A 57671-nucleotide genomic window follows, 5' to 3' on the forward strand; every position below is an offset into this window, starting at 1 on the left:
ACGGACTCGTCGTCTCGCCGAACCTCGTGATCGACGGCCACATCTGGGACGGATCCCCCGCCGGGCTCCTCGGCGACCCCGAGCCACACGGGATCTTCGCGCGATCCGACAAGACGTTGCTCATGGGTCCGTTCACCCCGCCGGCGTCTATCGAGGCGCTCAAGAACTTGTTCGCGAATCGTTCGGCGCGCATCCCCGCAGCCGACATCGACGAGTTCGCCACCGAGATGCTTCCGCGGCTGGCCGAGTCGATGGCGGTCGAGGTGGTCGAGGATGCGCTGGTCGACGCCGAGGTCAGCGGCCCACAACTGCAGCTCACCGTCCGCTCCGACGACGAGGGCTCCGAGGTGACCTGGGAGGTCGCCTACGACGTCAACGGACGCCAACGGGTCTTTCCCGTCGACCATGCGTCGCGGCTTCGTGATCTCGACGCGGAGCAGCAGGCGTGGGCGAGCATCAGGCCGCTCCTGACGCACGCGGCGACGCTGTGCGGCGACTGGCGGAGGCAAGCCGTCCGCCACCGCATCGCGTCGTCGAATCGCGCGACGGACCTGAACCGCGCGACGGACCTGAACCGACTGCTCGTCACGCCGGCCAAGTCGCTGATCGAGGCCGCCGACATCCCGGCGCTCACCCGGCCGTTGCGATTCGCGCCGCTGGAGGCGGCGATGCTGCACGTCGAGGTGCTGCCGCAACTCCGGGAGCTCGGGGTGGAGGTGATCTTCGAGGGTGAGGTGCTCGATTACCGTGAGGCGGACTCACCACCGCAGATCTCGTTCGGTGGGAAGGACTTCGGCAATTCCGACTGGTTCGGGCTGACCATCACCATCGACATCGGTGGCAACAAGGTCGCCCTTGCCGACATCGTGCGGGAACTGTCCGGCAAGGCCACCCACATGCTGCTGCCCAACGGCATCTACTTCGCGTTGGACAACCCGGAACTGAAGCGGCTGGCCGAACTCATCGACGAGGCCCGTGCGCTCGGCGAACTCGAGAACGGCAAGGTGCGCCAGCGCTCCCACAACGCAACCCTGTGGGACGAGCTGATGGCACTCGGCGTCGTCGACAAGGAACTCGCCGAGTGGGAGGCGCGGATGAAACGCCTCGCCGCAGCGCAACCGCCGGCGCCGTGCGCGCTCCCCGAGGGCTTCACCGCCGAACTCCGCGATTATCAGGCCGAAGGTTTGAACTGGCTGAACTTTCTGTGGGAGAACAGGATCGGTGGCATCCTCGCCGACGACATGGGGTTGGGCAAGACGGTGCAGACCCTCGCGATGATCGCGTCGGCGCTGCACGACGAACCCGACGGACGTTTCTTGGTGGTCGCACCCACCAGCGTCATCTCCAACTGGGCCGCCGAGGCCGCGCGCTTCACCCCCGACCTCGAGGTCCTCACCGTCACCGCCACCAGCGCCCGCGTCGGGGTCCCGCTCGCCGAGCGGATCGCCGGCCGACAGATCGTCATCACCTCGTATGCGTTGATGCGCATCGGGTTCGAGGAGTTCGACGAGGCCGACTGGACCGGCGTCATCTTCGACGAGGCCCAGTTCGTCAAGAACCACAACTCCAAGGGCCACCAGTGTGCTCGACGGTTGCGGGCCGATTTCAAACTCGCCATCACCGGCACCCCGATGGAGAACAACCTGATGGAGTTGTGGTCGTTGCTGTCGCTGACCGCGCCCGGGTTGTTCTCCTCACCGAAGACGTTCACCGAGTATTTCCGCAAGCCCATCGAATCCGGGGTGGAGCCCGAGCGGCTGGCGTTGCTGCGCCGCCGGATTCGGCCCGTCATGCTGCGCCGCACCAAGGAGCAGGTCGCCGCGGATCTGCCCGCCAAGCAGGAGCAGGTTCTCTCCATCGATCTGAACACCAAGCACGACAAGATCTATCAGACCCGCCTGACCCGGGAACGGCAGAAGGTGCTCGGGCTGCTCGGCGACTTCGATGAGAACCGCTTCGCGATCTTCCGGTCGCTGACCATGCTGCGGCAGCTGAGTTTGCACGCCGGGCTCGTCGAGGATCAGCATGCCGGGATCGCGTCGGCGAAGATCGACTACCTGGCCGAACAACTCCCGGACCTCATCGCAGAAGGCCACTCCGCGTTGGTGTTCAGCCAGTTCACCGGATTTCTGCGGCTCATTGAGGAGCGGCTGGTCGATATGGGTCTCGACGTCAGCTACCTCGACGGGTCGATGTCGGCGACCCAGCGCGCCAAGGAGATCAAGCGGTTCACCGGCGGTAAGACGCAGGTGTTCCTGATCAGCCTCAAGGCCGGTGGTTTCGGGCTGAACCTCACCGAGGCCGACTACTGCTTCGTCTGCGACCCATGGTGGAACCCCGCGACCGAAGCCCAAGCCGTCGACCGCGCCCACCGCATCGGTCAGACCCGCCCGGTCAACGTCTACCGCCTGGTGTCGGCGGGCACGATCGAGGAGAAAGTCGTTGCGCTACAAGAACGCAAGCGCGAACTGTTCACCGCCGTGGTCGATGACGGCGACCTGTTCGGGTCGGCGATCGGCGCCGACGACATCCGGGAGTTGATCGGGGGGAAGTAGGTGGCGGTGCACCGTCCCCGGAGGTTCGGGGTGTCCGGCTCGGCCTGTACCAGTGAGCTGACGATGAGTGAGGTCGAGTCCGCGGTGACCAAGCGGACCGAGTTGCTGTTGCGCTCTGTTGACGTCACGTGGGCCGGCCGCGTGAGGTACACGCCGACTGCGTACGGGTCCGTGTCGTCGTACGTGACCGCCTCGCCGGAGATGCTGGTCGCGGTCGACGTGATCGAGGACGCCGGATACGCATGCGCGACCTTCGAGGTGCCCGACAGTGTTCTTGCTCAACGTATCTCGAAGGTACTGTTTGATCTCGAATTCGACGACGATCCGACGATCTGCATTCGCACCGGTACGTCGCACCCGATCTCGGGGCACATGGCCGACACCCTTCTAGTCCTCTTCGATGAACTCGACCGCCGTCGGGTGCTCGTCGAGTACGACGGACCGATCACCGACGATGAGGGGAGGCCGCTGGAGTGAGGCGAGCGGCGGCTGGCGGATGTCGGCCGACAGCCGAATGCCAACCAGCCGTCGCGGTCAGTGTGGGGAGCCGAAGGTCGCAGGCGTCCACCGCGTAGCTCGGTCCAGCGCACTGTCGGCGAGAAGAACGTTGTGGGCGTCGCGGTACCGACCCGCGACCCGCCCTTTGCGCATCCGGTCGAGCGCGAACCGCGCCACTGCCTGACGAACCTCGGGAGAGGTGGTCATCACTTCGATGAAGCTCTCGACCGACGTGAACTCGAGCCCTTCCTCATTCGGAGCTCCGATGGCATGCACGAGCCCACGACGTTTCATGCCCGATCTCCAGTTGCGCAACCAGGTGCGGGCCGGCGGTAAGGTCGGTGAGTCCGCACCCACGTAGATCGAGGTGCGTTTCTTACGAGGATCGTGATGTGCGTAGAACATCTCCAGGTAACCCATGTTGAGGGTCACGATCCTTTTGTCCGACCATTGCGGAAGGCATGTGAGACTCCAGTATTCGTTCTCCGTCTCCTCCGGAAACGGTGTGCACGCCCGGAGGTAGAGCGATAGGGCGTCGAGTACGTCGTCGGCGAACGGCAACTTGACGAACTTCTCGAAGCGCTTTCGCGCGCGTGCCTCGTCGGACGCGGTGCGGGAGAGCGCGCGAGAAATGCTGCTGTTCTGGCCGACAGGATCGTGGAACCACGCTTGTTGACGTTCGACGGAGATCTTGTCGTCGAAGACCGATGCCCCATGGATGACGGCGCTGTGCTCACGGTTGAACACGGTGAACCCTTGCGCGAGAGCATCGTGAATGAGGTCGCGTTCGATGTCGCGTAGCGCGCTCCGGTTGCCTGCGTTGGCGCGATAACGAAAGCGTTGGATGTTTGCCTCAGGGTAGTTGGCGACGTGCTGACGAAGCCGTGTACACACCGAGGCGTTCGAGATGCCGATGTAGATCTCGTGCTTCTCGGACTCCCACATGTAGAGGCCCACCGGCGGTTTGGAACTTCGCTTGCGCAGCGCCCTCAGGGACGCCTCTGACATCTCTGTGGCGGACCCGAACTTGTTTTGGTCGGCCCACTTCGCAATCGCTGGGTCGGGCTGCCAATCCGGAATCAGATGGTTTGCGAACTTCGGCACGAGAGGATCATAGGCGCGACCGAAGTCGGCTGCGATCCGAGACGTTCCGGTACCAGCGTCCAGCAACTCGAGTACGTCTGGACCCGCGGCTGACGCGGACCCTCACCCGGTCACTGACGACGGGCCGCGCCCGCGGGGATGAGCGCGAGAACGTCTGCTGTTGAACCGGTCTCGGCGATCTGCGGGAAGATCGACTCGACGCTGTGCGCGTGACGGTCAGCGCTCGAGTCGGTCATCGCATCCGTCGGCAGTGACACGTGGAAGCCCGCTTCATGGGCGTCGCGGGCGGTGGACTCCACACCCGCCCCGCTGGCGATGCCGACCACGACGACCTGCGTGACGCCGCGCGCCCGCAGTGTCTCGACGAGCCCGGTACCGACGAAGGCGCTCCGCGAGTGTTTGGTGACGACTATGTCGCCGGGCTCGGGAGCGAGTTGATCGATGAACTCGGTGGCCTCCGGTGCGATGGTGCGCGCCGGCTGCCCGGCGTTGCGGTCGGTCCGGCCGGGCGGAATGCCCGCGACGTTGACCATCACCACCGGCAGATCGTGCGCGCGGAAGGCGGTGACCAGCTCACCGATCCGATCGATGACCTGCGCCGTCGGATGCGGCGCCAGATCGTCACGGAACGCGATCCCGCGTTGCATGTCGATGACGATCAGCGCGGTCATCGGGTCGAGAGTGGTCATGGTCACGATGCTTCTCCTTGCGTGCGCGTCGACTCGTCGAACCTGAAAGTACGCCCTGAACCTGGCAATGCTGGAATGGCTGTGCGGCCCCCGACCGTTGAAGAACGTAGAGGGCACCTGCACCCGTCTGACCTGGTGTGCGGGTGCCGCGACACGGAAAAGAGGTGTGTGATGGTTGCCGACCTGAGCACGGCGAATGCAGCGGCGCACGGCGCGGACGCCATGGACGAGGCTCCTGCGCCGATACTGCCCACGGAGGACGACTTCTATGACGCGCCCGACGGCTTGGAGAGCTTGGCGCCGGGCGAGATCATTCGGACGCGGCAGGTGGAGCTCAAGGACTTCTGGACCTCGCATCACCGCAACATGGGCTGGCAGGTGCTGTACCGCTCCACCGACCTGAACGGTGTGGCCGGGGTGGCCGCGACCACCATCGTCCTGCCACGTCGCCGAGCGACCGGGGCCAAGTTCCAGCTGCTGTCGTTCCAGTGCGCGATCGACGCCGTCACCTCGAGCTGCTTCCCGTCATACGCGTTGCGCAAGGGGACAGGGGCGCGGCGTGCGGTGGCGCCGTTCGAGTTCCTGGTGGTGCGGCGCGCACTCGCGAAGGGCTGGGCGGTATCGATCCCCGACCACGAGGGCATGCGCGGTGCATGGGGTGCGCCCCGTGAACCCGGATATCGCACGCTCGACGGTATCCGCGCGGCCCTCGCGCTCCCCGAACTCGATCTTGCCCCCGACGTGCCGGTCGGCATGTGGGGCTACTCCGGCGGCGGCCTGGCCACCGCGTGGGCTGCCGAAATGGCACCGACGTACGCACCGGAACTGAACCTGATCGGCGCGGTCCTCGGCTCGCCGGTCGGCAACATGGCCTCCGCGTTGCTGCGTCTCAACGGGGGATTCCACGCCGCGCTGCCGATCATGGTGATTGCCGGGCTGCGGCGCGTCTACCCCGCGCTCGACGCCGCCATCAACGAGCACGCCACCGAGGCGGGCCGGCGCAACCTCGACGCGATCGCCCGCACCGGAACACCGGAAGCATTGCGCGAATTCAAGAATCACGACGTCGACGATTATCTCGACATCCCGGTCGCCGACATGCTCGCGCAGCCCGAGATCGCCGAGATGATGACCGACATCCAACTCGGCAGTCACACACCGACCATTCCGCTGTTGGTGGTGCAGGCGGTGCGCGACGAGGTGATCGACGTTGACGACATCGACAGTCTGGTCGAGCGTTACCGCGAGAACGGGGCGTCGGTGATGTATGTGCGCGATCAACTCAGCGAGCACTACTCGTTGCTGCCGCTGTCGGGGCCGCTGGCCGTCTCGTGGCTCTCGCACCGGCTCGCCGGCCGGCCGGCCCGCGACCGCACGGTGACTTCTGTTGCCGGACAACCGGAACCGCGGATCTCGCGGCAGTGGGTGACGGGCCCGTTCCGTAAGGCCGAGGCGGCGTCGACGCCGAAGGCGTGAGATCACTCGATTCCGAAGCGCCGCTCAAGGAGTCGTTCCCGGCTGCGCCGGTCTGCGAGCTCGTCCCGTGCTTGCGGATGCTGCCAGTAGTAGTGCAGCAGTGTGTGCAGGGTGAGTGGTCCCACGCATGACAGCGATGCGTCGTAGTCGGTTCGGCCTGCCAGGGAACGCACTTCGACGCGCATCGTTGCTTTGAACCGCGCGGGCCGCAGCTCCAGAAGTGCCTCCCACGGTGTGGTGAATTCCCGCCTGGTGCCCGGTTCGAAGGTCACTGTTGTTGGCGTCAGGATCACTGCGACGCCCGTGCGTGGTCGGAACGCGGCGACGACTCCGCAGAAGCAGAGAGCTGCACCAACCAGCATCATGATCGTCACCGGCGTCTCGTCTCCGGGTACGGCCATGTTGGTGACCGTCCCGGTGTGTACGCCGTAACCGATTGCCAGACAACCGATGAACGCTGCGAGCGAGCTCGGCAATAGTGCCCATGACCGCGGACGCACGTCGATGACCAGCCCGCTGGCGGTCGATCGCACCGGTGCGCGGGCAAGCGAACGTCTGTCGATGGACAGCAGGACGAACATGTTGAGCCCGAGGATCGTGAACGTGACACCCCAGGACAGCAGATAGATTTCGTGCGCCGGTGTGCGATCTTGCGCTCCGATCGCCGCCACCACCAGGATCCAGACACCGCACGCAGTGACCATCAGACCGAAGAGTGCGGTCAGTTGCTGCGCCCGCTTCCACACCGTGGGAAGAGGAAGTTGTTGTCGTGTTGTCATTTCGGGCATACCAACCGTCCGATCTCGTCGCCTGCTTTGCCGAATACCCAGGTGCCGGCCGCGGCGCCGGCACCGGCACCGAGTACTGCCAGGGGGCCGGCCGGGGCTGACACCCCGGCTGCTGCGGCGCCCATGGCCCATCCGCCCGCGCCGCCCATGATCCCGCTCATCAGTGCACGGCATGCCTCGTAGTTGTTGTCGGCGTTGATGATGTCGGATGCTGCGACCGCGATCGACAGCGCGGGGCCGCCGAACTTCATCCCCGACGCGATGCCGGCGCGGGCGATGGGCCCGGCTTCGAGGTGTCCGTTCTTGGCAGCCACTTCCATCGAGGCCATCCCGGCGCCGAACAGTGTCTCGCTCTGATGGGTGAAGTAGCCGGCGTCGGCCGGCAGGTCTTCGTTGCGGGTGCCGTCGGGATTGAGCGTCCACCCCTTCTTGGCGCCGTCGGCGGCCACCACCTTGTACGCACCGCCCGACGGGGTTTGGATGCGCGTGGCAACGGTTCCCGAACGGTCGCCGCGGGTTTCGTTGATGGCGACCACCAGGTTGCCCTGCGGATCGTACTGAGTTTCGGTGTGCGAGGCGAGAGTGTCGTCCGCGGCGAACCCCGCCTCGACGACGCCGTCGTTCCCGACCGCCGACGTCGTGCGGTCGGTGATCACGGTCCGACCGCCGTCCTGCATGAGCACAGTCGTCGTCGAGCCGTTGACGACAGTGTCGGTGTCGACGCGGGCGATCGTGGTCGCGGCGTCGACGTCGCGGATCTGGCCCTGCCGGAGCTGCCCCATGAGTTCAGCCGGATTGGGTACCTCGTCCTGCGGAGGAGCCGCACTGGTGTTGATCATCGCCTCCATCATGGTGGGCGCCTGCGGCAGGGTGACGGCATGTGACTGTGCCGCCGCGCGCAGGCTGTTGGCGGTTGAGTCGTCGGCGGTGCCGACGGCGACGAGTTTGGTGTTGGTCGCCTTCTGCGCCGAATCCCGTTGTTTGCGTAGCTCAACCAGCGCCGCGGACGTGAACTCCTTCGGTCGGATCAGGACCACCCAGAGGTCGTTCACCCACAGATCGCCGGTCTCCACAGCGGTCACGTGATCGAGCAGCGATGACCGTGCCCACGCAAGATCGTGTGCCCCGATCGTCAATGCACCTGAGACGGCCTCGGCCGCATCTGCGATCGCGTACGCCGCACGCTTGGCCTGATCGAACGACTGTTGGGCCGCGGTTTGCGCCGGACCCGTCCACCCCTGGTACTCGGGCAGTCCGGCGCATTGCCCCGCCGCGTATTCGGCCGCGGTCTCGATGGCCGACCCCGCGGTCTTTACGGTGTCGGCGGCTTCGGTGAGTTGTTCCGGGTGCCAGCTCTGCAGGCGAGAACGACTGGGCAGCATGCGGTGTCAGGACTTCCACACCGATGAGAGAGCGGTGGCGACCTCGGTGTCTTGAGCGACGTAGTTGTTGGCGCTGCCCCGCACAGCCGCACCCATCGCGTCGAGGTGGCGGGCAAAGGTGTCGACGAGATCGACGAATCCCTCGCCGACGAGAGCTGCGGTGTACGCCGTGGTCGAGCCCGGAATGCACCGCCCGGCAGCCGTGATCGCGTCGGCGAGGTGGGCGTCGGCCACCGCCTGCGACGTCTGCGTCACCTGTGTTCCGAATGCGCGCAACGCATCTGGATCGACGTCCACCACACCCCCGTATGTCGCGTTTGTCCGGTCGGGGATGAACCTAACACGGCCCGCGGGTGGGGCCGTGTTGGTTATCCACAGGACGGTGTGGGGGTCAGTCCTCGAGGTCGGGTACCGCCCACAGATGGCGCTTGCGGTTCATCCGTTCGGCCGAATGTCCGATTCGTCCGAACGTACGAAAACGCATGATGGGTACAGACATAGCCTGTGGGAGCGGTTAGCGTCGGGCTGGGAGAAGCGAACTCGATTGGCGCTGTCGGGATTCCGACAGCGAAGGCATCAGGGCGAAAGGGACTCTGGGTGAATACACGACTACGGGCCGCGATAGTGGCTGCGACCGCGGGCATCAGTATCGCGTTGGGCACGATCGGCACGACCACTGCGTCCGCGGATCCCTGGGATGGACGATCTGTCGCATCGGGTTCCAACGCAAACGGCAAGGCCCAGGTGACGTTCGCCAACGACTCCGACGATCAGTGGTCCTGCGTTGCGTGGGTGTGGGACTCCTCGAAGAAGGCCGAGCTCGACCAGTATCTCGCGGATTGGCATGCGACGGGATACAACCCGGGAGTGATCGAGACCCTGGGAGATCCCGTCGGCAACCGTAGCGTGATTGTTCCTGCGCGCCAGACTGTTACCTCTCCCGTGTGGAAGAGTTCAAGTGTGGGGCAGGGGTACCCCACCGATCTGCCGGCAGGCTCCTATGTTGGTTTCGGGGGTTGCAGCGCGGAAGGAGCATTCAATACTTTCGACATCAGCGGCGGTGGTTCGACCAACCCGGGAACCCCGGACCCGGGTGGCAGCGCGTGGGGCAGTGTCGGCAGCCTGTTGCCCTGATCAGTCGTGATGGTGACCGGCTTGCTATCGGTCACCTTTCACCGCGGCCCCCGCCGACCTTGTGTCGGCAGTGGGGCCGCAGTGTCGCGCGGTTAGTCCTCGAGGTCGGGTACCGCCCACAGATGGCGTTTGGTGGCGGCCGAGTACAGCGGCGCGTGGTCTGCGAACGGCGTCGCAGTCCTGCAGGCGTCGCGTAGCAACAGGAACGTGGGGAATGGGATGTCCCAGGTCTCGCGCAGGAGTCGGATGCAGTGGACGGCGGTCACTCCGTGCTGGTGTCGGGTGATGTCGAGGACGTGTTCACGGCGGCTGGGTAGGTGACGGAAACCGGCGCTGGTCAGCGCCGCTTCGCTGTGGCCGTCCTCGCCCAGCGCGTCGTCGGCAATGGTGCAGCGAATGCGTCCGGGTTTAGTGGCGCGGAAGGTGATGAGCTGGAGACGATCTGAGGCACGGAAGGATTCGAGGAAGTCGAATCGTCCGGGGGCGAGGTCGCCGAGTCGGGCGGCGAGATCCTCGGTGAACGCTCGCCAGGTGTCGGTGATGGTCTGTTCCGGAGAGGTGGTCATGCGGCTCCATCGTCAGCGGTGAGTGTTCCCCGCAGGTGGCGGGGTGACTCGCACAGTAGACGTGGGTACCGACAGAGTCGGGTCAGAATCGTGCGTCCGTCCACCGGAAGTCGCCGCGCTGCAGGGGTTCGATGCGTTTGGGGGCGTACCACGTCGGCGTGGTGGAGGGTTGCGTCGAGTACAGGCCGTGGGAGGCGGAGACGACGCGATCGAATTGGCTTGGCCAGTAGATGGTTTCGGCGAGGGAGTCGAGGACGGAGCGACCGCGGTCGAGCGCGCGGGTGACGTGCGTCGGCGCGGGGAGGAGGTCGGACTTGCTGGTGTTGCAGGATTGGCAGGCCAGCACGAGATTGGTCAGCCCGTCGATCCCGACGCGCGACCACGGGAGTACGTGATCGACGTGGCGTCCCGCGCGCAGCCGCGCATTGCAGTAGAAGCAGTCGTTGCCGAAGTGGTCGGCGAGCACTTCGGCCGGTCGGGCGAGGGAGACGCGTTCGGTGCCGAAGAGGTGTGCGGCGATGTCGGGCTCGTCACCGAGGACCTCACGGTTCATGCGTCGCACGTCGTCGACCCAGGCGAGCTGGAACGCCGGCTTGACCAGCGGGGCGAGGCGGGCGAGGGTGTGGCAGACACCGGGGAACAGTTCGATCTGGTTGCCGTGGGCGTCGATGACGCGCGTCGAATCGGTGCCCAACCAGGAGTCGTCGTAGAGGAAGCACTCATAGGTTCCGGTGCCGACGCGCTGCAGGAGCTTCAGCGGATAGCGCACCAGGTTTTTCTTGATCGCGGACTGCGCTGCCTGGTACTCCTGTGGCACAGCCATTTTGGCGCTCTCGATCGGGATCTGACGCAGTCGCGCCGTGGTACTCGCAGCACGCAGTGCAGTGAGCTGACTGAACACGACCCCACGTCCGTCGTTGGACTGGCGGAGGATTACGTGCGACTTCTCGTCCAGCGGCCGAAGCTGCGTCCAGTAGAGCGCCATCACCCGCTCGGTGAGGTCGTCGAGATCGATTGACACCGCGGCGCCCGGATCGTCGGGTACCGACTCGACCGCGAGATCCAACAACGCGACCATCACCGCGAGCTTGTAGGTCGCCGTGCGGTGCCCGCCCTCCAGGACCGCGACCAGCTGCTGGCCGAGGGTGAGGGGATCGGTGGGCATGGGTGGAGTGTAGTGCGGGTGGTGGCGCTGCAGGCCGATCTCCCGGGCGAGACGAAGCTGGGCGGCTCAGTGCTCAGCAGGGATTCGGCTCGCCGATCTTGACCGCCGACAATACGGCCTGGCCCTCGGTGACCGGACTTCCCGCGGGAGGGGTCTGCGACACGACGATCCAGTTGCTGTCAACGATTTGGCTTCGGCCTTCGCCGGTTGCATCCTCGCTGCGGGAGAAGAACACTCCGGCTCGCTGGATGGCGTTCTGCGCGGCCTGCAGGTTCATACAAACGACGTTCGGCATGGTTGCCGGTTCGGCCGCTGCGGTCGTGGTTGCCGCCGGCGGAACCGCGTTCTGCGTCGTGGCGACCGTGGTCGAAGGCAGGACCTCGGTGGTCGTGGTGACCGTATTCGGCGCGACAGCGGGTGTGGTCGTCGAGGTGGCGTCCGAGGACGAGGTGCTGCTACACGCGGACGCTGTCAGTATGACGGCGAAGGTCACCGATAGAGCTGCCACACAACGAGATACCGTCTTCATCGTTACCGATCCTCCTGAAGTTTCCACGCCCACGGTGGGGTGCATCGCCAGAACGGTACGCACTAATCACGTCCGAAGAGTCCGATTTCGCGGGAGGTTCCTCCGGGTGGTGGACATGCGGGGAGATGATCGGCGGGTTGGGTTGTCAGTTCTGTGTCCCCATCGTCGAGTCTGGGTGCAGTGCTGAGAGATAGCGCTCCGGATCGGCGTCGTACCGCTTGTTCTCTTCCTCGCAACGCGCCAGCATCGCGGCCTTTTCGGCCTCGAGATGTTCACGTCGCGCGGCGTTCCGTCGGGCCAACTTGATCACGACGAACACAAGGGCACCGGCTGCGATCAGTCCGACGACGAGGTACCAGAAATGGATCACGAACCAGATGACTGCGCCGATCACCAACACCGCGCCGACGAGCAGCGGATTTGTGTCAGAACTCTTGGAGGACATGATTTTCCTAGATCTTTGGACCGAGCACAATCGGCGTCGGCGGCGTGAAGGTGGGGTTGTCGGGCAGTGGTTGCTCGCACAGGGAGTCACCGACGTGTTTCACCGTTCGTGCGGATGCGAAGGGCGACTCGCCTTGGCGTGCCAACGAATCGTCGTACCAAGCAAACCACGGGTATCCGTAAGCGCGGTACTCGTCGATGGTCAGGGGAGGGTGATGCGGTGGCTCGTCTGTGAGCGTCTGCCACGCAGTTGAGTTCACGATCTTCACCGTTGCACTCGACAGGGTGGTGTCGCACCAGTTGTCGTGTGACTCGAGGGGAGTGGCGACCGACTGTTTGATAGTTCCGCCGGCGCCGAAGCCCATGCCGTCACCGTCCGCGGGTGGGCACGCGCAAAAGTCCAGTGTGGGAGGCGGTATGACTTCGCGTTGGGTCCAGACCTCGGCCTTGATCGGAACGACGGAGAACTCGATGGTTCCGGTGTCTTTGCCGGAGAGTTGTTCGGCGACGGTGTAGCCCGTGCCCAGAGGCATCGCGACGAACTGTCGCACGGTGGTGTCGTCGACACGGAATCCGTCGAGCCACGGCTGGGTATCGGATTCCAGATAGTCCTCCGACCCGAAGTCGGGAACGGGGGAGTACGGGTCACCAGTGATCGCATTGACCCCACCGACGCCCACCTTGATCAGGAACGGGTACTGCGTGGGTGAGGAGAAGCCGATCCAGGAGGCCTCGGCCTGCCACATCGGCATGATGAAATCGTCGCGCTCGCCTACCTGTCGCAGGTCGAACTCGCCGAGACCAGGCGGCAGGCCGTAAGTGGTCGCGTCATCGGGCACACGCAGCGTTCGGTGGAAGGTGATGTGCAGGAGCGCGGCCTGGTCGATCTCCGGGAACGAAAAGACCAGGGAGCCATCAACAATGGTTGTAGCCATGAGACCTCCTAGGTGTTCTGAACACAAGGTAGGCGAGGCCTACGACAGAATCGGGTTCACCGGGAGCACTGGGCTCTGGAGTCGTTGTTCGTGTCACCGAAGCCGCTCTGCCACATCGGCTATCGCGGCCTCGAACCGTTCTCGTCCGCCCGCAGTGTTGAGTCCCCGCATCGAGCAGTGGGGGATGTTGCCCGCGGGAACGTACAGTCTGCCGCGCGTGATGGCGGCCCGCTTCCAACCGTCGCGGGCTGCGGCCCCGAGGAGGAGCACGATCTCGAGATCGGGGAGGAGGTCGACCACTTCCCGGGTCCAGCGCGCGCCTCGGGCGCGTTCGTCTGGCGTCGAACCGCCGTTCTTCACCCCCGAGACCGGGAACGGCACGACGTTCCAGTGCACGACGTTCGACCATGCAACGCCGTGCCGCGCGTACGCCTCTCGGCAGTTACGGGCGGTTCGATCGTTGTTGTCCAGGCTCAGCAGCCCCGAACCCGAGCCGGACTCGGCCTTGGTCGATGGGTTGTCCAACAGCACGAGCATGCGGGCGTGGATACCGCCGGTGTCCGGGTCGACGTAGGGCACCTCACCGCGCTGGAAGCCCTCCGCGTTGGCGATACGGTCGGCGAGTTCGTTGAGTAATCGAACATGCGGCGCACGAATCCGGTCCATCTTGTCTGCGACAACCCGTGGGTCGGCGTTGCGGCCGTTGACATTTCCCATTGAGTCTCAGCTTCTCGAATCAACCGGCGAGTGCGGGAAAGACGGTGACCGAGCCGTCCTGCTCCTGGGCGATCTCGATGGTCACGTCCGGGCGATGCGCGGGGAGTGTGGCCAAGTCTCCGAGCTGGCGGAGGTTCTCACCCGTGTTGAGTAGCTTGTCGACGTCTCCCGAGGAGAAGACGAAGTCGCGGATGCCGTGGGACCGATCAAGACGGAGTGACGACAAGTGCAGGAGCACTTTCCGCATGCGCCCATCGATCGCGTCGATCTCGCGTTGCTCCACCTCAAGGGTCTGCAGGAAGCGTTCGAACGGGTTGCTCTGGGAGAGCTGGGCGTGCTCGACGGCCTGCAGGACGAGGGTGCGTCGCTTCATCGCAATGGCGGCTTGGGCAAGTTCGAGATGCGCATAGAACTCACTGTTGCGCTGATCGATGCCGGGAATGGCCTTCGTCAGCTCGTTCACTTCGACCTTTCCGTCGCCGAGCCCGTCGAGCGACTTCTCCAGCTTCGACAGCCGCGATTCGGCCTTGACCATGGCCGTGTCGATGATGTTGACCGCGGGTTCGAGGCCGAGCGTGACGCCGAGCTTGCCCTCGTCGAGCAGGATGGCGGTGGCCTTGGTGATGGCGCTGCGGCATCCCTCCAGACGATGCTGTTCGTCTTCGAGATTGTGTGCGTCGAGTTTCTCGAGGAGCTCGGTCATCCGCTCCATCGCCTGACGGCGTTGCTGATCGGCGTACGCGCTGACGCCGACCGCAACAGCCATCAGCACCAGCGGCGCGGCCACCGTCAGCGCGCCGGCCCCCGCAGCCGCGACACCGGCGGTGGCAGCGGACCCACCTGCAGCGCCGGCGGTCGCGGCCTTGCCCGCAGCGACGGGAACGAACGTGGCCTGACCGACGATCTTCGATCCTCCGACGAGGGCGCCATGGATACCGCCGGCCTTGGCAGCCATCGGTTTGACGATCCCGCTGCCCATCTGCGCGGCGACCTTGGCCGGCACGACCATGCGGTACAGGGTCTCGCCACCATCGTGGGCGACCTTCGGTGTTTGCTTGACCAGTTGCGCCAAGTGCTGCGCGAGCGGGCTGGCACTGGCCAGGTGAATGCCACTCGAGCGCTCGACCTTCTTGGGCAGCGCGTACGCCTCCAACGTCGCGATCGGCGCCTCGCTGAACGCGGCCAGCGCGTTGCGGAGGCTGTCCAGCCGCTCGGGTGTCATCGACGCCTTGTCGTCGACGATGGACGGGATCTGGACCTCGCGGGTGGCGAGAGTCCACACCGGAACCGGCTCGAGTGCGTGTTCAGTCATGAGGCTCTCCGTACTGCTGTGGGGGTGGACCGAATGTAACCGACACATCCGACAAGACGGACGGATCGTCTGATCGGAGGACATGCCTCAATGCCGTTTGACGGAGCGATGGAAGCTCGTCGACTACCGACGAGCAGCCAGCCAAATCGCGTGATCGATCTCCCACGGCGTGACCTTGCGGTCAAGCTGCTCCGAGCAGACGGGAGCCGCGGCCAGGATGTAGTCCTTCGCGAGTTGAGGATCGACCTCGACGCCGAGATCGCTGAACCACCGGCGCACCATGCGGTCGGGTTCGGCGGCGACTCTTAGGTTCCCTCTCATTCCGCATTGCAGACTGCTACTCCTGCTGTCGGTGAGCTTATTGAGAAAACTGCCCAGTCCTGCCGGCTGGAACTGTTCACCGGTGTGGCACCGCCATAAGGCCGGGCTTTCCCTCGGTTCAGGTGTCTCTGAGCACACCGGATCGACCGCATAGCCATAGACGCTACATGTTCACAATGACGAGATCGCCGCGGGCTGTTATTGAGAAGCCCACTTAGATCTGTTTAGGAACTGACCAGCTGCTAACAAGTGAAATTCCGGCAGGGATTGCGACGGTCAGGAAGTAGGTGGCAAAAATGCCCCATCCGCTTGATGCAAAGTCATTTCCATAAATCATTGCCCCGCCGAAACCGCTGGCGACTAATGCATAACCGACTACTGTCAGCGAAGTCCACGGAAGTAAGTTGGTCTCGATACTTATGCTGGCATTTGACTGTATCGCTTGCTGAATTGTCTTAGTCCGGCGGAAAATTGCAAGCCAAGAGAGTATGACTGTAGCAACCGATACCATGAACGCTCCCCAGACGAGCCAGGCCCAACCGGACACGACGAAGCGGAAGTACTGCTGAAATGCTGCAGCCAGAAGTATGGTGGTAGCGGCGACGACTGCAGCCGACATCGCAGCAGCGATCCACAGTATGAAGATCTTTTCCTTCCGTGTTTCGTCTGGACTCGACAACGTCTGCGTTGGGTCATCCTCTAGTGTGACGAGGTGTTGAACTAGCATCACCGCTATACCAGTCATTAGCGCGACGCCTCCGATCGCGAGGACACCAGAGGCAGCCATGCCTTGTGCCCAGGCGCGAGCGCATATACCGGCAGTAGTCACGTTGAGCCCGGTGAGATAGCTAAACAGGTAGCTGTCCAGTGCGAGAGCGACCATTGCGGCGGCGAAGATGCCCAGGGTACGAACCTCGCGAAGCTTACCTGACGAGATCAGGACGGTGATGGTAGCCACGAGAAGGCCAGCCAGAACTCCTGCCAGTTGCGAGTTCGAAGACGCCGAGTCGACAATGCTCCATTGCACTTTTGGCGTTGTACAACCTTCATGAATATCCATAATGATCCCGGTTCTATGTGGTCTGTTGTAAGTCGGTCAGGCGTTGCTCGAGCAAGCTCGGAGGGCCTTGGACTCAATTTGGTGAAATACTCAGGCGACCCCGCCTAAACTAGCCTGCCGTTCAGGAAATCGATAACCCCTGGATGGTCGACTGCCCTCCGAACCTCGTCGTCTGTGTGCCGCTCCCACTGGTCTTTAGATAGCTCGTAGATCACAGTGTGCTGGGTGTCGATGCCGATCAACATTCGCCGGGTCAAGAAGAGCCGGCCATGTTCGCGCGCTTCCTTGCGTGTGGGAGTTCGCGTCGTCGCACACGCCGGGCACAGCGACAAGCCGCTGTCGGTCTGGACCGAACAACGCTTGCATATTTGGGTCATGCAACAAGTGCAGGGCAACAAGCGGTCCACGCATACCTCACACACAAGCCCATTGCAGTAACCGCAGAGCGCGTAATTGGCGACGAAATGACCTTCCCGGTCCAGTACGCCGTGGTCGATTGCCTGACCCGTGGTGCCGTCAAATCGCCGGGCGTCAGTCTGGCCGGGCACGAGTTCGCGCTCATACACCCATTGTTGATTCCCGTTGACTGTCACAATCTCGGTGAGATGAGTTCCGATACCAAGCGTCGTCGTGGGACTTACGGGACCCAACGTCCGTTCGAGTGCTCCGGCGAGACTGGGCGAGAGTGGCTGGGCATGAGGCGTTCGGACATTAGCCTTCGGCGCCCATGCTGCTCGAGCTGCCGCTGTGGTATCGGGGCTCGTGTGGGGACCCGTTGTTAGTGCACCTACCGGGATCACATTCAGCGACGGTGTTGACGCGGCATTCGTGACAGTGGACAGTCGGAGCCTCGCCGGATGAGTGAACACCGAGACTCCGTCTGCATCGCGCAGTCCCATCAAACGTGACAGCACTGACGCTGCGGCTGCATTCGGCGACGGACGGATCTCGTACCAATCGAGATGCTCCGCACGCCGCACTCCTAGAACACGTAGCGACGCGAGCTCGAGGATCGCAGCTTGTGCATATTGACCGGATGCCATTGCACACGCACGAGGCTGGGGTTGCCAGGCCGAGGTGACCCAAGGAGGGAGACTCAGATCGTCCCCGCGCCAGGCTGCCACCTGACGGTCTGCCTTGGACCCCTCCCAGGTCAGTTCCATGATTCCCGCGGGTGTTATCGCCACATCGTGGCCCCGTCGCTCCCACCTGACGAGCATTCGGGTAGGGGTGACCTCTTCCGCCGTTGTCATACACCGCTTAGCGGCCGGGGGAATGCGGAGGAGGGTCTGGGGTAATATTGTAGGTGCTGGAAATTCACCGAGAACCAATGACGTGAGATCGGAGTTGGTGTTCGCGAAGGCCTTTGCGCTTCGCTCGGCAATCTCGAGCTCAGGGCTCGACCATGTGACGTAGAAACTCCGCTCTGTCTCGACCAATAGATGCGGGTCTGGCATTGCGGGATCGTGGTCGAGCGATTCGATCACCGGCATGATCTGAGTCTGGTACTTGGCGCTCGCCGCGAGCCGTAACTGATAATGTTCGTCTATTGAGTCCATGCCGTAGGCCGACCAGTGCGCGATGAATCCTCCTCGAATGATGGCGAGTTCAATAGCACCGCTGCGAGACAGCACTGCGACGCTCGCATCCGAATCGGTCCCGAGGAGTACGGGAGCACCAATGGCGCCCAGCATTTTGGGTAGGTTCCGTTTCTCGTCGTCAGTCGCGGGTTCCAGGCCAGAACAGGTGTGGCACAGTTCGTTGATTCTGCATGCGCCACATGCAGTGCGGCAACACAATTCGCAACTGGACACCTCGGGATCACGCCCGCAATCCGAACAGAGATGGTCATTGCACAATAGGCATACGTCTTGCGAGACGGTGTGGTCAGATATCAAGCATCGCCGGCACACCGAGGCAGAACAGCCAGGGCACGGCATCGTCGCGCGTCCGTCGACCGGATCGCAAGCTCTACACGCCCACGAGTTGCAGGCCCCGCATCGTTCTGCGGTAGCGGCGGCGTAGAGGTGACCGTCACGGCAGATGCCGAAATCGGATTCGCGGACGCCGGTGTCGTCAAGTCGGGGAAGGATTGGTCGACCGTCGAAACTACGGTAGGTGTGCTTCGCCGTATTGTGGCCTCGCCATGTTTCGGTGACCTCGAAACCACCGCGAAGTATGTCCGAAAATGGCCGGGACGACCGGCTAAGGAGCGCGCGGGCCAGTTCGTCTGGGAGTGGCAGTAGGCGCTGTGCGCCAGTTTGATCCGGGAGAATACCGAATGTCCGCAATGTAGTCGTACTGACTGAGTCTGCGTAGGGGACCGAGTCGGTCCCGATGCGTTCGACGACCGGTCGGATGTCGCGCGTGATCAGTGTGCATTCGGAGGGCTCCGGAAATGGGCCTTCGATCGCTTGCGGCTCGTCGATCCGCGTTCCGAGTCGGCCGCCGGGCTTGCCCAGTGAATCGAGATAGCCGAAGGAACCAAGTTGGTAGGGCAGGGGTGGTTCATCTGGACACGCAACCCATTCCTGCTCGCTGCCCAAGCTATTCGGCTTCCGGATGGTTACCAGTACTGCCTCGTTTCGTGCCCGGATGAAGACGCTGACCGGTCCGACGGTGGCCGCGGCGAGTGTGGCGGTGTCGTCGGATTGACCGTTCCATCGCAGGGGGCAGTCTTCCACGGCATCCGTTGTCAACGACCCGTCATCACCGACCGATGTCACTTCTTTCACGACGCGGTCGGTCTCCAGGTAAAAGTTGGTGAATCGCGAGCGATGGGTTACCAGGATCGACGGTGGAGTCGGCGGTGTCACCTCGCGGCGAAGCCGTTGGAGCATGGATTCCAACCGAAATTCTTGTTCCGACTTGACGGATGTGTGCAAATACCGGGGTAGATCGTCCATACATCTGCCATCGACGGCGGAGCCAACTGTGTCAGCCAACGATAGTTCGACATCGACGGCGGTTGCTGAGCCAATGGTCACTCGTATGTCATCCTGGTGGGTGGACTCATCCGTCAGATCGCGGAAGACCAGTCCGCAGTCGAGCGGGAGGTTGTTTGTCTCTGCGTATGAACGAATTCGTGCGCGGTCGGCGACGTCCTCCTTCGGGACCAGTGTTTCTTCCGCCCCGCCGGGGTGACGCAGATACGCAACGCGCTCACCGACCAACAGCGTGGCCCCACTGCTCAGGGTCCAGGCAATCGCGTGATCGTCGTCGAGTTCGGGTGACCGCACGGGCGTAATGCATTGACTGCACAGCCCATTCAGCTTCGCCCGGCAGGCGCGGCACACCGGCGTGGCGCAGATCGGACAGTCTGCGAACACCGCGTCACCACCGCATTCGTCGCACAGGTACTCATCACAGGACCTGCAATGGGTAACCTCTGATTCGTCGATCCAGTGGGCATTGGAACAAAGCGCCAATACCTCGATCGGGTCGCCAGAAACGTCGCTTTCTACGATGGGTGCGGGTAGACCCGATGTGTAAGTCAACCCTCGTTCCACGCCGTGGGGGCCCGCCCAAACCTCCTCGACGAGCCAGTCGTCTTCTTCGAGGATCAGTGCCAGCATTTTCGCCCGGGCACGAATGTCGGGTTGGCGGCTCAACCGGCGTTCTTCAGACCGAAGCGCTCGTCGGAGGCGCCGTGCGTCATCGCCCGATGCTTCGTCAATCTGCGCCGTGTAACCTCCTCTGATCCGATCGAGCTCGCGGTTCTGGTCCTCTTCGACCTGCTTGGCCCGATCGCTGCGGAGGGTTTCAAGCTGGCTCGTCGCTGCCTTCTCTAGACCCGCAATGACTTTCGACGGCATGCCGAACGCCGACGGGAGCATCTCGCCTTCGAGCAATGGACGCCGCGGCAACCGATGACGGTTGTGGCTGTTGATGTCGGAAGTGATCAGGTGTTCGGAGGTCTCCGCCTCACCGATCGTCGCGCGGAACGTCGCCTGGCCGCTCCACGAACCCGACGGCATCAGACGCCGACGAACCAACGTCAACGATGGCGCGTGTTTGTACGGGCTGGGACCGATGTCCTCGGGAATGACCGGCACGGTCGCGTGTATGTCGCCACGCACCCGTAGGAGCCCGAGAAGCTCATCGAACACGGGTGAGCCCACTGCACAGAGCTCTGCATCCGGGTGTTGTCTGAGACCGATGCGATCGAAGGCGAGATGCATGACCGTCCGGCCACCGAGCTCGTCCTCGAACTCCGGGTCCAATTCGGCAGTGAGGAAGGCGCCCTCACCCTCCCCGGTGTCGTGGAGCAACCTCGCGTCCAGCGCAGCGAGAACTCGGCGCGCCCACGCCTGCACTCGCCGTTGGCGATTCCTGGCACTCTCGCTGACCTCGGGCATCAGATCTCGACTGCCGGCCTTCGTCAGATCTTTGCGATGGTCGAACGCCGATGCCATCCAGTTGCTGAGCCCGCTGTCGGTCGCGATCAGCGTGGACGCGCGGTCGCGCGCCAGGGAGAGCTCTGTGCCCAACTGGGACAGCAAACCTTGCATCTTCGAGTCGTCGCTGGCGAAAAGCGCTTCCATGACGCGTGTTTCGAACGACGCAGATTTCGAGTCGTCGAGCTCGCCCAGGATGGTGGTGACCTGACCGAACAGTAACTCGAACATCCTGAGCTTCGAGGCGAGCAGCTGATAGACGCTCTCGTCGATGGTTCCGCGGGTATAGAGGTTGGCGACGAAGACTTCGTCCTTCGGCTGGGTGAGGCGGTCGACACGTCCTATGCGTTGTTCGATTCGCATCGGGTTCCACGGGAGGTCATAGTTGAGCACACAGTTGCAGAACTGGAGGTTCTGGCCTTCGGCGCCGGCGTCGGTCGAGATCATGATCGGTGCCTCGCCAGATCTGAAGGCGGCGATGGTTTTTGCCCGCTCGGTCGGTGACATGGAACCGTGGAACGCACGTGCACGTAGCCCTTCGGCGTCCATTCGGCGTAGTAGTCCGGTGACGGTATCGGTGTGCTGTGTGAAGATGAGGACGCGTCCGTGTTCTCGCACCCACCCCCGTGTGATCTCGAGGGCCTTGTCCTCGCGCGCGGAACCCCGAATGTCCATGGCCAGGTGTCCGACTTCGCTCAGGACAGAACGAACCCGCGGATTCGGATGTCGCTCGGCCATGCGCAAGGCGGTGGTCCCCATCGAGAACGGGCTGGCGGTCAGTCGAAGCGCCAGGCTGCGTCGGCGCATGGCGTCACCGCTGTCGACCATGATGTTTCGGAGCAGATCGGTGCTCAGCGTGTACAGTTCGCGTTCCCGCGGCCCGAGATCGACTGGTACGTCGACGGCACGTCGTTGCACCCGGTCGACTCCGGCCTGCGCGCGGGTGGTCCGGATCATGGCACTGCTGATCAGGCGACGTAGCGCTGCCGGGTCACTGGGCGTGCGCGGGTCGTAGGACTCCATGTACTGTCGTCTGAACTCGCGCGCTGACGTAAATGTGCCCGGTCGCAACAACTCGACGAGACGATATAGCTCGAGAAAGTCGTTCTGCACCGGTGTTGCCGTCAAGAAGAACGCGTAGCGGCAGGCCGTGGTCAGGGCGGTGATCAGTTCGCGCGTCTTGACAGCTCCGGCGCCGGCCGCCCGGTGTGCCTCATCGATGATGATGATGTCCCATGGCTTCTTGGTCAGCGTCTGAATCGAGTTGCGACCAAGCTGCAGCGTGAGGATCAGCTTGTCCTGGCGGCCGACTTCCGAACCGGTATACGCGACATCGAAGGTGAGATCGAACTTGCTGTTCATCTCCTCGCGCCACTGGTCGCGCAGGGGAGCGGGGCAGATGATGAGAACCCGCTTCGCCAAGCCGCGCAGAGTCAACTCCTTGACTGCCAGGCCGGCCTCGATGGTCTTACCGAGGCCGACCTCGTCGGCGAGGATGGCGCGTCCACGAAGCCGCGACAGCGCCTGGCGGGCAACAGCTTCCTGGTGCGGCATCCGATCGACATTGGCCACGTCGACGGCGAGGAGCTCATCGAAATCGTCCATGGTGGCCAGCTCTTCACCCTGCAAGCGAAGCTCAACAATGTCGAGGGGATCGAATCCGGAAGACTTCAGTTGGTCATCGAGAAGCTTGCGGGCTTCGATGAGAAAACCGATGCTTTTCCTGGGAACTGTGTTCCAGTCGTACTCGGAGTCGGCATGGAATTGCCGGTCAACGGTGAGCCGCCGCGCTGTCTTCGAGGTGTTGATCCCCGTCGACTTCTTGGTGGCGGTGGTGGTGATGGGTGGCCGGGCGACGGCCAGCTCTGAGGCGGTCCCCGGAGGCAGAAGCGACAATCGGTAGACCTCGCCGACCAACCGGAGTCGAAGCAGACCGTGCTCTTGGCCGTAATCCTCCAGGGACTCCTTGAGTCTGTCACCCTGAAGCTGTCGATTACGCCCACTCCATTGCACGTGGAACTGTTCACCTTCGAGTTCGAACAGGACCGTGGAGCTGTGCTGAGGCAGGACGAGCGCAGCGCTTTCGCGCTCGGTGAGGGCCAGCTCGCCGGCTTCGAGCAGCTGTCGCGTGATGCGTTTCTCAATCATCGTTCTTCATCGCTATTCCGAGTGTCTGGGCTCCGACGGGGGCAAGGACCAGGGATTGGTACGGGTTTCGCGAGTTCTCTCGCTGCACGGTCTTACGTTCGATGAGCCCTTTTCGCAGCAGCTTGTCGACCGAATCGTCCCAACGTTTCTGCCCGTTGCGGACGTGGCGAAGCGTGCCGAACTGAGGGCAGGCCAGGACGCCGGAGCCGAGGGGGCGTCCTTCGCCAAGAGAGTCCTTACCGAGGACCGCTGCGCGCAGACTGCTCTCGCCGTAGAAGCCCTTCCGGTAGGCCGATGACCACGCCACCGCCTGCAACACGGTTAGCTCGGCATTGACGAGGAGCTCCGGGTCTGCGACGAGGTGATCGGGTAACAATGCCCACGGCCGCTGGTCGCGACTGCAGTGGTCGCACGGGACGATGCCCCGGGTCGTGCAGTCACCCACTGTATCCCCGAAATGCCGCGCGACAATGACACGGCGACAACAGGATTCTTCGGTGGCGTAGTCGATGATGGCCTGTAATCGACGTTGCTGCCAGCGCTTCCATCGGGCGGATTCGCGCTCCAGTGACTGCTGCGAGGCGCGCGCGGACAGCAGTCGCACTCGACGAAGTCTTCGGGAACTCGAGAACGTGATCAACCGATCGAGCGACCAGGCGATCAGTTGTTCTTCCAGCTCGTCGGGGTCGTATCCGTGCTCGTCCTGGAGCTGTTGGAAATCGAGGAGTACGCGAACGTTGGGGCGTGCACGGTTCTTGCGGTAGAAGAGCTCGCGAAACAGGCGCCGTTCGGTTTCGTCATCGGGCTCGCGGAATCCAACATCGACGGTCCCTCTGGCGGAGCAGTCGAGGCCCACTGCGAGGGCGCCGATGCGCTCGAGTTGGGCAAGGTGGACGTTGATGTCATCGTCCTCGATCCCCAGCCGGTCGGCGATCTCATCAACGTCGAACACCCTGGTGCCACCTCGTTCTGGGCAGTCCCACAGTGCGGACAGCAGACGTTGGGTGATTGCGGCATCGGACTTTGCCGCGTGAGCGTTGATGAGCCGCCGCCGCCGAGCCAGATCGGCCTTGGTGTACAGCAGTAGGCATTCGCCGGTGATACTTGCCGACCGGGCCGCGCGGCCGGCTTCCTGGGCGTACCCGTCGAGGGAATCGGGCAGGTCGTAGTGGGCGACCCAGCTGATGTTCGGTTTGTTGATGCCCATGCCGAATGCTTTGGTTGCCACGATGATTCGGGTGGTGTCCGAATCGAAGTCTTCCTGGGCGGCATCTCGCTGCTCGGGGATCATCCCGGCGTGGTACGGCCGTGCGGCGTGGCCCGCTCGGCGGAGCATGGCCGCGATCTCCTCGGCCAATGACCGCTTCGACACGTACACGATGCCTGGGGTATCGCCCGACCAGGTGATGAACCGCAGAAGCTCTCGAGCCCGGTCCCGCTCGTCCGCGCATTCGATCACCCGGAACGTCAGATTCGGGCGGTCACTGGGCTCACGTATCGTCGTCGGATCGTGCATGTCCATGGCGTCCACGATGTCCGTCGCAACTTCAGGAGTAGCCGTCGCCGTCAGGCCGGCACGAGGTGGGCGGGTGTCGAAGGTGGCCACTGAAGTCGGGACCTGGCGGAACTCCGGGCGAAAGTCGTGTCCCCACACCGAGACGCAGTGTGCCTCGTCGACGATGACGCCGTTGAGCTGCTGACGCCCCAATGCGCGACGCAACACCGGGTCTCGGGCGAGTCTCTCGGGTGATACGTACAGAAGCCGGATGTGGCCGTTGGCGGTGTCACGCAGAATCTCGGTCTGCACCACCCTCGACGTGGTGCCGGTGATGCCCTGGACGGGTCGAATTCCGCGGCGCCCGCGAAGATCGTTGACCTGATCTCTGATCAGCGCCACCAGCGGTGACACGACGACGGTGGGTCGCCCTTGCGGCGCGAGCAATGCGGGCAGCTGGAAGCACACGGATTTGCCGAACCCGGTTGGGAGGACCGCAAGCACATCGCGGCCCTCGGCGATGGCGCGCATGACGTCGAGCTGCTTCGGATGGAGATTGATTATGCCAAAGAGCTTTTCGGCTGCTTCGATGAACTTGGCGGTGGGATCTTCGCCGTCGACGAGTCGCAGCCTCTCCAGTAGCTGGCTGACGTCGTCTCGGCCGAAGGTGATCGCGGTCGACAGATCCGGGGCGGTGCCGGTCACGAATTCGATGGCCGACGTCCACGCATCGTCGCGGTCTGTGGCTTCATGGACAGCGGGTTCTGGCAGTGAGCCGAGGAGCACGCGTTGAGCCTGGGTCGGCGAGTGCAGCCTTCGATCGCACACCAGGGCGGCGCCCTTGTCGGTTTCGGAACGAATGAGCCGGCCGAAACCCTGTGTGAATTGGATGGCCGTCATCGGCAGGACGTAGTCCAGGAACGGATCTCCGCCTCGCTCGGCAATCGCTCTCTGTCGTGCGGCCACCAGAGGATCACCGGGGTGGGGGTAGGGCGGTTTCTCGATGAACAGGTACGACAGCGTTTCGCCGGGTGCATCAAAGCCTTCCCAGTATGACTTCAGCCCGTAAAGTACCGTTCCCGGTTCGGTTTTGAACCGGTACGACATCTGAGTCCGGCCGTGTTCCCCCTGTACGAGAAGCTCGACACCGCGTTCGGCAAGTTCGGCGGCCTTCGTCCGGACGCCGTCGGCGATGGCTTCCATCCGCGAGCGGGCGGCGAAAAGGCTGAGTGTCTTACCGCCGGCCAGCGAGAGAAAACCAGCCTGGTCGGCAGCCATTTCCTCGCAGAACTCCCGTTCGTTGACGGGAATGGGAATTGGCAAGTGGTTGGTGAGAATGACTTTCGACTGTTGCTTGTAGTCGAAAGGGGAGGGCAGTGTCAGCCCGCGGAAAGAGCCGGCATCAGCGTCCGAACTGATGCTGATACCCAGTCTGGAAGCGATGTAGTCAAAACGGTGTTCCACGGTCAGCGTCGCCGAGCACAACACCGTCGAATGTGAGCGATCGACGACACCCTGCTGGAACTCGGGGAACACATGAATCGGCAGGCGTTCGAAACACCATGCTGCGGCGTCATCTTCATGGGCTGAGAGCCGATACACCCACAGGTGACTATCGGGGAGTGTCCCGACAGTATCGAGAAGGTCGATCGCATTGCTGATTCTCTCGGAGTATCCGCGGAGCCGTTGTCTTGCGGAGTTCAGACCTCTGACCTCGTCGAGCGAACTTCTCAGGGCATTGACTGTTTTGGCGAGCTGAATCAGCGCATACCGTACGGATGCGGTGGTTTGTCGTAGCAGGCGGAACTCAGGTCGACTGTTGACTACTCCTGACTGTAGGACAGCTGAATCGGACTTACCCCCATACTCATGCAGGTACGTGTCGATTGCTTGCGCGAGCGCGTCTGCGGCAGGGGGGATCTGCGACGCCGCGGCCGCGACGGCTTTGATGGCGTCGGTGGCAGCCGGCCGCCCGCCTGCTTTCGAACGGATGTCACGCAGGAGTCGTGACCGGCGAGACAACACGTTGACCACGATTTCGAGTTCGATGGCATCAACACGTTCGGTCCAAGCCGCTGTCAGGGAATCCTCGAGTGCATGCGCCTCGTCGAAGACGAGGTCTGCTCGATTCTGGTCAAGTACGTCGCCCGGCGCAAGCCCGCCCTGTCGGTCGACCTTCACCCAGCTGGCGATGAGTGCGTGATTGACCGACAACACGCCCGGCGCCTTGTCGAGGTCCCGGGTTTGCTGCAGCAACGGGCAGACTGCGGTCCATTTACACGCACCGCGGTCACACCCGGCGGCAGTCGTCCGAAGTCGAGCTCGCGTGCGGGCGTACCGGGTATCAAGTCGCCGGATCGTCTCATCAGTGACGTCGTCCCACGTGCCGGTGGGTGACTCAGCGATGGTTCGGATCGCGGCTGCCGCGGCCAGCCCAGAGAGGTCCTTGTCGAGCAGCGCATCTTCGAGCTCACGTGCGCAGACATAGTTGCTTACGCCCTGAATCTGCCGGAACGGTGCGGTGAGGAGGTCCTCCGCCTGGAGCCGTTGCGCTTCGTCGCGTAACTGCAGCTGTAAGGCCTTCGTTGCCGTTGCGATCACCACAGGTTGGCGTAGGCGGGACCCTCGTCCAAGCGCCGGGATCAGATACGCCAGCGACTTGCCTGTGCCGGTGGGCGCTTCCACCGCGAGTCGCCCACCCGAATCGAGCACCTGCGAGACCGCGTGAGCCATCTCCTGTTGTGCGGGGCGGGACTTGAGGTTGCGCTTCTGGCGCAGGACCGGGAAGTTGTCGCGCGTGGCCGACCATGCGTCCGTGGTTTCGGGAGCGGACGGGACAAGCAGAGGATCGGGTCGCCGAGTCAACGATGCGATATCCGGTTCAGACGGCAACGATGGCAAGAGTAGTGCGAGCGGGTTGGCGTGAGTCTCCAGTACGCCGATTACCAGCGGCCAGCTGGGATTGTCCAGGGTGACTTGGGCGAGCAGCTCTCTTGCCACAGCGGCGGTGGCACGGGCGTCCGACAGGGCGCCATGCGGTTCGCTGACACAGATCCCGTGGCGTCGGGTCAGGTCTGCGAGTTGGCGGTTGGGCATCGCCACGTCGACGATCAGCGACAGATGCAACGTGTCTGCGCTCGGCGGGAACGGCGGAATATCGAGCCCGGCAGACTTGGCGACATCAGTGATGAAAGGCAAGTCGAAGGCAAGCAGATTGTGGCCGATGAGTAGGTCAACCTCTTGCAGCGCAGTGGCTAACCTGGCCAGTGCATCGGCGAAGGGTAGTGCGGTACGCGAGTCATCGATGGGGGTCGCCACGGCGAGGTCTTCCAGTATCGCGCCGTCGAAGCGGATCAGCGCAATCTCGGTGATGAAATCCTTGGTCCGGTTCAGTCCTGTCGTTTCGATAGCGAGCACAGCAACGCGGTCGCGCCGGACGCGAGCTGGGTTCGGTCTGAACCAATCGTCGTCGTTGGGGTCGTCGGTTTGCTCGTGGTCGCTCTCCACCTCAGTAATCGCGATGCCAATCAGACCGTCTTCCGTAACACGGAAACGGTGCGGGAATCGATCGGGTAACCGCTGGAGGCGATCCAATGAGTGTCCGAAGCCCTCGGCGTTCAGCTGCTCCTTGAGGTCGATGGCCGTAAGCCCCCCGCGCTCAGCGAGAATCCGATGCGCTGCCTCAACCGCGGGCGGCAATGGCAGTTCTGGAGTGGTCATACGCAGTCTGGCGTCTCTGTCCCTGGCAAATTCAGCTTCATCGCAGATGGCTTTGAACTAACTGCACCCTGCCCGTCACGGCCTGTCCTCTATTCCGCTCCGTTTGGTCGCCTCGAGACATCGACCCTTTTGTGAACCTTACCCACCGCCTCAGATAAGGGGGATGCGGGTGTGCGAATAATCCGATTCTCCAGGCCGTGAGCCTAACTAATCGCTCGCGATTGCTGCAGATGTGCCGGATCGTCGAAGCCGAGCAATGCCCGGCTAACCTCGAAGACCAGTCTTTCGCGCGTACTGCCAGATCGCGTGATCAAGCTGAGTTGCGCTGATTTCACGTTGCTGTGCAACGTGATTAACGATGCGCTGTGCTTCAGTACTACTTGTCTGCCGCCCAAGGGCCTTCGACACATACCGCACGATCCACGTGTCAGCCTTTACGTCCGGGAAACCGAGGAGCATGCCGAAGTACGACCAAGTCACAGGCCCGCATCCTTTGACCGACAAATAGGCGCGCTTGTGTTGTTGCGACAAATCGAATTGATTTGCGTGCACCAGTCCCACTCCAACCAGAGCCGCCGCGGCGTCGACGACGATCGCAGCCTTCAATCGGCCGCTTGCACGCGACGAGTTCATGGCGATACGCGCGAGTTCATCGGGTGATGTCTTACTCAGGATGCCCAGATCGTCGGCTCGGTTGTCACGATGGTTTCTCCATCGATTGACGACTGCGCGGACACCGTTTGTCTCGCTGCCGTAGCGAGCGCGTATCGAGAAGATCGAATCAAGAAGCGCTGCTTCGATCTCGTTCGGCCAGCCTGGGGGTTGCTCGGGCAACCTATCGCCGAGCGTAGCGACGACAAACCTGTCGAGAGTCCCCGCATCGGAGTGTTGACTAGGCGTGGTCATCTTTCCTCCATGGCACTGATTTCGGCTCTGAGAATCCGCTCTGCATCCGCACCCTTATCCCGAATGACGCAAGCACCATCTACTCAGGACAAGTGGCGACCGTGTACTGCCCGGTGGCAGTCTTGAGCCCGGACGACTCGCCATTGATTCGTGTTGCGCACCCGGCCAATTTGCCGTTTGTCTGGATGGACGCAGCGACGAGTTGGTAGGTCGATCGGCTGGTGAACGTGATGGAGCCGTAGTACCAGCCCTCTGTGCGGTCATAGGTCGAGAGCTTCGCGTTCTCGATTGTCTGCAGCTGACTGTCGGCATCGAAATACGTGATGCTCGCATTCACCTGCGAGTCCGAGTAGAAGGCGTATGTGATGGTGTCGCCGACCGTGGGGTCGTTGGTGTCGGCAGTTGCGGCGCCGGCGCCGGCGAAAGTCAGTGCCAGCGCGCCCAGGATTGTGATAAGTCGCTTCATGGTGCTTCCTAGTGTTCGTAATGGTTCGTCAGGTGCATTGCAAAGGTAGAAATCGAAGGCTCGGAACGGTTCCGATGTGGTCGGTTACAGGTCCCAGACCTGGTCTGGATCGTTCAGAGCTGCCCGAATCTGGCCGAGGTCTCCGAGGTCAGCCAACGGTGAGGTCTTCGCGATGTCAACGACTCCTCGAACGACCTCGCCGATGAGCTGTGAGTCGCCGTTCTCGATCGCCCCGTCTAGCCGCTGGAACAGCGCGTCGATGGTGTTACGCCGTTCGGCGAACGAGTTCTCGAAGTACTGCAGGAGAACGGTTTCCGCAGCTTTGATGCGAGACATTTCAACGGACTCGTACGCATGGATCTTGGCCTGTTTGGTCTTCTCCGTGGCATGAACCTTGATGCAGTCTTGCGCGGCATCGACAAGTTGGGTGAGTGCGGCGAAGCCGTCGAGCTGCCTTGGTATCGAGATCTTCCGAGGTGGGGACTCTACGGTCCCGGTGAGCGGTTCCGTCTTCTTGTCAGTCATGAGTGAGCTCTCCGTCATCGACGCGGTCCGATGAGGGTTCGGCCGACTCCGTCGCAGACTCGTCCGGAGAGCCGCTGGCTCGCTGTGTCTTACGGAGCGAGGAGTTGTCAGCAGTTCGGAACTTGACGGTCAGATCGTGACCAGCGTCGGTCAGCGAGCCCTCCTCGTCGATCACCGGTGTGGACGCGATGTCGATGACGCCCTTCACGAGAATCATCGCCCGCTGAAAGAGCGGAGCGTGCTGCAGTGGATCGAAGGGCTCGGCCTCGAGCTCATCCATTGCGGTAGTCGCTTTGGACTTCATCTCGTCGAGGATCTGGCTCAGCTCTTCGGTGCGGTCGTTGACAGCGCGCATCTTGGTGTCGGCGATGTTGAGGTTCTCGATCTCAATGCCGATCTCGGCCTTGAACGCGAGTGCCTGAGTGATCGCCTTCTTTCCTTGACCCTTGACGACGAATCCGGCTGCGAGGACCCCTGGGCCGATGGCGATGAAGTTCAGTGCGACTGCGCCCAGCGCCATGCCTCCGCCGCCGGCGGCGACTGCACCGCCACCGAGCCACGCAAGTGTCGCGCTCTCGGCGGCCGCACCCGACAAGCCGGCGATGGCTGCACCCGTACTTGCAGCGCCGAAGGCAGACACGGCTGAGGTCGTGGCGACGCTCGTACCAACCCCAACGCCAACAGAGCCGATGACGCCCCGGATCCATTCGGTCATTGACAGGTCCATCGACCCAGAGCTCGAGATCAGATGTACGTGAGCCTCAATCCCGTCCACCAGCAGTTTCTCGTTGTCGCGCACCTTCTTCTCGTTGCGGAGAAGGAAGTCGTGCATCCGGAGCGCGACATCACGGATGGCCGACTCCTGCTCCCGTCCGTACTCGACGATGCGGTCGTTCACCGATGCGACCAGTGCTTCACTGGCGGCGCGTCTCGCTTCGTACTGCTCACGGGCGGCTGCCAGCTCCGACTGAGCCTTCTTGATGTCGTAGGCACCTTTGCCACCGAGCAGCACACCGCTGCCGCCGGTGGCAGCGCCGACTGCGATCGCAACCAGGGGGATGAGCGGGAGAACCATGGGAGACCTCTTTCTCAGACGTGGCTGAGTCTCGCACAGGAGTCCGACAAATCGGAATGGTTCGCTCGGGGAATGGTGCGGGCGGACGACAGCGACCGGTGGTTGCGAGGAGTCAGCGTGGGCTCGTAGATCCCCCGGTGTCCCCCACATGAGGGAAAATCAGCGGTGCTAATAAGTTCCCGGCGACGGGCGATACATACTCGAACGCACCGCAGGTGCGGCAGTGACGGAGCCACGGCCGGGCCAGTGAGATCGGCTCCACGAGCACACGAGGAGCCCCGATGTCAGGCATTGCCTGGTTGGACACGTCACCCGCGGACGAACGCCGGATGCGTGAGATTGTTCGTCTGTTCAGCGACACTGCTACGCTCGACGACCTCGGTATCGGGCAGGTCCGAGACGGCCTGAGCGATCTGATGTTCCCCGGTACGTCGACCGTCCACGCCCGGCCCCGCTACTTCTTGATCATCCCGTGGATCTTTCAGCGAGCGTCGGCCAAGGCCAGCGGCACGTCGGTCCTCACCAGAGCCAACACCGAGGAACGCAAACTCATCGAGGTGATGCGAACGCCGCCGGCCGTCGACGGGATGATCGGCAAGATCGCAGGTAAGACCGTCCGCGCGCTTCCGTCTCGCCTCTACTGGGCAGCGCTGCAACGGTACGGAATCCTGGACGACTCGAAGACCTATCGGTGGAACATGCCCATCGCGCCACCACCGGGATTCCCTGGTCAACTCGACGGCGGCCTCGACCTCACCGCCGAAGAAGCCGAGTTCCTCCGCGAACGCATCATGCTCACCTGCAAGGGAAGCTACCTCGCCTATCTGCTCGCTGACGGACTCGACGCAGACACTGCCGAGGCCTACTTCCCGTGGAAGCATCCCGCACTGGACGCGGCGCCGTCTCGCCTCCGCGAGATCGTGGAGCACGCGCGGCTGTTCTCCCTCGCGATCAACGGGGCGACACTGCTCTACAACCTCCTCGTCGCAGAGAAGTTCGACGCAGTCAGCGCCGAGGACGGCGGCCATGCCGAGAGCTACCGGGAAGCTCTCAACGAGTGGGCCGACGAGGTCGAGCAGAATCGAAACGCCATCACGATGTGGGATCTCGGTGCGTTTTGGACGGTCGTGCACGAAGGCCGATCCGGGCGTCCGGTCGGTCCGGCTTCGAAGATCTTCGTCGACCAGTGGCTCGCCCATTTGCGCTCTACAGATGCCCACGAACTCATCACCTCGGTTGCGATCCGCGACATGATCGCGGAGCGAGAGCGCAAGAACAAGGGCGAGCACTCGCGCCTCAACAACGAACGGCAGATTCGTAATTGGGGAGGCGCATCCGGAGCCGGCCGTCTGACCTACCGCTGGTTCATCGTCCAGCGCATGCTCACCGACATCCAGGAAGGACTCGCCGGTGCTCGCTCCTGACGTCCGGACAACGCTACTCGGAGAACTCGTCCCACCGCCCGGCTACACGATCGACCACCTCGTCGCGACAACCTTCACCCTCGACCTGGACAGCGCCCTCCTGCCGTGTCTAGCGCTCGCCGGGAGTGCACGAGTGGACGCCGCTGACACCGTCGAGACGATCGCGTCGATCAAGTCCACGATCGGTGCGATCGACATCTTCCACCAGAACGGCCAGATCTCCATCCCGCAGCATCGGTCCAGGCTGTACTCGCTTCTAGAGCACGCTATCCACGGCGTCACGCCCCCGCACGGCTTGTTTCACCCCAAGCTCTGGCTCACCGTCTACTCCGGTGAGAACGGCGAGCAGGTATTGAAGCTGATTGTGCTGTCTCGCAATCTCACTCGAGATCGATCCTGGGACATCGTGCTGACTCTCGACGGCACGATCGTCAGCTCACCCAGCGCTCAGAATAAGCCCTTGGTCGATCTGCTGCGCTACCTGGCCGCCGCGCCGTCAACCGAGATGGAGGCGTTTCGCGTGGAGCGTCTGACGAAGTTGGCAGAGACGATCCGGTACGCAGAATGGACCAACCCCAGCGGCATCAACGACATAACCTTTCACGTCTTCGGTGTGCCCGGTCATCCGCAACCCAGACCTGATTTCTCGGGGTATCGGCACCTCGTCATGTCACCGTTCGTAAACGACAGCGGGATTCAGATCCTCGGCGCCGACAATCTGACAGTCATCTCCCGACAAGAAGCCTTCGACGGTCTCAGCGCCGAGATGGCCGACTGGATCGGGCAAGCGTACGTCCTCTCACCAACAGCGGGCCTACCCGCCGAGGACGACGACCATCCGACAGGCAGTGGGCTACTCACCGGCCTGCACGCCAAGCTCTACGCGGTCGAACGCGCCAAACTCGCGCATTTGTTTATCGGGTCCGCGAATGCGACCGGCCCGGCCTTCACGCAGAACGTCGAGATACTTGTCGAGATGACCGGCAGCGCAAACATGTACGGCGTCAAGGCCCTCATGGATGGTGACGGATTTGGACCGATCCTCGACAAGACCGAGATCCACCCGGAAACCGCTGTCGACGACGAATCCCAGCACGCCCTCGACTCCTACGTCCGCGCAGTTGCCGCGGTACCACTCTGTGCGCAGATGGACATTGACGACAAGGACCGCGTCCACCTCCACGTGACCAGCGAGACTCCACTACCGAGCCACGACTCCCAGGTGACGATGAGCATCTCGCTGCTGACCGATCCGTCGACTTCGACCACACTGATCCCGGCCGTCCCAGTCGCAGTCGACTACACCAACGTGGCGCTCACCGACGTCACTGCCTTCCTGGTGATTTCTGCGTACGACGTCGATGACCGATCCAGCTCCACAGTCGTCAAGGCGACCCTGATCGGCGATGTCCCCGCACGCCTGAACGGCATCGTCACCGCCGAGATCAACGACCCGGACGCATTCCGCAGGTTCCTGGCACTGCTGCTGGCGTTCGGTCTCCCCGACGATCCCAAACAGGGTTCCGAAGCTGGCGACGGCGGGGGATCGGGCGCGTGGAATCAGTTGGAGCAAGGGCTGTTCGAGCAGCTGATGCGCGCATCTGTCGCGCGCCCTGAGGTCCTCGACCAACTCGCCGGGGTGGTGACGACGATCGTCGACAACGGCGACCCGCACCACGTCCTGCCCACGGGATTCGCCGAGCTGTGGTCTGCCGTGGATGCCGCCACCGCCAACGTGAGGAGCGCAGTCCGTGTCTGACACCGAACGGTTCTCCGCCGACGCCGCGCTCGCCAAACTGACCCAATTTCAAAGGGCAACCGTCGATCACGTCATCGACGTCTTCTACAAGCAGCAGTCAGGTAAGCGATTCCTGGTCGCCGACGAGACGGGCCTCGGCAAGAGCGTCGTGGCGAGCGGCGTGATCGCCAAGGCCATCGAACATCTTCAGGACGATCCGACTGTCAACCGGATCGACATCGTCTACATCTGTTCGAACGCCGACATTGCGCGACAGAACATCAAGCGGCTCAACGTCACTGGCAACCAGATCACCATGTCGACGCGGCTCAGCATGCTTGCGACGGCGACACATCAGTTGAGTACTCCGACTCCTGGCGTCAGCAAGCCGGTCAACCTGGTGTCGCTAACGCCGAAGACGTCGTTCCCCGATGGCGGATGGCGTACTGGCAGGGTCGAGGAGCGCGCGTTACTGTTCTTGATCTTGCGGTCCGAGTTGTCCCTGACGGGCGCTCGTGCGACCGCTGCGTTGCGGATTCTTCAAGGGAGTGTGAAGCCGTGGCGGAAGTTTGAGGGAGTGGTTGCGCGATTCGAAGCCGAGTTGAAGAAGGCCGCTGCCGGTAACGGAACATCGTTTCTCGATCCCGTCATCGTCGGAGAGTTCTTGAAGCGGAGCAGACTTCGCGACGATGGCGAGTCCAGTCCGCTGGAGGCATTCGAAGCGCTTCTCAGCGATACCGTGAAGAGAAGCTCTGTCCCCGGCGGTTGGCGGGCCGCGGCGGCGGTGATCATCCGCCTGCGACGGGTCCTCGCTCGCGCCGGCGTTGAGGCTCTCGAGCCCGACCTTGTCATCCTCGACGAGTTCCAGCGGTTCACTGATCTCCTCAAGGCGGATCTGCCCGTCAGCGAACTGGCCCAGGAAATGTTCACCTACGACGCCGCACGTGTGCTGCTGCTCTCTGCGACGCCGTACAAGTCCTACGATCTCGAGGACGGCTCTGCCAACGCGGACGGCTCGACCCATCGCAGCCAGTTCATGGACACGCTCGATTTTCTCACCGCCGGCCTGAACGCTCACGACTCACACGAACGCTCCGACGGAATCAGCAAACTACTCAGTGAGTTCCGGGATGCGATTGTGACCGGCGACGATCCGACCGGACTGCGTGACCGGCTGCGTAACGAACTCCTCGGCGTTATGTGCCGGACCGAGCGTCCCACCGCGGTTGTCGACTCGATGGTCCTCGAGTCTCATGTCCCGGCCGAAGCGGTGACCACCGCGGACGTTCAGCAGTTCATGAAGCTCACCGATCTGGCAAAGCTTGTCGGCGCGCGGCTGCCGATGGACGTGTGGAAGTCGGTCCCGGCGCTTGCGAACTTCATGGGGAGCTCATACCAGTTGGGACGGTTCGCCGCGGACGAGATCGGCGATCCAAAGGTCCGGGACGCGGTCGCGCAACTGGATCGTCTCGATCCCGCAGCGGTCGCCCGGTTCGACGAGTTGCCGCCCCAGAATCCGCGGCTGGAGTCTTTGATCGCCGGGACCAGCGGTGCGGGATGGGAGCAGTTGTTGTGGGTACCTCCGTCGGTGCCCTACCTGAAGCCTGGTGGACCGTACGCCGACCCAGACCTGCAGGCGATGACCAAGAAGCTCGTGTTCTCGCAGTGGTCGGCGACGCCCACCGCTGTCGCCTCGTTGTTGAGCCATGACGTCAGTCGGCGCATCGCCCGATCGGAGACTGCGACACCGCACCGCATCACAACAACACGAGAGAACGTGTCGCAGCGGCTTCAGTTCCGGCGCAGCGGAACCGATCTCGCGGCCATGAATGCGTTCATGCTGTTCTTCCCCCTGCCCGGCCTCGCCGATGAGACCGATCCGCTCCGTTTGGCCAGCGCGGCTGGACGACCCTACGACCCCGAGTACGCCGAGGTCCGATTCGCCGGAGAACTCAGCGGGCAACTTCCCGAGGGCTACACAGAGTCCGCCGCAACTGATGTCGCGGCGCTGATGTGGCAGTGGCCGCTGATGATCTCAGATCCTCGGCTCGACGAAGCCTTGAGTGGATCCGTGGCTGGGCTGACCGCAGCCGACGCGATCGCCGCGCGCGTCGAAGAGGCAGAGAACTTAGGCGACCCCGAGACGACCACCGCGCTGGATGAATATGTGCAGCAGGCAATCGCAGTGCATCGCAGTACTGGGCGTCGTGACCTGTCGGTGATCCCTACCGGACTGGCCTTGCAGACGGCACGGTTGGCGCTGCACTCACCCGCGAACTGCGCGTGGCGTGCTTTCGGGCGACTCGACGGCGATACCTCGCAGGTCAGTATCGGAGGTCGATGGCGTGCCGCCGGCATTCTCGCCTCCGGACTGCGGACGCTGTTCAATCGGTGGGAATCCTCGCTGGTACTCGACGAGCTGTACCGCGACGATTCGCCATACTGGCAGAAAGTGATTCGCTACTGCGCCGACGGCAACCTACAAGCCGTCCTCGACGAGTACCTCTTCCACCTGGCTGCGGTGGAGGGGGAGTCGGCCTACACCGACGAGTCGCTTATCCAGTTCGCGGACAAGGCGGCACGTGCGCTCAAGCTGAACCCGGCGATATACAAGGCCAGTGACCCGCTCGGCGACGGCAACGACATCGACTTCCGCAGCCGCTTCGCCCTGCGATACGGCGAGACCACAAAAGAAGAGGGCTCGGTGCGCGCCGAAGACGTGCGCGAAGCTTTCAACTCGCCGTTCTGGCCGTTCGTCCTGGTGTCGACGAGCGTCGGCCAAGAGGGCATCGACTTCCACCCGTGGTGTCACAACCTCGTGCACTGGAACATCCCCAGCAACCCCGTTGACTTCGAGCAGCGCGATGGGCGCGTGAATCGGTACCGCGGACACGCCGTCCGACGGAACATCGCGGCAGCCCACAGCGCGGCGATGCTCGCCACCGGCAATCCCTGGAAAGCCGCTTACGACGTAGCCGTCAAGGATGCACCGCACAGCGAGATCGGGGGACTGGCGCCCGACTGGGTATACCCGGGGCCGTTCAAGGTCTTGAGGGAAGTGATGCCGTACCAGCTCAGCACTGATCAGGCACGAATCGAGCAGACGAAGAAGCGGGTTGCCTACTATCGCTTGGCCTTCGGGCAAGCGCGGCAGGAAGACCTCGTGTCGATGATGGCGGCGGTAGGGGTTGAGGCCGCCGACGCGGAACGGTGGAGGGTGGAGTTGAGGCCGTAGCACTTCGACACCCGCGCATCCAACGAACTCGTCGAAGCCATCAACGGCCGCCCCGACCACATACGTGGGATCGCGCTGGGCCTCCGTAGCGTCAAGCACTACATATTGCGGTCACTGACCCACTCCGGCGGTTCAGCAGAACGCTTGCGCGCACTCTGAGTTAGCAAGGGCCACAGTCTGGGCCCTAATTCGTGCGAGAACTGCTCTTCTCCGCGAAAATTGCTGCCGCTTCAAGACATTGGGCTCAGGAAAGATCCTCGGGGCCCTTCGGAATACGAAGTCCATCCCGCAAATCTCCCATCTCAACCATGAGGTCGTACGCCTGGATCGTCGTGAGATCGCCATCCGTCACCACGTGCCTAAATACGTCGATCGTCTCCAACGTGACAAATCCGCGTCTGCGAGCAAAGTCGACCGTATCCCGATCGTCGCTGATCCACCACGAGCCGTGCCATTGGTCGACCGATCCGATGAGATAGCAAGTCTGTGACTCACCCAGGTGCTTCTTCGGCTCACTTGCAGTACCGCCAAACACCTGCCGGCGCAGGCGCTCAACCGTAGAGACCGCCTCGTCGCCTTCGATCTCGATCGGCTCCCCCAGCCATCCAGAGTCATGCAGTCCATTCAGCGCTGGCCAGTAGCCAGAAGACATCCGCGCTTCGTCCGCTACCGCACGCGTCCAGCGACCGCGACCACGAAGCCATGACTCGAGCAGATCGAGTCGCTTGATCGCGGCGAAGTTCACTAGGACCGTGTTATCTGGGAAGATCGCGGCCGCCACTGGTCAGTTCCCCCCTGAATTGAGTTCGAGCTCCGACCGTAGCTGAGCGGTGCTCACTCCGAGAAGAGACGCGTACGGGCGCAGCGTTGTCCCACCTTCGCTATATGCTGCGAATAGGTCCTCCGCCAGCAGTTTGGGTGGTCGTTGCGTCACGCTTTGCGCTGTTAACGCGACTAGTTCGTGATCGCGGCCGACAAGACGCGCGGCCTTCGCGAAGCTGGTCTGCTTGAACCGCTCGGCGCTCATTCCATCGATGAGTCGAAGGCGTTCGAGCCGGATCGCCAATGCCGATGGTGAGACTTTGCAGTCGAGCACTAGAGCACAGAACGCACGCTCGTCGAAACCCGGACGAACGCGATCGGTCAGGAGATCCTGCGGCATGAGGAAGCACGCCGCAAAGGCATTGGCGCGCACCTCAGTGTCGTCATTACGCGCAGCTGGCGAATAGACGTCCTCGTCGAGGTGGACGCCTTGATTGTCGCCGACAAGCACGTGTCCGAGCTCGTGAGCGAGCGTGAACCGCTGCCGCGCAGCTTGCGGGATCGGCGACCCAACGATCAGCCGCGCATTCTCCGCAACTACCGACAGCCCGTCGAATCCATCCCCCAGTGGACAAATGCCAACATCTATTCCGAAACACACCTCGATGAGAGTGGGAAGGTCCGCCTCGGTCGACTGTCGGCCAGCCTTTCGAACGTGCGCAAGCGCTACTTCCGCAAGACGCTCGCCTTGAGCCCGCGCTGGGCCATTGAGCATCTCCGCATGGAGGTCGGTGAACTCACGAGAGTGACCGAGATCATTTGCGGTTTCGCGCAATTCGAGTAGGCGTTGCGCCTCACCCACTGCGACTTGACTACTACTACCCGCTGCTCGCCGCGCTGCCACAGCCAAAGTCGGCTCGTCGCCGGTCAGCAACCAGTCGACAGTGACGTTGCCAATCTCGGCAATCTTGGCGTAGTCCGACGACGTGAACCGGCGGGCGCCTCCAAGCGACTTAGACAACTTGGGTGCGTCAAGGTCAATGGCTGCAGCAAACTCGCCCTGCGTCATGGAGGATGCGGCAATGACCTCGCGCACACGGTCGACGGGTGTGCTCATGGGACTCACCGTAGACGCATGTTGCGATTTTCGCAATTTCATGCCAGAGTACGAATCGTGCCCCGGCGGGTGCAGCATCGAGGCGGTGCTCTCATGGTTGAGCGACATCGGCACAGGCATCTCCTCGGAGGAAGGTGAAGGGTATGAGCATCGACGTAATCCAGGATGATCGCGACCTCCGACGGCCGGCCTTGCCAGAAGTGCCCGAACCCGGCCGAGTCGTTGAGGTTCGCGGCGCGACCTGGGCCGTAGCGGACGTGCGCGATCAGGGACTCCCGCGCAGCCCCGCCGACGAAGGCCGACCGCAGACACAACACGTCGTCACCCTCCAGTCACTTGAGGAGGACCGTCTCGGCCAAGAACTGTCAGTCATCTGGGAGCTGGAGGTCGGCCAGACTGTCGTGCCAGACCAGGGGCTGCCAGACACGATCAACGCTGATGCCTTCGACGACCCCAACACGCTAGGCGCGTTCGTTGACGCTGTCCGCTGGGGCGCGGTCACCTCGGCAAGGGCCGACGCATTCCAGGCGCCGTTTCGCAGCGGTGCGAATGTTGAGGCATACCAGTTAGAGCCGCTGCGGCGAGCCCTGGAAGCTCCGCGTACCAATCTGCTGCTTGCCGACGACGTTGGGCTCGGCAAGACGATCGAAGCTGGCCTGGTGATCCAGGAGTTGTTATTACGGCATCGCGCACGCACTGCCGTCATCGTCTGCCCGCCCAGCCTGCGTGTGAAGTGGCGCGATGAGATGCGGGAGAAGTTTGGCCTCGAGTTCGTGATCGTTGACAGTCATCTCCTGTCCCAGGTCCGTCGCTCACATGGCTTGGCTGCCAACCCATTTCGCCTCTTTCCCCGAGTCATCGTCAGCATGGCGTGGCTACCTACCGTGCGAGCGCAGCGACTGTTGCGCGACGTGCTCACCGACGTAGCCAAACCGGGTGTCGCTCGGCGATACGCCTTCGACCTGCTGGTCGTTGACGAAGCACACCACGTGGCGCCCTCGAGCCCGAGCGCACTCGGAGGCGGTCGCGGTTACGCCGTGGACAGCCAGCGCACCATCGCAACTCGCGCGCTGGCCGAACGCTGCGAGCACCGACTCTTCCTGTCGGCGACGCCGCATAACGGCTACACCGAGTCCTTCACGGCATTGATGGAGATGATCGACGGGCGCCGGTTCAGCCGTGGTGCGGCACTGGATGAGACAGCACTCAGCGAGGTCACGGTTCGGCGGCTCAAGACACAGATCGAGGGCAAGAACTTCCACCCGCGCGAGATGAAGACTCTCGTCTTTGACCCCACCCCGGATGAGGAAGACGCTTTCACCCTGCTGCACGAGGTACTTACCGCCAGCGCCAGGCTTAACGGTCGCCGGTCGATGGATATCGTCGCCCTGCTACTGAAGAAGCGCCTCCTGTCCAGCCCATGGGCGTTCGCGCGAACGTTAGGTGCGTATGTCGCGGCGACGTCCGCCGGGCAGTTGCCGGAAGTCACCGACGATTACTACGCCGAGGTTCTCGGCAGCGAACAGACCGACGAGGAAGAAGGCTTGTTCGAGCAACCTGAGTTTGCGGCGCTGCGCCAGAGCAAGGGTTCTGACCCGCTGGTCGGCGCGATGTCAGGCGAGATCGACCAACTGCTCGCATGGGGTGAAAGCTATGAGCACAAGGCGAATTCGCGAGTGTCGGCCCTGCTTACCATGCTCGACGCTGTGTGCCGACCCGACGGCAAGACCTGGAGCAACGAGCGGGTTGTCGTCTTCACCGAATACACCGACACGCTCGCCTGGATCGTCAGCATCCTGCAACAGCAGGGGTATGCCGACGTTCTCGCGACGATCCAGGGATCGACCCCAGATGACGAGCGGGAGCAGATCAAGGCGCGGTTCACCGCGCCGCCGACAAAGGATCCGGTGCGAGTGCTCGTAGCAACAGATGCCGCCGGAGAAGGCATCGACCTGCAGGCTCACTGCCATCGACTGGTCAACTTCGACATGCCGTTCAATCCGTCCCGGCTGGAGCAGCGCATCGGACGCATCGACCGTTACGGCCAGCGATATACGCCGGAGATTTACTACTTCACGCCCAGCAGCGACGGCAGCATGCTTGCCGCGGACCTGCGGTTCATGCGCGGCATCGCCGAGAAGGTCGAGCGCGCAGGTGGCGACCTCGGCTCGATCAACCCGGTGATCGATCAGGACCTGCAGCAACGGTTCGGCGGCAAGGCACCGGTCGAGCGCCCCGCCACCAAGACAGAATCTAAGGGCGTCGCGGTAATCAATCGCACGATGTCTGGGGGGCTGGAGCTAAACAGGAAGCTGACCGAGCTCACCGAGAGCTACGCCGGGCAGAAGACTGCAATGCACCTGTCGCCGTTTAACGCACGCCGGGTGGTCGACACCGCCCTCCGGCTGGATGCGCAGCCGCCGCTGGTCGAGGTGGGCAGTGACATCACCGACGCCGACGTCTTCAAGGTGCCAGCACTCGGGCCGAAGTGGCAGGCCGCGCTCGCCGGCCTGGACACCAAGCTGGCGCCGGGCGAATTGCGCCCGATCACCTTTGCCGATGATGCGTTCGACGATGAGATGGACGAGGGGCGCGACGAGATTGTGCATGTCCACCTAGGGCATGCCCTATTGCAGAAGTCGGCACGACAGTTGCGCAGTGCACTCTTTGGCAGCAGTTCCCGCGTGCACAGGGTGACTGCGGTCGTGGTCCCAGACATCCCGGTGTCGTGTGTGGCCGCCGTATCCCGCGTCGTGCTGGTGGGGCGGGGCGGTCTGCGACTGCACGAGGAGGTCTTTGTGACCGGCATCCGCTTCAAGGGACAGGCCCTAGCCGAGGAGAAGGTCAACAACCTACTCGACCGTGTCCTCGACCGGGAGCGCCTGCAACTGGCCAATGACGCAGTCCGTGCGCACCTCAGCGACGAATGGAATGCCGCGGACTCCCGGCTTCGCGCTCGCTTGGAGACGGCGATGCGGCGCCGCGCCGAGACCCGACAGTCAGCCGTGACCGAGAACCTGAACACACGCCGCGACAGCGACCTAGCACGTGCGCAACAGATCTTCGCGGCTTTCCGCGCTAACCTGCGCGACTCGCTGCGTGACCTGCGCACCGAGGAAGAAGAGCAGCTAGCCATGTTGTGGTCGGATGACCAACAACGCCAACGTATTCGGGACATCGAGGCAATGGAGCGCCGCTTGCAAAGCCTGGACGAGGAGGAGTCGCGGGAGCTGGCCGGTATCAGGGACCGGTATGCCGATGTGCGGCCATTCGTGTCCGCAGCCGCAGTGGTCTTCGCGATCACGCCCGAGGACGCGCGTGAATGGTGTGACCGGTGATGGCACGACGATCGAGCGGCCCCACAGTAACGGAGTTACACAGGGCTTGGCTGGAGCTGGTGGATACCGACGGCCCGTTCATCGCCATTCCTGCGCTCAAGGAGGCTTGGCCGCAGGGCATTCCACCGCTCGCTGACGATTCGCGAGTCGCGCTCGCGGAAGCGAAGCCCGCATTTGACAAGGCGTGGGACGCCTGGGACCGGTGGCCAGACGATGAGGCGTCAAGGGCCGCCTATGCTGTCGCGCGAGACGCGTGGGTGCAAGTCGTGCTGCGGGACGTCTTCGGTTGGGGCGACCTGTGGTGTGTCGCCGCTGCGGCACCCGAGGCGGTAACTGCCGCTCGTGTGCGATCCGCAGAAGGCATCGTCGTCGAGCCGACGGCCGTCATGCGGCACGAGGACAACGTGGCGGCGCTCGCGTGGGTCATTGATCCGGTCGACGACCTGCGCGACCTGGTGGGCGACGGGTGGGCAAGCAGCCCGATCGACCGCATGGAGGCGATGCTGCGACACAGCGGGATTCGCGTCGGTGTGGTGACCGATGGTCGGTGGTGGGCCATCGTCAGCGCTGCACCGGGCACCATGACCGCGTCCGGCATCGTCGACGCGCTGACCTGGGTGGAGGAGCCCGCGACACGTAACGCGTTCGCCGCGTTGCTCGCACCGATCCGCCTGATAGGTGGACGCGAGGATCACCGCCTCCCAGCGCTTTTCGCCGATTCAGTACTCGCGGCCGAGCAGGTGACCGAGGCCCTTGGCGTCCAGGTTCGCAAGGCCGTGGAGCTTGTTGTCGCTGCCTTCGCCGAGAGCGCGGACGACGCGCATCGTCGCGGGGAGCCCAGCCCATTGCCCGACGACGGCGAGGTCATCTACGACGCAGTGGTTACTGTGCTCATGCGGGTGGTCTTCTTACTCTTCGCGCAGGAGCGAGGCCTCCTGCCGCAGGGTGACCTTTTCGAGGGGGCGTACGGCCTAATCGGGCAGCTCGACGTCCTCGACGGCCGGGCACGGGAGGAAGGCGAAGACTCCCTCGATGCGACCCACCTGACTTGGCACCGGCTACTAGCGACCTCCAGGGCGCTGTATGACGGGGCGTCCTTCGAGGACCTGCGGCTGCCCGCCTACGGCGGCTCGCTCTTCGACGCGGCACGTTTCCCGTTCCTTGACGCCCGCACCGATCGCGGCACTCTTGCTCTTACGGTGAGCGATCGGGTGATGTGGCGGGTCCTGCACGCAGTCCAGGTCGCGAAGCCAAAAGGCCAGGACGCCCGCCGAATCTCGTTTCGGGACATCGATGTTGAGCAGATCGGCTACATCTACGAGGGCCTGCTCGGTTACACCTGCCGCCGTGCTGACGAACTGATCGTCGGATTGCTCGGCACGGACGGGCAGGAGCCAGAGATCCCGCTCGCCGAGTTGGAGCGACTGGCTGAGCAGCACGTCGGTGAGGCGGCCATCGCCACGGCAGTGCGGGACTGGGCCAAGGAAGACCAACCGGCCAGCAAGCTACCGTCGGCGGCCAAACTCGCCAAGGCGCTGGCAGCGGGCGACACGGTGGAGGATGCTGAGCGCGCCGTGCGAGTCGTCGCACCGGACGACGCGGACCTTCGCGAACGCCTGCTGCCATGGATTGGCGCGATCCGCCGCGACCTGCGCGGGCGACCAGTCGTCATACCGCCCGGCGGCCTTGTCGTGGTGGAGACTCCCTCCCGACGCAACGCGGGCGCACACTACACGCCGCGGTCGCTCGCAGAAGAAGTCGTCGAGCATGCGTTGGCGCCGCTCGTCTATTCCCCCGGCCCGCATCAGACCGCGGATCGTACTCAGTGGGAACTGATCTCGTCTGATGACATCCTCGACCTGCGCGTCGCCGACATAGCATGCGGCTCTGGTGCTTTCCTCGTCGCGGCCGCGCGCTATCTCGCCGCTCGGCTCGTCGAGGTGTGGCACCGTGAGGGGCCTGCCACCATGTCGCCGAGCGAGTTGGAGACGGCGGCACGACGCAAAGTGGTCGCTCAGTGCCTTTATGGCGCGGACATTAACGCCATGGCGGTTGAGATGTGCAAGCTGTCGCTTTGGCTGGTATCGCTGGACCGCGACCTGCCGTTCTCCTTCGTCGATGACAAAGTGCTGCACGGCAATTCTCTGCTCGGTGTGACCGATCTGCGGCAGATCGAGGCGATGCACATCGATCCGCACGCGGTGGAGGCAGAGGGACTATTCGAGGTCAACAAGGCACGGCAGGTCGCTGAGCGGCTCGACGTCGACCACATCGTCGAGCGAGTGCGACGCAAACGGCGGCAGCTCGCCTCGGAGATCGACGATCGCGACCCGCAACGCACCGCAAACGCCAAGCGGCGACAACTCGCCGAGATCAACCACGACCTCGCGCAACTCCGGCACATCGCCGACGGGGTCATCGCGGCTGGATTACGGGTTGGCGGCAAACCAGGGAAAGCTCTCAACGAGGCGTACGACGACCTGCGCGTCGCCGCCGGCCGCGCATATCCGAAGTCTGGAGAAGGCGATCCAGCAATGCTTGACGCGCTGATCGCCAAGGGCCTCACGCCCACTGTGCCGACCGACTATGAGCGGTGGGAGCCGTTGCACTGGGCACTCGCCGTGCCGGATGTGATGGAGCGTGGAGGCTTCGACGCGATCATCGGGAACCCGCCGTTCCTGGGCGGCAAAAAGCTGACCGGCGCGATGGGCACCAACCTCCGAGACTGGTTCGTGAACGTGCTCGCGGACGGGACGAAAGGCAGCGCCGATCTGGTCGCCTACTTCTTCTTGCGTGCGACGAACCTGCTCGCCGGGTCCGGAGACCTGGGGTTGATCGCTACCAATACAGTTGCACAAGGGGATTCACGTGAAATTGGACTCGACCGGATGGTGGAGCGGGGCTTCACCATCACTCGCGGAATCCAGAGTCGGTCCTGGCCGGCCAGCAGCGCCAACCTGGAATACGCCGCAGTCTGGGGCACACTCGACAATGTCGCCACCGACGCGGCGCTCGTCTGTGACGACGTGCCTACCCGCCGCATATCCACGCTGCTTGAACCGGCCGGTCGGGTTAAAGGGTCGCCTGCCCGACTCGCGGAGAACGACCGTGTCTCGTTTATTGGCTGCTTCGTACATGGGATGGGGTTTGTGCTCGAGCCCCACCAGGCGAAGCAGTGGATCGCGGACGACCCACGCAACGCCGAAGTGGTGTTTCCCTACCTGAACGGCGAGGACCTGAATTCGCGTGCGGACTGTTCTGGGTCTCGCTGGGTCATCGACTTCAACGACAAGACTGAGGACGCGGCGAAGCAATATGCGGAGCCCTTTGAGAGACTCCGAACCTTGGTGAAGCCGGAGCGGCAACGTCAAAAGCCTGATGGAACCTACGCCTTGCGCAAGCCGCTTCCGGAGCGCTGGTGGCAGTACGCGGATAGACGGCCGGCCATGCGGACGGCGATTGCGGACCTCGACGAAGTACTCGTGATTGCGCTCGTCAGCAAGACCGTCATGACGGTGCGTGTCCCCACTGGCCAGGTCTTCAGCCATCTCTTGGGCGTGTTCGCGACCGAGTCGTTCGCAAACCAGGCCATGCTGTCCTCGTCGCTACACCAGCTCTGGGCTATCACCTACGGATCGACACTCGAGACCCGGGTGCGATACACACCATCCGACGTGTTCCTGACGTTCCCACGGCCCATGGCTACTGGCGACCTCGACCGGATCGGCAAGTCGTTGGACACCGAGCGTCGCGAGATGATGCTGCGCCGCGATCTCGGACTCACCAAGATCTACAACCTGGTGAATGACCCTGACATTACTGACTCTTCGGATGCCGATGTCGCGCGGTTACGGCAGATTCATGTCGAGCTGGACGAATCGGTGATGGCCGCATACGGCTGGGATGATGTGGCGCTCGATCACGGCTTCCACACCTACCGGCAGATGACCCGGTGGACCGTCTCCCCTGCGGCACGGGTCGAGATCTTGGACCAGCTCTTGGAGGAGAACCATCGGCGAGCCGCGCTCGAGAAGGAAGTAGGTGACGACGAATGACGGCCACAACGCCAGGTCGCGCGAACCCACCGTACGAGCTGACGCATCAGCCGGACGGCACCTCGTGGACCGCACGGGAGAACCTCGCCGACATCCTCACCCGGGAGCTGCTCGGGCCGGACAGCGGAGACGAGGAAGTGCTCGACGTCCCGCCGGACTCGAGGTATCTCATCGGCCGCATCGCGCCGGTGCGGCTGACCGACGAACCTGAAGTGCCATCTGTGGATGATGACGACGCCGACAGCACCGTCGACCTCGGCGACGACCTCGACGCGCTGGAGAGCCGTGGCGTGCCGATGACCACCGTCGACGACAGCACGATCGACGCCGACGAAGACAATGGCGGCGATCGCGACGACGAGCCAGTCAAACGCGGGCTGATGATCCCCGCGTCCATGGGGTTGCGCTTCCAAATCCCCTGCGACCTGGCCAGTTTCACCATCAGGGCGTCCTGGGGTGTCTACAACCCCGAAGCCACCGGCGAAGTCACGGCAGCCGGGCGCGCCATCCGCCGCTTCCGCCGCACACCTGTCGACATATCGAAAACGATTGCGGTCGCGGACCTTACATCCGGCACAACTCACGAGGTGACGCTCGATCACGACGTCAAGCTCCGTATTGACACCTATCGGGACGACGCGCTCAACCGACTACTTGTCGAGGTGGCACTCTGCAACGACCAGGAGACGCCGCGGAAGATTCCGGTAAATGCCTGGCTCTTCCAGACACAGCTCTACGTCGAGGCTGGTGGCGCGGCCGTCTTCCTGCCCGTGTATGACGTCACCGTCGACGAACGCCTGGAGCCTGATACCGAGCTCAGCCGACTCAATCTGCAATATCGCGACCGGTTGGAGTTTGCGATCGGCCGCACCTGCTCCGCCGACTGGACCGTCCGCGCCGGAGAGCGCCGGGCGACCCAGGTGCGCACCACCTGGCTCCCAACGTCCGAAACTCCGCAGACCCGCGCAGTCGAAGTCGAGGACGCAGTCCTCGATATGACCAAGCTCGCCGATGCGACTACGGCAAACCTGCGAGCCGGACTCGCGCCGATCGTCACGGCATACGGCGGCTGGCTCGATGAGCGCGAAATTCAGGCGAAGGCGCTGCCTGCGCACCTACGGGACGAAGCACTCGACGCGGTCAGCGAAGCCCGCAGGGTGCACAAACAGCTCGCCGACGGTGTCAACTTCTTGCTTGACAACGAGGAAGCAGTGCGCTGCTTCGGCTTCATGAACAAAGTGATGGCGGAGCAGCGCATCCATACCCAGATTGCAGAAGCTCGAGTCAAAAACCCGACGCTGAGTGTCAATGCGGCACGGCAGCAGGTACTCGAAAATGGGCCAAAGGCACACTCCTGGCGCACCTTCCAGCTCGCGTTCGTGCTCATGCAAATCCGGGGACTGTGCGAGCCATCGACGCCGCGCCGCGCCGGCGATCTGGCTAAGGTCGAGCTGCTCTTCTTTCCCACCGGTGGTGGCAAGACCGAGGCCTATCTCGGCCTCGCCGCGTTCACGTTCGCGATCCGCCGCCGGCAGGGGCTGCTCGACACACCGGACGGGCTACTTGACGGCTCGGCCGGGGTAGCCGTGCTGATGCGGTATACGTTGCGGTTGCTCACCGCCCAGCAGTTCCAGCGTGCCACCACCCTGATGTGTGCAGCCGAACTGGCGCGCTGCGATCGCCCCGACCTATGGGGTGAACAACCATTCCGGATCGGGCTGTGGGTCGGCACGAACGTTTCGCCTAAACGGGTCGACGAGGCTGCCGCCGAACTCAAGCGAGTCAACGAGGGACGTGGACACCGTCTAACGGTGCTGCAGATCCAGCGGTGCCCCTGGTGCGGCACACCTATCACTCCGGCGTCGGTGCGCATCGAAGACACCTTGCGCCGGGTCCAAGTTTTCTGCGGGGATGATCGAGCCGGCTGTCCTTTCGCCGACGGCGGCGCCGTCGACGGCGGACTCCCTGTGCTCACCGTCGATGAGGAGATCTATCGCCTGGTCCCAGATTTCGTGATCGCTACCGTCGACAAGTTCGCCCGCCTCGCCCGCGAAGGTGAGGCCGCATCGCTCTTCGGTTATGTGTCGCGGCGCTGCGACCGGCACGGCTACGTCCACACCGACTACCGTCAGTGCGACATCAAGGACGGCAGCAAGCACCCGTCCAAAGGGCGCCACCCTGCAGCGGCCGTCCACCCGGCAACTCGCCTGCGGCCACCGGACCTGATCATTCAGGACGAGTTGCACCTGATCACCGGGGCGCTCGGCACCACGGTCGGTCTCTTCGAGGTCTCCATTGACGCACTGACGACCTGGCACACCCCGGACGGAGCGGTCGCCAAACCGCTGATCGTCGCCTCGTCAGCAACCGTCCGCAACGCCGCGGACCAGGTGCGCGGGCTGTATGGCCGCGGAGTCACTGTGTTCCCACCACAAGTCATCGACGCCGGAGAAACCTTCTTCTCCACGGAGGTTCGGCCCTCCGCTGACGCACCGGGGCGACGTTACATCGGCATCAGCACTACCGGCGTGCGCCTCACCAACGCCGAGATCCAGGTCGCGCAGGTGCTGATGGCGGGTGCCCAGGAACTCATCGATTCCGACGGCGACGCCGCCGACCCCTATATGACGCTCGTCGGCTATTTCAACGCCACCCGAGAGCTGGCGGGCATGTCCCGATACATGCAGGACGATATCCAGACTGCACTGTCGAAAGGGCGGCCCGGATCCGCGCTACCCAGGCGCGTCGGGACGGAATACGGCTCCCTCAACCTGGATGAACTCACCTCCCGCGTCTCAAGCGCCGACATCACCCGCACGCTCGACGACATGGCTACGCCGTTCGACCCCGCATTCGACTCGACGCTCGCCCGCAAACGCCGCCGAGAGGCACTGGCCCGCCACGAAAAGGTGCCGAACCGGAAGATCAACCCCTATGACGTCATCCTCGCAACCTCCATGCTGCAGGTTGGCGTCGACGTCACCCGGCTTGGCCTGATGCTGCTGGTCGGCCAACCCAAGAACACCGCCGAATACATTCAGGCATCATCTCGCGTCGGACGAAATCCACAGAAGCCGGGACTCGTTGTTACACTTGGCAACTGGGCGCGCCCTCGAGACCTGGCGCACTACGAGCAGTTCCGGCATTACCACGAGACCTTCTACGCCCAGGTCGAGCCACTGTCGGTGACACCATTCTCCGTGACGTCCATGGAGCGCGGTCTCGACGGGGTCCTGGTCAGCGCCGCCCGGGTATTGCAGGCCGCCACCGCCAATGGGCTGTCTCCGGAGAAGAGCGCTGGACGGGTTGCAGCGGAACGGCCGTTCCTTGAGCAACTGATCGAGGCGCTGGTCGCTCGCGTCCGGCGGGCATCAGACGAGCCATCTGCCGACCGCGCTCGGGTACGGCTACTCAACCGGCTGGACCAGTGGGACAAGCGCCGCACCACGCTCATCGACCAACAACTCTCACTCGCATACGAACGCATCGCGGACACCAGCCAGTTTGGCACTCTCATCCGCAGCGCCGAAGAGACGCGGTCACGCAGCGACGCGAACGACGGGGCACCCTTCATCGTCGCCAACTCGATGCGCGAAGTGCAGCCCGAGATCAACCTGCTGGTCAGCCCGATCAAGGAGAACCTGTACTACAAGCCGCCTGTCACCGCACCGACCTGGGCGGCCCAAGTGAACACGGGAGCCAACGATGACTGACTCGTCCGGCGTGATGTACGACGCGACCCGACCTCTGGACCCGATGGGCGACGCCGAAACTCTCGAAAAGGACGGCGCGCGAAAGAACTTCGCCAAGGTAGGTTCCGCCCGGCCGTCATCATTGCTCTACACCTATGGCCCTGGCTCGATCATGGATTTGCCGCACTTCACGGTCATGCCGTCCGGGTTGGACGACTGGGATCGCGTCTGGAAGAGACGTGGAGGTATCCCGACCGTGCATGCTCCTCGCCTACTCGAAGTGGTCCGCGTGATGCTCGGCTCGCAGGTGGGCGAGTTGCGGCCCTTCCCGTGGGAACCGAAGCCGACGATCTTCTCTCAAGGGGGCCGCGATCTCGGTGTGCCTGCCCGTGTCTTCCCACAATGGATGCGCTGCACGGGTTGCGACCGGCTGGCACCTATCAGCGTCTTCGATTACACCAATACCAAACCTTTTCGCACTGACGAGGCGATTTTCGAGCACTCTCCGTGCCACGGTCGTCGTGGTCGTATCGCGAAGAAGGGCTCGACCCGCCGGCCCGTCGTGCCTGCGCGCTACCTGCTGGCGTGTGTGAACGGCCATCTTGACGAGTTTCCCTACGACTGGTGGGTGCATGAGGGCAGCCCGTGCTCTAAAGCGGACGTCCCGGTGCTCAAGATGCGTGAGCGCGCAGGCGGCAAGGGGGCGAGCGCCGTCATCGTTTGCGAGTCCTGCAACGCCACCCGTCCGATGAACGAAGCCCAGGGCGTCGCCGGCCGAGCGAAACTTCCCCAATGCCGTGGGCGACTACCGCATCTCGATGGATTTGCCGGTGGCAGCTGCACCGCCGAACCACGTCTCATGCTGGTCGGTGCATCGAACCTGTGGTTCCCGGCGACGCTGTCGATCATCGATATGCCCCGCCTGGACCCGAAGGAACGGCTCGCCGACGAGGCCGATCGGATCCGAGTAGCGCTTGGGGATGACCTAGCTGCGTTCGCCGGTCAGATCTCTGTCATACGCGCACTGCTCAAAGCGCGCCAAGTTCACAACGACGATTGGTCCGACAGCCAGTTGCGGGAGCTCATCGACGCGGCGCTTAGGCCACCGATGAGCGAAGACCAGCGCCAAGAGAAGAAAGAACGCTGGGACCCGATCGACCTGCTCGTGCCGGAATGGCGCTATCTGCAACGAGATCCGGCGTCGGATTTCCATACCGACGAACGCAGTGGGTTGACGCTATCGCCTCGTACGGTCGCGAACGACATGCCAGCCGGCGTATCTCGAGTCCTAGCGGTCGACCGGTTGCGGAAGGTCAACGCCGTCGTTGGCTTCACCCGCATCGACGAATTGGACCGCGTCAATGACGTGACCAATCGACTTGTCTCGCTGACCCGGACCGACCGCCCGAAATGGACCGTCGCCACCGAGGACCGCGGCGAGGGAGTTTTCCTTCAACTGGACGAGGACTCGGTGCGAGCCTGGGAGGATCGGGTCGCGTCAAGCGAGCTGTGGGCTTCCCATAAGGCCGCGCACCGACGAAACTTCGAGCGTCGATTCTCTGAAACCGCTGAGGTCGTCAACCCAGAAGAACGGATGCGGCCACCGCGGTATTGGCTGCTGCACACCCTCGCCCACTTGCTCATCCGAGAGATGGCGATGGATTCCGGCTATGGGGCTGCCAGTTTGAGCGAGCGCATCTACGCGTGGCGCGGCGACGGCGCTCGGCCGGCCGCGGCCGGAATACTGATCTGCACAACGGCCTCCGACAGCGACGGCACACTCGGCGGGCTTGTGCGGCTGAGCGAGGCTGACCTGCTGGCCGCTATCGTCCGTGGGGCGCTGCATCGGGCAGGGCGTTGTTCCTCGGACCCGGTATGCGCTGTCCGCACTCCACACGATCCCGAAGACTTCCTACATGGCGCCGCATGCCACTGCTGCGTGATGGCCTCCGAAACATCGTGTGAGCGAGCCAACCGCTTCCTTGACCGGCGATTCCTGCTGGCTCTGCCTGGGAGTGATCTCGGTTTCTTCGGCAAGCCCGATGACTGGTGAGGCAGTGGCCTGTCGCGAGCTGGCGACCTACCTCACCGGCAGCGAGGCAAAGGAGCTCGCCGATCGGATCGGTGACGGTGAGACGCTCAGCAGTGCCATATCCGTTATCGGTTCAGCACGCCGCACACGCGTGCGTGAACTATTGCGCGCGGCCGGCCTGGGGCCTTCGTCCATCTCGCTGAGCGTCGCCGTGCTGCGCTCCATCGAGGGCTCCCACGACCGACGTACGTCGATCACCCCGGTGTGGACTGCACCGGACAACCTCGCACAGCACGGTCAGCTAACCGCATCGGTCCACCATTACGTGACGCGGGCCCGTGAATCCGTCGTTTGCTCAACGTTCAACTTCCAGCGATCGTCGGCGCTCTGGGAAGCGCTGGCCGCCACAGCGAAGCGGACCGAGGTTGATGTCCGGATCTACATGGACACCGACGCCGCAGACTCGAATCCCGCCGCATGGAAGCCAACGACACAACAGGTCGCGGATGAGATGGGCGGCGCAATCGTGTTGAGAACAAAGCGAATCGATGACTCTCTGGTGCGCAATCATGCGAAGTTCATTTCGGTCGACCACCAATTTCTCGTGGTTACTAGCGCGAACTTCTCCAAAAGCGCGGAACGACACAACGTCGAACTAGGACTGGTCATTGAGAATCCGATCCTGGCTGAGATGGTCGAGCGGCAGATGCACACTCTCGATTCGGACCTATTCGAGGTGGTGCGGTCTCAGCGCTGACGCTGCAAGACGCCCGCTTAGTTTAGTTCTAATGGGAAAAACTCAACTCGCCACCACCGACCCGCTCTCAAACACATCCACCGGCATCGCCCGACGCAGCCTCCACGTGATCGCGATCGGCCGTTCGCCTTGGTGGCTCACGTAGTCAACCGGACCGAGGAAGATGAACGGCGCCGCTCCGAAGTCTCCGTGGGGTCGGTCGCGGACGAACAACATAACGTCGCAACCATTGGTGCGCTGCTGCACGAACCGTCGACCCATATCGGAGTCGATTGCGGTGTTGTTGGGTGATTCCCAGTGGAATTCGGTGCGTGAGATTGGATAGTCGCGGTACATCGTGCTGGGGCTGAACTCGCGTTCGTCTTTGTGGAGGTTGACGAACAGCGCACAGGTCTCCCCGCTCCAGGTCACGCCGCCCGCCTGTCCGCGCGCCTTTCGCTGAAGGTTGGCGAAGCCGACGGCGGCCAGCACTTCTTCGCGGCGGTATTGGGCGTGTGTGAGCAACGGTAGTTCCGGGTCGATGTCGTCGGCTGCGCGCGGGACGTGGCGGATGCCGTGGGTGGACACCTCGAGCAACTGCTGAATCTCTGTGCAGATCGCCGGATGGTTACGCAGATACTCAAACCCTTGCTCGTAGCTTGCGAATCCACCGAGATCAGACCACAGCGTGAAGAAGAGCATGCGAGCCAGCGTCTGTTCGCGGTGGTTCAGGTCGTCGTAGCTCGGTCCGTCGACAGCTGCGAGTCGACGGTAAACCGTCGCGCGTTCAAGGTCGTCGACGTGGGCGAGCGCTCGCACGCGCTTGAGTAGTGCGTCCTCTCCCGGCCCCGGGTCTGGTGTAGCCAAGTGGGCGTCGCGAAGAAGAGGCGTCCACGCGCGGGTGCCACTACCGGAATAGATGTCAGCGAGGTCGCCGCCTGTGGCATGCAGGTAGTCACCGAGAATGGCAGAGTTGACTTCGCGCACCGATGCAACGAGCGCCGACCGCCTGTTCTTCGGTAGCGCGTACTTGACCGAGTCGAGCACGATGTCTTGAGATTGACGGTCCAGCACCAGCCGGCTCGCGCCGGGTAGGAAGGGAAAGCCGTCACCGATCTCATCGACGAGGTGTTGGCCGCGGACGCCGGTGAGAGCGGTGAAGCGGGGAGCGAAGTTGAACTCCGCGCGTTGATGGCCGATGAAGTCGAGCACCGTCAAGACGGCTTTGCCTGCGCTGCGTCGCAATCCTCGGCCGAGCTGTTGAAGGAACACTGTCGCGCTCTGCGTCGGGCGCAGCATAAGGAGCGTGTCGACGTCGGGAATGTCGATGCCCTCGTTGAAGATGTCGACTGCGAACAGGCAACTGATCGATCCGCGCCGAAGGTCGGCAAAAGCTTGCGCGCGTTCGGCACTCGGTGTGTTGGCCGAGATGGCGGCTGACGGAATACCCTGCCGTGAGAACTCGCGGGCCATGTAGATCGCGTGCGTGATGGATACGCAGAATCCGAGGGCGCGCATGGAACGCGGGTCGGTTACGTAGTCGCGAACCGCGTTCAAGACGAGGCGGGTGCGAGCGTCGTTGCCGGTGTAGACGTTCTCGAGGTCGTTCTGGTTGTAGTCGCCACGTGACCAGGTCACGTTTCGTAGGTCGGTGTTGTCGGCGACGCCGAAGTAGTGGAACGGGCACAGGAGGTCCTGTTCGAGGGCATCCCATAGTCGCAACTCGTAGGTGGGCCGTCCGCCGAACCAGCGCAGAATATCGAGCATGTCGGTGCGTTCTGGAGTGGCTGTGAGACCCAGCAGCTCTCGGGGTTGGATGCGATCCAAGAGCCGTGTGTACGTCGACGCTGCGGCGTGATGGAACTCGTCGACGACCACCACATCGAAAACGGTTGGATCTATGTCGGCGGCACCGCGCCCACTCAAGGACTGGATACTGGCGAACACGTGCCGCCACTCGGTAGGACGGTGACCGTCAACAAACAGCTCACCGAAACTACCGTTGCCCAGGACTTCCCGGTACTTGCGCATGGACTGTTCGAGGATCTCCTTGCGATGTGCGACAAAGAGCAGACTCGGTGACAATCCAGACTCTTGGCAGAGGCGTCGGTAGTCCAATGCCGCGACAACAGTCTTGCCGGTTCCCGTTGCCGCGACGACGAGGTTGCGGTGTTGTCCATGCACCTCGCGCGCCACGGATAGTGCTTCGAGGATCCGTTCCTGATGCGGATACGGCTGAACGTCCAACCCTGACACGGTGATGGTCTCGCGGCCAGAGCCAGATCCGCCGGCTTCCGCCAGAGCTGTATCGAGTTGGTGCGCATCGGTTGTCGGGTCGTAGGGCTTGAATGCTGAGTCGTTCCAGTACGTGTCGAACGTTGCTTCAAACTTACGTACCAGCGTTGGCGTGCTGATACCAGAGATGCGAACGTTCCATTCGAGGCCGTCGACCAGCGCTGAGCGCGACAGGTTGGAACTGCCCACATATCCGGTCTCGAAACCTGAGTTTCGTCGAAACAGCCAGGCTTTCGCATGCAGCCGCGTAGACGCGGTCTCGTAGCGGATGCGGACGTCGGCCCCGTACTTGGTCACTAGATCGTCGATGGCGCGCCGTTCGGTGGCGCCCCGGTAGGTCGTAGTGATCACGCGTAGAGGGACGCCACGTTCTCTCAGTGCCCGAAGCTCACGGCCGATGACCGCGATGCCGGCGAAACGGATGAACGCACAGAGGAGGTCGACCCGATCAGCGCTCGCGAGCTCCAGAGCGATCTCGCTGGCCATGTTCGGCTCATCGCGAGTGTTCGTCAGTAGAGCGACTTCGGCGATCGGTGTTGCCGGGCGACGCGGAGCTGGACGAGTCGACTCATGAAGCGAGGTGAGAAGATCGCGGCGCGACACCGTGTCCACGCCCCCATCGATCAACTGCGTGATGATCGCGTTGGCGGCGTCGCGCCGATCGTCCTTGTCGACGAGACGAAGGTGTCGCTCGACGACGGCAGCGATGTGCCGTGCGTAGACGTGCGGTTCGTCGTCCGGTGTGATGCGGGAGAACTCTGCGGCCAGAGCGGACTCGGCAAGCCTGTGGTCCAGGGTCTCCGTCACGACAGACTCGTAAATGCCAGGAACGAGCGGATCGGTCACGATTGGGAGTAGATCACGAGTGGCCGACACCTATAGGCCGAACTCGCCCTTGCTGCGTTTGTCGACTGCAGCCGTACAACCAGGCCACGGTCTAGGGTTGACACGCATGCGCCGTCCACCTCGCACCACCCACCTGCTGCGGGCCGCTGCTCTAGTCGTCGCCCCCGCGCTCATTTTCGCCGCCTGCTCGACGGACAACTCGGACTCGACCGCGAAGCCCGTGACCTGCGGAGAGATTGCGACCGGCACCCAACTCGACGCCAGCGGTTCCCCGCAGCCGTCGGCCGACATCTCCACCCGCCCCGAGACCGCCACCGGCTACCGCACCGGCATGCAGCCCGTGCAGACCGACTCTTACGCTGCTGCGACCGCCAATCCGCTCGCCACCCAGGCGGCCTGCGATGTGCTGCGTGACGGCGGTACCGCCGCCGATGCGCTCGTCGCCGCGCAAACGGTCCTCGGACTGGTCGAGCCGCAATCGTCGGGCGTCGGCGGGGGAGCGTTCGCCCTCTACTACGACGCAGCCAGCCATTCCGCCAGCGCCTTCGACGGCCGCGAGACCGCGCCCGCCGCGGCCACCGAGGACTACCTGCGCTACATCAGTCCCACCGATCAGCGGGCGCCACAGCCGAACGCGCGGGCATCAGGTCGCTCCATCGGAGTGCCCGGTGCCGTGCGGATGCTCGAGCTGATGCACAACCAGTACGGGCGGACCTCGTGGAAGTCGCTGTTCGATCCGGCGATACAACTGTCGGACAACGGCTTCGACATCTCGCCTCGTCTGGCAGCGGCGATCGCCGACTCGGCAAAACAACTCTCCGTCGACGACGAGGCGCGCAGCTACTTCCTCAACCCCGACGGCACACCCAAGACCACCGGGACCCGTCTGACCAATCCGGCCTACGCCAAGACCCTCGGAGCGCTCGCCACCGACGGCGCGCAGGCGCTCTACACCGGACCGATCGCGCAGGCCATCGTCGAGAAGTCCGGATCG

At 63.4% G+C, this 57671-nt stretch carries 36 protein-coding genes and 1 pseudogene (1 of these 37 running past the window's edge); 14 read left to right on the forward strand and 23 right to left on the reverse strand.

Going from position 1 to position 57671, the window contains the following annotated elements; genetic code table 11:
- Both GOPIP_RS22060 and GOPIP_RS22065 read left to right on the forward strand, forming a co-directional pair.
- The coding region (locus tag GOPIP_RS22060) for a DEAD/DEAH box helicase (protein WP_006372026.1) at positions 1 to 2555 on the forward strand (2555 nt) is incomplete at its 5' end.
- Between the two features lie 63 nt (positions 2556 to 2618).
- Positions 2619 to 3032 carry a hypothetical protein gene (locus GOPIP_RS22065; protein WP_210739832.1) on the forward strand — a complete coding sequence of 138 codons (414 nt, stop codon included), beginning with the start codon at positions 2619 to 2621 and terminating at the stop codon, positions 3030 to 3032.
- Between the two features lie 57 nt (positions 3033 to 3089).
- Here GOPIP_RS22065 and GOPIP_RS22070 read toward each other — a convergent pair whose 3' ends face one another.
- Positions 3090 to 4061: a GIY-YIG nuclease family protein gene (locus GOPIP_RS22070; RefSeq protein WP_138944158.1), complete on the reverse strand. Its 972-nt coding sequence runs from the start codon at positions 4059 to 4061 to the stop codon at positions 3090 to 3092.
- Between the two features lie 206 nt (positions 4062 to 4267).
- Entirely contained in the window at positions 4268 to 4852 is a 585-nt protein-coding gene (locus tag GOPIP_RS22075) for a cysteine hydrolase family protein (protein WP_035728690.1), read from the reverse strand.
- Positions 4853 to 5017: 165 nt separating this feature from the next.
- Here GOPIP_RS22075 and GOPIP_RS22080 point away from each other — a divergent pair, with 165 nt between their 5' ends.
- Complete coding sequence (locus GOPIP_RS22080; RefSeq protein ID WP_006372030.1) at positions 5018 to 6322, forward strand: lipase family protein; 1305 nt, start codon at positions 5018 to 5020, stop codon at positions 6320 to 6322.
- Positions 6323 to 6324: 2 nt separating this feature from the next.
- Here GOPIP_RS22080 and GOPIP_RS22085 read toward each other — a convergent pair whose 3' ends face one another.
- Genes GOPIP_RS22085 through GOPIP_RS22095 form a run of 3 tightly spaced genes read right to left on the reverse strand, consistent with a single transcriptional unit; the run spans position 6325 to position 8789 of the window.
- Positions 6325 to 7101 (reverse strand): hypothetical protein, encoded by a 777-nt coding sequence (locus GOPIP_RS22085; RefSeq protein WP_035728692.1) that lies wholly within the window; start codon positions 7099 to 7101, stop codon positions 6325 to 6327.
- Positions 7098 to 8492 (reverse strand): hypothetical protein, encoded by a 1395-nt coding sequence (locus tag GOPIP_RS22090; protein WP_006372032.1) that lies wholly within the window; start codon positions 8490 to 8492, stop codon positions 7098 to 7100. The genes GOPIP_RS22085 and GOPIP_RS22090 overlap by 4 nt, the downstream gene beginning before the upstream one ends.
- 6 nt (positions 8493 to 8498) lie before the next feature.
- Positions 8499 to 8789, reverse strand: a complete 291-nt coding sequence (locus GOPIP_RS22095) for a hypothetical protein (protein ID WP_138944159.1) — start codon at positions 8787 to 8789, stop codon at positions 8499 to 8501.
- Positions 8790 to 9236: 447 nt separating this feature from the next.
- Here GOPIP_RS22095 and GOPIP_RS22100 point away from each other — a divergent pair, with 447 nt between their 5' ends.
- Positions 9237 to 9626 carry a hypothetical protein gene (locus GOPIP_RS22100; protein ID WP_211543060.1) on the forward strand — a complete coding sequence of 130 codons (390 nt, stop codon included), beginning with the start codon at positions 9237 to 9239 and terminating at the stop codon, positions 9624 to 9626.
- A 92-nt stretch (positions 9627 to 9718) separates the two neighbouring features.
- Here the strand turns inward: GOPIP_RS22100 and GOPIP_RS22105 are convergent, their stop codons facing one another.
- The 15 genes from GOPIP_RS22105 to GOPIP_RS22165 form a co-directional block, all read right to left on the reverse strand.
- A complete protein-coding gene (locus GOPIP_RS22105) occupies positions 9719 to 10192 on the reverse strand; it encodes a TY-Chap domain-containing protein (protein WP_006372035.1) in 474 nt (157 codons plus the stop codon).
- Between the two features lie 82 nt (positions 10193 to 10274).
- Positions 10275 to 11357: an HNH endonuclease gene (locus tag GOPIP_RS22110; protein ID WP_006372036.1), complete on the reverse strand. Its 1083-nt coding sequence runs from the start codon at positions 11355 to 11357 to the stop codon at positions 10275 to 10277.
- A gap of 73 nt (positions 11358 to 11430) precedes the next feature.
- Positions 11431 to 11850 (reverse strand): PASTA domain-containing protein, encoded by a 420-nt coding sequence (locus GOPIP_RS22115; RefSeq protein ID WP_020172824.1) that lies wholly within the window; start codon positions 11848 to 11850, stop codon positions 11431 to 11433.
- A 181-nt stretch (positions 11851 to 12031) separates the two neighbouring features.
- Positions 12032 to 12331 (reverse strand): hypothetical protein, encoded by a 300-nt coding sequence (locus GOPIP_RS22120; RefSeq protein ID WP_006372039.1) that lies wholly within the window; start codon positions 12329 to 12331, stop codon positions 12032 to 12034.
- 7 nt (positions 12332 to 12338) lie between these two features.
- Positions 12339 to 13265, reverse strand: coding sequence for a hypothetical protein (locus tag GOPIP_RS22125; protein WP_006372040.1), 927 nt, complete (start codon positions 13263 to 13265; stop codon positions 12339 to 12341).
- 93 nt (positions 13266 to 13358) lie between these two features.
- Entirely contained in the window at positions 13359 to 13982 is a 624-nt protein-coding gene (locus GOPIP_RS22130) for a uracil-DNA glycosylase (RefSeq protein ID WP_006372041.1), read from the reverse strand.
- Between the two features lie 19 nt (positions 13983 to 14001).
- Positions 14002 to 15294, reverse strand: coding sequence for a hypothetical protein (locus GOPIP_RS22135; RefSeq protein WP_006372042.1), 1293 nt, complete (start codon positions 15292 to 15294; stop codon positions 14002 to 14004).
- A gap of 123 nt (positions 15295 to 15417) precedes the next feature.
- Complete coding sequence (locus tag GOPIP_RS28450) at positions 15418 to 15615, reverse strand: DUF8548 family protein (protein ID WP_006372043.1); 198 nt, start codon at positions 15613 to 15615, stop codon at positions 15418 to 15420.
- Positions 15616 to 15829: 214 nt separating this feature from the next.
- A complete protein-coding gene (locus GOPIP_RS28060; protein WP_006372044.1) occupies positions 15830 to 16675 on the reverse strand; it encodes a hypothetical protein in 846 nt (281 codons plus the stop codon).
- Positions 16676 to 16779: 104 nt separating this feature from the next.
- On the reverse strand, positions 16780 to 23220 hold the full coding sequence (locus GOPIP_RS22145) for a DEAD/DEAH box helicase (RefSeq protein ID WP_006372045.1): 6441 nt from the start codon (positions 23218 to 23220) through the stop codon (positions 16780 to 16782).
- Positions 23213 to 28435: a RecQ family ATP-dependent DNA helicase gene (locus tag GOPIP_RS22150; protein ID WP_006372046.1), complete on the reverse strand. Its 5223-nt coding sequence runs from the start codon at positions 28433 to 28435 to the stop codon at positions 23213 to 23215. The genes GOPIP_RS22145 and GOPIP_RS22150 overlap by 8 nt, the downstream gene beginning before the upstream one ends.
- A gap of 264 nt (positions 28436 to 28699) precedes the next feature.
- Entirely contained in the window at positions 28700 to 29341 is a 642-nt protein-coding gene (locus GOPIP_RS28870) for a DUF8548 family protein (protein WP_006372047.1), read from the reverse strand.
- A 79-nt stretch (positions 29342 to 29420) separates the two neighbouring features.
- The gene (locus tag GOPIP_RS22155; RefSeq protein ID WP_006372048.1) at positions 29421 to 29807 is read right to left on the reverse strand and encodes an MmpS family transport accessory protein; all 387 of its coding nucleotides are present in this window, start codon (positions 29805 to 29807) and stop codon (positions 29421 to 29423) included.
- An 84-nt stretch (positions 29808 to 29891) separates the two neighbouring features.
- Positions 29892 to 30332: a hypothetical protein gene (locus GOPIP_RS22160; RefSeq protein WP_035728695.1), complete on the reverse strand. Its 441-nt coding sequence runs from the start codon at positions 30330 to 30332 to the stop codon at positions 29892 to 29894.
- A complete protein-coding gene (locus tag GOPIP_RS22165) occupies positions 30325 to 31344 on the reverse strand; it encodes a hypothetical protein (protein WP_244421200.1) in 1020 nt (339 codons plus the stop codon). The genes GOPIP_RS22160 and GOPIP_RS22165 overlap by 8 nt, the downstream gene beginning before the upstream one ends.
- Before the next feature lie 344 nt (positions 31345 to 31688).
- On the opposite strand from GOPIP_RS22165, the gene GOPIP_RS22170 reads away from it, so the two are divergent.
- The 4 genes and pseudogenes from GOPIP_RS22170 to GOPIP_RS29965 form a co-directional block, all read left to right on the forward strand.
- Positions 31689 to 32831, forward strand: coding sequence for a DUF6361 family protein (locus GOPIP_RS22170; protein WP_006372051.1), 1143 nt, complete (start codon positions 31689 to 31691; stop codon positions 32829 to 32831).
- Positions 32818 to 34590 (forward strand): phospholipase D family protein, encoded by a 1773-nt coding sequence (locus GOPIP_RS22175; RefSeq protein WP_006372052.1) that lies wholly within the window; start codon positions 32818 to 32820, stop codon positions 34588 to 34590. The genes GOPIP_RS22170 and GOPIP_RS22175 overlap by 14 nt, the downstream gene beginning before the upstream one ends.
- Complete coding sequence (locus tag GOPIP_RS22180; RefSeq protein WP_006372053.1) at positions 34583 to 37804, forward strand: helicase-related protein; 3222 nt, start codon at positions 34583 to 34585, stop codon at positions 37802 to 37804. Before GOPIP_RS22175 ends, GOPIP_RS22180 begins: the two co-directional genes overlap by 8 nt.
- Positions 37805 to 37963, forward strand: a pseudogene (locus GOPIP_RS29965) (ISL3 family transposase); the annotation flags it as partial.
- Positions 37964 to 38048: 85 nt separating this feature from the next.
- On the opposite strand, the gene GOPIP_RS22185 reads toward GOPIP_RS29965, so the two are convergent.
- Together GOPIP_RS22185 and GOPIP_RS28455 are read right to left on the reverse strand one after the other, a co-directional pair.
- Positions 38049 to 38585 (reverse strand): hypothetical protein, encoded by a 537-nt coding sequence (locus GOPIP_RS22185; RefSeq protein WP_006372054.1) that lies wholly within the window; start codon positions 38583 to 38585, stop codon positions 38049 to 38051.
- 3 nt (positions 38586 to 38588) lie between these two features.
- Positions 38589 to 39683, reverse strand: a complete 1095-nt coding sequence (locus GOPIP_RS28455; RefSeq protein WP_006372055.1) for a helix-turn-helix domain-containing protein — start codon at positions 39681 to 39683, stop codon at positions 38589 to 38591.
- A gap of 143 nt (positions 39684 to 39826) precedes the next feature.
- Here GOPIP_RS28455 and drmD point away from each other — a divergent pair, with 143 nt between their 5' ends.
- From drmD to drmC, 5 genes are read left to right on the forward strand one after another with little or no spacing between them, the layout of a single operon-like run.
- On the forward strand, positions 39827 to 43021 hold the full coding sequence (drmD, locus tag GOPIP_RS22195) for a DISARM system SNF2-like helicase DrmD (RefSeq protein WP_050955311.1): 3195 nt from the start codon (positions 39827 to 39829) through the stop codon (positions 43019 to 43021).
- 59 nt (positions 43022 to 43080) lie between these two features.
- Entirely contained in the window at positions 43081 to 47076 is a 3996-nt protein-coding gene (locus GOPIP_RS28590; RefSeq protein WP_244421202.1) for an Eco57I restriction-modification methylase domain-containing protein, read from the forward strand.
- The gene (gene drmA / locus GOPIP_RS28595) at positions 47073 to 50789 is read left to right on the forward strand and encodes a DISARM system helicase DrmA (protein ID WP_006372058.1); all 3717 of its coding nucleotides are present in this window, start codon (positions 47073 to 47075) and stop codon (positions 50787 to 50789) included. The genes GOPIP_RS28590 and drmA overlap by 4 nt, the downstream gene beginning before the upstream one ends.
- Positions 50782 to 52821 (forward strand): MrfA Zn-binding domain-containing protein, encoded by a 2040-nt coding sequence (drmB, locus tag GOPIP_RS22210; RefSeq protein WP_006372059.1) that lies wholly within the window; start codon positions 50782 to 50784, stop codon positions 52819 to 52821. Before drmA ends, drmB begins: the two co-directional genes overlap by 8 nt.
- Positions 52811 to 53557, forward strand: coding sequence for a DISARM system phospholipase D-like protein DrmC (gene drmC, locus GOPIP_RS22215; protein WP_006372060.1), 747 nt, complete (start codon positions 52811 to 52813; stop codon positions 53555 to 53557). Before drmB ends, drmC begins: the two co-directional genes overlap by 11 nt.
- 42 nt (positions 53558 to 53599) lie before the next feature.
- Here the strand turns inward: drmC and GOPIP_RS22220 are convergent, their stop codons facing one another.
- Positions 53600 to 56677 carry a DEAD/DEAH box helicase gene (locus tag GOPIP_RS22220; RefSeq protein ID WP_035728712.1) on the reverse strand — a complete coding sequence of 1026 codons (3078 nt, stop codon included), beginning with the start codon at positions 56675 to 56677 and terminating at the stop codon, positions 53600 to 53602.
- Positions 56678 to 56783: 106 nt separating this feature from the next.
- Here GOPIP_RS22220 and GOPIP_RS22225 point away from each other — a divergent pair, with 106 nt between their 5' ends.
- Positions 56784 to 57671: the beginning of a gamma-glutamyltransferase family protein gene (locus GOPIP_RS22225; protein ID WP_006372062.1), read on the forward strand. It continues 1074 nt past the right edge of the window; 888 of the gene's 1962 nt are visible here — the first part of the coding sequence; the start codon lies at positions 56784 to 56786; the stop codon falls past the right edge of the window.

This window comes from Gordonia polyisoprenivorans NBRC 16320 = JCM 10675 (assembly GCF_000241325.1).
GTDB classification, from domain to species: Bacteria; Actinomycetota; Actinomycetes; order Mycobacteriales; family Mycobacteriaceae; genus Gordonia; species Gordonia polyisoprenivorans.

Bases quoted from the DNA above. Each gene is read 5' to 3' on its own strand.
- GOPIP_RS22065 (WP_210739832.1), top strand. From the start codon at position 2,619: ATGAGTGAGGTCGAGTCCGCGGTGACCAAGCGGACCGAGTTGCTGTTG.
- GOPIP_RS22070 (WP_138944158.1), bottom strand. From the start codon at position 4,061: ATGTCAGAGGCGTCCCTGAGGGCGCTGCGCAAGCGAAGTTCCAAACCG.
- GOPIP_RS22080 (WP_006372030.1), top strand. From the start codon at position 5,018: ATGGTTGCCGACCTGAGCACGGCGAATGCAGCGGCGCACGGCGCGGAC.
- GOPIP_RS22085 (WP_035728692.1), bottom strand. From the start codon at position 7,101: ATGACAACACGACAACAACTTCCTCTTCCCACGGTGTGGAAGCGGGCG.
- GOPIP_RS22090 (WP_006372032.1), bottom strand. From the start codon at position 8,492: ATGCTGCCCAGTCGTTCTCGCCTGCAGAGCTGGCACCCGGAACAACTC.
- GOPIP_RS22105 (WP_006372035.1), bottom strand. From the start codon at position 10,192: ATGACCACCTCTCCGGAACAGACCATCACCGACACCTGGCGAGCGTTC.
- GOPIP_RS22110 (WP_006372036.1), bottom strand. From the start codon at position 11,357: ATGCCCACCGATCCCCTCACCCTCGGCCAGCAGCTGGTCGCGGTCCTG.
- GOPIP_RS22120 (WP_006372039.1), bottom strand. From the start codon at position 12,331: ATGTCCTCCAAGAGTTCTGACACAAATCCGCTGCTCGTCGGCGCGGTG.
- GOPIP_RS22125 (WP_006372040.1), bottom strand. From the start codon at position 13,265: ATGGCTACAACCATTGTTGATGGCTCCCTGGTCTTTTCGTTCCCGGAG.
- GOPIP_RS22130 (WP_006372041.1), bottom strand. From the start codon at position 13,982: ATGGGAAATGTCAACGGCCGCAACGCCGACCCACGGGTTGTCGCAGAC.
- GOPIP_RS22135 (WP_006372042.1), bottom strand. From the start codon at position 15,294: ATGACTGAACACGCACTCGAGCCGGTTCCGGTGTGGACTCTCGCCACC.
- GOPIP_RS28450 (WP_006372043.1), bottom strand. From the start codon at position 15,615: ATGAGAGGGAACCTAAGAGTCGCCGCCGAACCCGACCGCATGGTGCGC.
- GOPIP_RS28060 (WP_006372044.1), bottom strand. From the start codon at position 16,675: ATGGATATTCATGAAGGTTGTACAACGCCAAAAGTGCAATGGAGCATT.
- GOPIP_RS22145 (WP_006372045.1), bottom strand. From the start codon at position 23,220: ATGATTGAGAAACGCATCACGCGACAGCTGCTCGAAGCCGGCGAGCTG.
- GOPIP_RS22150 (WP_006372046.1), bottom strand. From the start codon at position 28,435: ATGACCACTCCAGAACTGCCATTGCCGCCCGCGGTTGAGGCAGCGCAT.
- GOPIP_RS28870 (WP_006372047.1), bottom strand. From the start codon at position 29,341: ATGACCACGCCTAGTCAACACTCCGATGCGGGGACTCTCGACAGGTTT.
- GOPIP_RS22155 (WP_006372048.1), bottom strand. From the start codon at position 29,807: ATGAAGCGACTTATCACAATCCTGGGCGCGCTGGCACTGACTTTCGCC.
- GOPIP_RS22160 (WP_035728695.1), bottom strand. From the start codon at position 30,332: ATGACTGACAAGAAGACGGAACCGCTCACCGGGACCGTAGAGTCCCCA.
- GOPIP_RS22170 (WP_006372051.1), top strand. From the start codon at position 31,689: ATGTCAGGCATTGCCTGGTTGGACACGTCACCCGCGGACGAACGCCGG.
- GOPIP_RS28455 (WP_006372055.1), bottom strand. From the start codon at position 39,683: ATGAGCACACCCGTCGACCGTGTGCGCGAGGTCATTGCCGCATCCTCC.
- drmD (WP_050955311.1), top strand. From the start codon at position 39,827: ATGAGCATCGACGTAATCCAGGATGATCGCGACCTCCGACGGCCGGCC.
- drmA (WP_006372058.1), top strand. From the start codon at position 47,073: ATGACGGCCACAACGCCAGGTCGCGCGAACCCACCGTACGAGCTGACG.
- drmB (WP_006372059.1), top strand. From the start codon at position 50,782: ATGACTGACTCGTCCGGCGTGATGTACGACGCGACCCGACCTCTGGAC.
- drmC (WP_006372060.1), top strand. From the start codon at position 52,811: ATGACTGGTGAGGCAGTGGCCTGTCGCGAGCTGGCGACCTACCTCACC.